The organism is Nocardia cyriacigeorgica (assembly GCF_029868385.1).
Taxonomy (GTDB): Bacteria; Actinomycetota; Actinomycetes; order Mycobacteriales; family Mycobacteriaceae; genus Nocardia; species Nocardia cyriacigeorgica_F.
This window is the reverse complement of the sequence record NZ_JARWNX010000029.1, coordinates 57672-112869: the sequence shown is the minus strand read 5'-3', so window position 1 is coordinate 112869 and position 55198 is coordinate 57672. Positions and strand designations below refer to the sequence as shown.

Annotated in this window: 58 protein-coding genes, 1 tRNA gene and 1 pseudogene (2 of these 60 only partly in view); 30 read left to right on the top strand and 30 right to left on the bottom strand. The window is 67.4% G+C overall.

What is annotated here, in order from left to right; genetic code table 11:
* Both QH168_RS06270 and QH168_RS06265 read right to left on the bottom strand, forming a co-directional pair.
* On the bottom strand, positions 1–1459 hold the 5' portion of the coding sequence (locus tag QH168_RS06270; protein ID WP_280233511.1) for an acyl-CoA dehydrogenase family protein. Its footprint begins 161 nt before the window's first position; the window shows 1459 of its 1620 coding nt (coding positions 1–1459); its start codon is at positions 1457–1459; its stop codon lies beyond the left edge, outside the window.
* The gene (locus tag QH168_RS06265) at positions 1446–2201 is read right to left on the bottom strand and encodes a TetR/AcrR family transcriptional regulator (RefSeq protein ID WP_348537572.1); all 756 of its coding nucleotides are present in this window, start codon (positions 2199–2201) and stop codon (positions 1446–1448) included. Before QH168_RS06265 ends, QH168_RS06270 begins: the two co-directional genes overlap by 14 nt.
* A gap of 64 nt (positions 2202–2265) precedes the next feature.
* Here QH168_RS06265 and QH168_RS06260 point away from each other — a divergent pair, with 64 nt between their 5' ends.
* Positions 2266–3027 (top strand): crotonase/enoyl-CoA hydratase family protein, encoded by a 762-nt coding sequence (locus QH168_RS06260; RefSeq protein ID WP_280233510.1) that lies wholly within the window; start codon positions 2266–2268, stop codon positions 3025–3027.
* Between the two features lie 4 nt (positions 3028–3031).
* Positions 3032–4525 carry a hypothetical protein gene (locus tag QH168_RS06255; RefSeq protein ID WP_280233508.1) on the top strand — a complete coding sequence of 498 codons (1494 nt, stop codon included), beginning with the start codon at positions 3032–3034 and terminating at the stop codon, positions 4523–4525.
* A gap of 57 nt (positions 4526–4582) precedes the next feature.
* On the opposite strand, the gene pgi is transcribed toward QH168_RS06255, so the two are convergent.
* Positions 4583–6235: a glucose-6-phosphate isomerase gene (gene pgi, locus QH168_RS06250; RefSeq protein WP_280233507.1), complete on the bottom strand. Its 1653-nt coding sequence runs from the start codon at positions 6233–6235 to the stop codon at positions 4583–4585.
* A 112-nt stretch (positions 6236–6347) separates the two neighbouring features.
* Here pgi and QH168_RS06245 point away from each other — a divergent pair, with 112 nt between their 5' ends.
* A complete protein-coding gene (locus QH168_RS06245; RefSeq protein WP_280233505.1) occupies positions 6348–7802 on the top strand; it encodes an NAD-dependent succinate-semialdehyde dehydrogenase in 1455 nt (484 codons plus the stop codon).
* A gap of 142 nt (positions 7803–7944) precedes the next feature.
* Here the strand turns inward: QH168_RS06245 and QH168_RS06240 are convergent, their stop codons facing one another.
* The gene (locus QH168_RS06240; RefSeq protein WP_163826383.1) at positions 7945–8238 is read right to left on the bottom strand and encodes a chorismate mutase; all 294 of its coding nucleotides are present in this window, start codon (positions 8236–8238) and stop codon (positions 7945–7947) included.
* Positions 8239–8635: 397 nt separating this feature from the next.
* On the opposite strand from QH168_RS06240, the gene pcrA reads away from it, so the two are divergent.
* On the top strand, positions 8636–11326 hold the full coding sequence (pcrA, locus tag QH168_RS06235) for a DNA helicase PcrA (RefSeq protein ID WP_280233504.1): 2691 nt from the start codon (positions 8636–8638) through the stop codon (positions 11324–11326).
* Positions 11327–11331: 5 nt separating this feature from the next.
* Here the strand turns inward: pcrA and QH168_RS06230 are convergent, their stop codons facing one another.
* Both QH168_RS06230 and QH168_RS06225 read right to left on the bottom strand, forming a co-directional pair.
* The gene (locus tag QH168_RS06230; RefSeq protein ID WP_280233502.1) at positions 11332–12720 is read right to left on the bottom strand and encodes a DUF1731 domain-containing protein; all 1389 of its coding nucleotides are present in this window, start codon (positions 12718–12720) and stop codon (positions 11332–11334) included.
* A 127-nt stretch (positions 12721–12847) separates the two neighbouring features.
* Positions 12848–13999, bottom strand: coding sequence for a M23 family metallopeptidase (locus QH168_RS06225; protein ID WP_280233501.1), 1152 nt, complete (start codon positions 13997–13999; stop codon positions 12848–12850).
* On the opposite strand from QH168_RS06225, the gene QH168_RS06220 reads away from it, so the two are divergent.
* From QH168_RS06220 to purH, 7 genes are all read left to right on the top strand, one after another.
* Entirely contained in the window at positions 13991–14170 is a 180-nt protein-coding gene (locus tag QH168_RS06220; protein WP_280233499.1) for a hypothetical protein, read from the top strand. The two genes, QH168_RS06225 and QH168_RS06220, sit on opposite strands and share 9 nt — an antisense overlap.
* A 394-nt stretch (positions 14171–14564) precedes the next feature.
* Positions 14565–15731 carry an ADP-forming succinate--CoA ligase subunit beta gene (gene sucC, locus QH168_RS06215; RefSeq protein WP_280233498.1) on the top strand — a complete coding sequence of 389 codons (1167 nt, stop codon included), beginning with the start codon at positions 14565–14567 and terminating at the stop codon, positions 15729–15731.
* A gap of 11 nt (positions 15732–15742) precedes the next feature.
* On the top strand, positions 15743–16657 hold the full coding sequence (gene sucD / locus QH168_RS06210; RefSeq protein ID WP_280233496.1) for a succinate--CoA ligase subunit alpha: 915 nt from the start codon (positions 15743–15745) through the stop codon (positions 16655–16657).
* Between the two features lie 260 nt (positions 16658–16917).
* A complete protein-coding gene (locus QH168_RS06205; protein ID WP_280233495.1) occupies positions 16918–17913 on the top strand; it encodes a DUF5336 domain-containing protein in 996 nt (331 codons plus the stop codon).
* A gap of 90 nt (positions 17914–18003) precedes the next feature.
* Positions 18004–19500, top strand: coding sequence for a cell division protein PerM (locus QH168_RS06200; protein ID WP_280233494.1), 1497 nt, complete (start codon positions 18004–18006; stop codon positions 19498–19500).
* 60 nt (positions 19501–19560) lie between these two features.
* Positions 19561–20208, top strand: a complete 648-nt coding sequence (purN, locus tag QH168_RS06195) for a phosphoribosylglycinamide formyltransferase (RefSeq protein ID WP_280233545.1) — start codon at positions 19561–19563, stop codon at positions 20206–20208.
* Positions 20205–21767 (top strand): bifunctional phosphoribosylaminoimidazolecarboxamide formyltransferase/IMP cyclohydrolase, encoded by a 1563-nt coding sequence (purH, locus tag QH168_RS06190; protein WP_280233493.1) that lies wholly within the window; start codon positions 20205–20207, stop codon positions 21765–21767. The genes purN and purH overlap by 4 nt, the downstream gene beginning before the upstream one ends.
* A gap of 258 nt (positions 21768–22025) precedes the next feature.
* Here the strand turns inward: purH and QH168_RS06185 are convergent, their stop codons facing one another.
* Positions 22026–22481: a hypothetical protein gene (locus tag QH168_RS06185; protein ID WP_280233492.1), complete on the bottom strand. Its 456-nt coding sequence runs from the start codon at positions 22479–22481 to the stop codon at positions 22026–22028.
* A 346-nt stretch (positions 22482–22827) separates the two neighbouring features.
* Between QH168_RS06185 and QH168_RS06180 the strand changes: the two genes are divergently transcribed.
* Complete coding sequence (locus QH168_RS06180; protein WP_280233491.1) at positions 22828–23376, top strand: LysM peptidoglycan-binding domain-containing protein; 549 nt, start codon at positions 22828–22830, stop codon at positions 23374–23376.
* Between the two features lie 125 nt (positions 23377–23501).
* Here the strand turns inward: QH168_RS06180 and rpsR are convergent, their stop codons facing one another.
* Genes rpsR through rpmB form a run of 4 tightly spaced genes read right to left on the bottom strand, consistent with a single transcriptional unit; the run spans position 23502 to position 24515 of the window.
* Complete coding sequence (gene rpsR, locus QH168_RS06175; RefSeq protein ID WP_280233490.1) at positions 23502–23756, bottom strand: 30S ribosomal protein S18; 255 nt, start codon at positions 23754–23756, stop codon at positions 23502–23504.
* A gap of 33 nt (positions 23757–23789) precedes the next feature.
* Positions 23790–24095, bottom strand: coding sequence for a 30S ribosomal protein S14 (gene rpsN, locus QH168_RS06170; protein ID WP_280233489.1), 306 nt, complete (start codon positions 24093–24095; stop codon positions 23790–23792).
* Positions 24095–24265, bottom strand: a complete 171-nt coding sequence (gene rpmG / locus QH168_RS06165; RefSeq protein WP_048833653.1) for a 50S ribosomal protein L33 — start codon at positions 24263–24265, stop codon at positions 24095–24097. Before rpmG ends, rpsN begins: the two co-directional genes overlap by 1 nt.
* A 13-nt stretch (positions 24266–24278) precedes the next feature.
* Positions 24279–24515, bottom strand: coding sequence for a 50S ribosomal protein L28 (gene rpmB / locus QH168_RS06160; RefSeq protein WP_163826358.1), 237 nt, complete (start codon positions 24513–24515; stop codon positions 24279–24281).
* Positions 24516–24621: 106 nt separating this feature from the next.
* Here rpmB and mrf point away from each other — a divergent pair, with 106 nt between their 5' ends.
* Genes mrf through rpmF form a run of 3 tightly spaced genes read left to right on the top strand, consistent with a single transcriptional unit; the run spans position 24622 to position 26393 of the window.
* Complete coding sequence (gene mrf, locus QH168_RS06155) at positions 24622–25914, top strand: ribosome hibernation factor-recruiting GTPase MRF (protein WP_280233488.1); 1293 nt, start codon at positions 24622–24624, stop codon at positions 25912–25914.
* Positions 25915–25933: 19 nt separating this feature from the next.
* A complete protein-coding gene (locus QH168_RS06150; protein ID WP_280233487.1) occupies positions 25934–26218 on the top strand; it encodes a type B 50S ribosomal protein L31 in 285 nt (94 codons plus the stop codon).
* A 1-nt stretch (position 26219) separates the two neighbouring features.
* Positions 26220–26393 carry a 50S ribosomal protein L32 gene (rpmF, locus tag QH168_RS06145; RefSeq protein ID WP_280233486.1) on the top strand — a complete coding sequence of 58 codons (174 nt, stop codon included), beginning with the start codon at positions 26220–26222 and terminating at the stop codon, positions 26391–26393.
* Positions 26394–26522: 129 nt separating this feature from the next.
* Here the strand turns inward: rpmF and QH168_RS06140 are convergent, their stop codons facing one another.
* The 7 genes from QH168_RS06140 to QH168_RS06110 all read right to left on the bottom strand — a co-directional run bounded on the left by QH168_RS06140 (position 26523) and on the right by QH168_RS06110 (position 32673).
* On the bottom strand, positions 26523–26747 hold the full coding sequence (locus QH168_RS06140) for a hypothetical protein (RefSeq protein ID WP_280233485.1): 225 nt from the start codon (positions 26745–26747) through the stop codon (positions 26523–26525).
* Positions 26748–27277: 530 nt separating this feature from the next.
* Entirely contained in the window at positions 27278–27574 is a 297-nt protein-coding gene (locus QH168_RS06135; protein ID WP_280233484.1) for a hypothetical protein, read from the bottom strand.
* Positions 27575–27592: 18 nt separating this feature from the next.
* Positions 27593–28411 carry an MHYT domain-containing protein gene (locus QH168_RS06130; protein WP_280233483.1) on the bottom strand — a complete coding sequence of 273 codons (819 nt, stop codon included), beginning with the start codon at positions 28409–28411 and terminating at the stop codon, positions 27593–27595.
* The gene (locus QH168_RS06125; protein ID WP_163826386.1) at positions 28404–29030 is read right to left on the bottom strand and encodes a GTP-binding protein; all 627 of its coding nucleotides are present in this window, start codon (positions 29028–29030) and stop codon (positions 28404–28406) included. Before QH168_RS06125 ends, QH168_RS06130 begins: the two co-directional genes overlap by 8 nt.
* Positions 29020–29394: a DUF742 domain-containing protein gene (locus QH168_RS06120; RefSeq protein WP_280233482.1), complete on the bottom strand. Its 375-nt coding sequence runs from the start codon at positions 29392–29394 to the stop codon at positions 29020–29022. Before QH168_RS06120 ends, QH168_RS06125 begins: the two co-directional genes overlap by 11 nt.
* Positions 29395–29401: 7 nt before the next feature.
* Positions 29402–29815, bottom strand: a complete 414-nt coding sequence (locus QH168_RS06115) for a roadblock/LC7 domain-containing protein (RefSeq protein WP_280233481.1) — start codon at positions 29813–29815, stop codon at positions 29402–29404.
* Positions 29812–32673: a sensor histidine kinase gene (locus tag QH168_RS06110; RefSeq protein ID WP_280233480.1), complete on the bottom strand. Its 2862-nt coding sequence runs from the start codon at positions 32671–32673 to the stop codon at positions 29812–29814. The genes QH168_RS06115 and QH168_RS06110 overlap by 4 nt, the downstream gene beginning before the upstream one ends.
* Positions 32674–33034: 361 nt before the next feature.
* Here QH168_RS06110 and QH168_RS06105 point away from each other — a divergent pair, with 361 nt between their 5' ends.
* From QH168_RS06105 to QH168_RS06065, 9 genes are all read left to right on the top strand, one after another.
* On the top strand, positions 33035–33721 hold the full coding sequence (locus QH168_RS06105) for a response regulator transcription factor (RefSeq protein ID WP_280233478.1): 687 nt from the start codon (positions 33035–33037) through the stop codon (positions 33719–33721).
* A 12-nt stretch (positions 33722–33733) separates the two neighbouring features.
* Complete coding sequence (locus QH168_RS06100) at positions 33734–35290, top strand: ATP-binding protein (protein ID WP_432421042.1); 1557 nt, start codon at positions 33734–33736, stop codon at positions 35288–35290.
* A 95-nt stretch (positions 35291–35385) separates the two neighbouring features.
* Positions 35386–36666 carry a S1C family serine protease gene (locus QH168_RS06095; protein WP_280233476.1) on the top strand — a complete coding sequence of 427 codons (1281 nt, stop codon included), beginning with the start codon at positions 35386–35388 and terminating at the stop codon, positions 36664–36666.
* A 59-nt stretch (positions 36667–36725) separates the two neighbouring features.
* On the top strand, positions 36726–37220 hold the full coding sequence (locus tag QH168_RS06090) for a MogA/MoaB family molybdenum cofactor biosynthesis protein (protein ID WP_178125269.1): 495 nt from the start codon (positions 36726–36728) through the stop codon (positions 37218–37220).
* Positions 37217–37405: a hypothetical protein gene (locus QH168_RS06085; protein WP_280233475.1), complete on the top strand. Its 189-nt coding sequence runs from the start codon at positions 37217–37219 to the stop codon at positions 37403–37405. Before QH168_RS06090 ends, QH168_RS06085 begins: the two co-directional genes overlap by 4 nt.
* Positions 37406–37947: 542 nt before the next feature.
* Entirely contained in the window at positions 37948–38622 is a 675-nt protein-coding gene (locus tag QH168_RS06080) for an MspA family porin (protein WP_280233474.1), read from the top strand.
* Between the two features lie 64 nt (positions 38623–38686).
* Complete coding sequence (locus QH168_RS06075) at positions 38687–39352, top strand: MspA family porin (RefSeq protein ID WP_280233473.1); 666 nt, start codon at positions 38687–38689, stop codon at positions 39350–39352.
* Between the two features lie 341 nt (positions 39353–39693).
* Positions 39694–40356 carry an MspA family porin gene (locus QH168_RS06070; protein ID WP_280233472.1) on the top strand — a complete coding sequence of 221 codons (663 nt, stop codon included), beginning with the start codon at positions 39694–39696 and terminating at the stop codon, positions 40354–40356.
* A gap of 109 nt (positions 40357–40465) precedes the next feature.
* Entirely contained in the window at positions 40466–41134 is a 669-nt protein-coding gene (locus QH168_RS06065; protein ID WP_280233471.1) for an MspA family porin, read from the top strand.
* Between the two features lie 157 nt (positions 41135–41291).
* Here QH168_RS06065 and mscL read toward each other — a convergent pair whose 3' ends face one another.
* From mscL to QH168_RS06045, 4 genes are all read right to left on the bottom strand, one after another.
* Positions 41292–41702 carry a large conductance mechanosensitive channel protein MscL gene (gene mscL / locus QH168_RS06060; RefSeq protein ID WP_280233469.1) on the bottom strand — a complete coding sequence of 137 codons (411 nt, stop codon included), beginning with the start codon at positions 41700–41702 and terminating at the stop codon, positions 41292–41294.
* Positions 41703–41827: 125 nt separating this feature from the next.
* Positions 41828–42541: an SAF domain-containing protein gene (locus tag QH168_RS06055; RefSeq protein ID WP_280233468.1), complete on the bottom strand. Its 714-nt coding sequence runs from the start codon at positions 42539–42541 to the stop codon at positions 41828–41830.
* Between the two features lie 90 nt (positions 42542–42631).
* Positions 42632–42934, bottom strand: coding sequence for an FmdB family zinc ribbon protein (locus tag QH168_RS06050; RefSeq protein WP_280233467.1), 303 nt, complete (start codon positions 42932–42934; stop codon positions 42632–42634).
* A 101-nt stretch (positions 42935–43035) separates the two neighbouring features.
* Entirely contained in the window at positions 43036–43614 is a 579-nt protein-coding gene (locus QH168_RS06045; protein WP_280233543.1) for a 5-formyltetrahydrofolate cyclo-ligase, read from the bottom strand.
* 87 nt (positions 43615–43701) lie between these two features.
* Between QH168_RS06045 and QH168_RS06040 the strand changes: the two genes are divergently transcribed.
* From QH168_RS06040 to QH168_RS06020, 5 genes are all read left to right on the top strand, one after another.
* Positions 43702–44661 (top strand): UTP--glucose-1-phosphate uridylyltransferase, encoded by a 960-nt coding sequence (locus tag QH168_RS06040; protein ID WP_280233466.1) that lies wholly within the window; start codon positions 43702–43704, stop codon positions 44659–44661.
* A 40-nt stretch (positions 44662–44701) separates the two neighbouring features.
* A complete protein-coding gene (gene glp / locus QH168_RS06035; protein ID WP_014352933.1) occupies positions 44702–45961 on the top strand; it encodes a molybdotransferase-like divisome protein Glp in 1260 nt (419 codons plus the stop codon).
* An 11-nt stretch (positions 45962–45972) separates the two neighbouring features.
* Positions 45973–46623: a GNAT family N-acetyltransferase gene (locus tag QH168_RS06030; RefSeq protein ID WP_280233465.1), complete on the top strand. Its 651-nt coding sequence runs from the start codon at positions 45973–45975 to the stop codon at positions 46621–46623.
* Between the two features lie 256 nt (positions 46624–46879).
* The gene (gene sepX / locus QH168_RS06025; protein WP_280233463.1) at positions 46880–48058 is read left to right on the top strand and encodes a divisome protein SepX/GlpR; all 1179 of its coding nucleotides are present in this window, start codon (positions 46880–46882) and stop codon (positions 48056–48058) included.
* A gap of 82 nt (positions 48059–48140) precedes the next feature.
* Positions 48141–48216 (top strand) — tRNA-Ala (locus QH168_RS06020).
* Between the two features lie 683 nt (positions 48217–48899).
* On the opposite strand, the gene QH168_RS06015 is transcribed toward QH168_RS06020, so the two are convergent.
* The 8 genes and pseudogenes from QH168_RS06015 to QH168_RS05980 form a co-directional block, all read right to left on the bottom strand.
* On the bottom strand, positions 48900–49193 hold the full coding sequence (locus QH168_RS06015; protein WP_280233462.1) for a DUF3375 family protein: 294 nt from the start codon (positions 49191–49193) through the stop codon (positions 48900–48902).
* Positions 49194–49470: 277 nt separating this feature from the next.
* Positions 49471–50364 carry an NAD(P)-dependent oxidoreductase gene (locus tag QH168_RS06010; protein WP_280233461.1) on the bottom strand — a complete coding sequence of 298 codons (894 nt, stop codon included), beginning with the start codon at positions 50362–50364 and terminating at the stop codon, positions 49471–49473.
* 709 nt (positions 50365–51073) lie between these two features.
* A complete protein-coding gene (locus QH168_RS06005; protein WP_432421044.1) occupies positions 51074–51418 on the bottom strand; it encodes a diiron oxygenase in 345 nt (114 codons plus the stop codon).
* A gap of 231 nt (positions 51419–51649) precedes the next feature.
* Positions 51650–51960, bottom strand: a pseudogene (locus QH168_RS06000) (IS30 family transposase); the annotation flags it as partial.
* 139 nt (positions 51961–52099) lie between these two features.
* Entirely contained in the window at positions 52100–52753 is a 654-nt protein-coding gene (locus QH168_RS05995) for a hypothetical protein (RefSeq protein ID WP_280233458.1), read from the bottom strand.
* Positions 52750–53253: a hypothetical protein gene (locus QH168_RS05990; protein ID WP_280233456.1), complete on the bottom strand. Its 504-nt coding sequence runs from the start codon at positions 53251–53253 to the stop codon at positions 52750–52752. The genes QH168_RS05995 and QH168_RS05990 overlap by 4 nt, the downstream gene beginning before the upstream one ends.
* Positions 53254–53782: 529 nt before the next feature.
* A complete protein-coding gene (locus QH168_RS05985) occupies positions 53783–54142 on the bottom strand; it encodes a hypothetical protein (protein WP_280233455.1) in 360 nt (119 codons plus the stop codon).
* Between the two features lie 455 nt (positions 54143–54597).
* Positions 54598–54891: a DUF1330 domain-containing protein gene (locus QH168_RS05980; protein ID WP_280233454.1), complete on the bottom strand. Its 294-nt coding sequence runs from the start codon at positions 54889–54891 to the stop codon at positions 54598–54600.
* A gap of 112 nt (positions 54892–55003) precedes the next feature.
* Between QH168_RS05980 and QH168_RS05975 the strand changes: the two genes are divergently transcribed.
* Positions 55004–55198, top strand: partial view of a MarR family winged helix-turn-helix transcriptional regulator gene (locus QH168_RS05975; RefSeq protein ID WP_280233453.1) — the start only. The gene runs 315 nt beyond the window's last position; the window shows 195 of its 510 coding nt (coding positions 1–195); it begins with the start codon at positions 55004–55006; its stop codon lies beyond the right edge, outside the window.

The following is a 55198-nucleotide window of genomic DNA, read 5'->3' as shown; positions in this document are numbered from 1 at the left end:
TCAGCTCGATCACCCGGCGGGCGCGGTATTCGATATCGCTGAGATCCGACAACTCCTTGCCGACCCGGTCGATGGCATCGTCGAGCCGTGGGTTCGCGCCGCGGGCGAGATTCACCTCGTGGAAGTAGGCCTCGACCGTTTCCGGCTGACGGCCCATGGCGCGTAGTGCGTCCAGCGCCGCGACATTGCCCGAGCCCTCCCAGATCGACATCAGGGGCGCCTCCCGGTACAGGCGCGGCATCCCGGACTCTTCGGCGTAACCATTGCCGCCGAAGCATTCCAGTGCCTCCGCCGCATGCGACGGCGCGCGCTTGCACACCCAGTACTTGGTGACGGCAAGGGCGATCCGGCGCAGCGCCGCCTCGGCGGGATCGCTGCTCGCGCGGTCGGTGGCACCGGCCAGGCGCATCATGACGGTGGTGGCGGCATCCGATTCGATGACCAGATCGGCCAGGACGTTCGCCATGGCGGGCTGATCGATCAGCTTGGCGCCGAACACTTCCCGATGCCGGGCGTGGTGCACCGCGAAGACCGCGCCGACCCGCATTCCGGTGGCCGAACCGATCACACAGTCCAGCCTGGTCATGTTCACCATCTCGATGATGGTCTTGACGCCCGCGCCCTCGGCGCCGACCAGCCAGCCGGTGGCATTCTCGTATTCGATCTCCGAGGAGGCATTGGACTTGTTGCCCAGTTTGTCCTTGAGGCGCTGGATGCGAATCGGATTGCGGGTGCCATCGGGCAGTACCCGCGGCAGCAGGAAACAGGACAGCCCACCGGGCGCCTGCGCCAGGGTGAGGAACATATCCGACATGGGCGCCGAGGTGAACCACTTGTGCCCGACGATCCGGTAGGAGCCGTCCGGCTGTGGGGTGGCCGTCGTGGTGTTCGCGCGTACGTCGGAGCCGCCCTGCTTCTCCGTCATCGACATGCCCGCGATGAGGCCCGCCTTCGTGGACGGTTCGCGCAGACCGAAATCGTAGGTGCGCGAACCGAGCAGCGGTTCGTATCTCGCGGCGAGTTCCTGGTTGTTGCGCAGAGCCGGGACCACGGCGTACGTCATCGAGATCGGGCACATGTGCCCGGCCTCGGCCGCTCCCCAGGTGTAGAACTTCGCCGCGCGTGCGGTGTGTGCGCCCGGCCGATCATCGAGCCACGGTGCGCCGTGCAGGCCGTGCGATACCGCGACGTCCATCAGGTCGTGCCAGTGCGGATGGAACTCGACCTCGTCGATGCGGTGACCGTAGCGGTCGTGGGTGCGCAGCACCGGCGGATATTCGTTGGCCAGCCTGCCCCACTCCTGGGCGCGCGCGCTGCCCGCCAGTGCGCCGAGTTCGCGCACCTCGGCCTCGGCCCAGCCCGCCCCTTCCCGGTGCAGCCCCTCGAGTAGGGCCGGATTGCGGGAGACGTCGAACGGGACGATCGGCGGGACCTGGTTGAAGACCTCATGCGTCTGCATCGTGCGCTCCTGGGTGTGTGGCCGCGGGGATCGGCATGGTGGACAGGCCGTCGGCCGGATCGGGGGTGAGTGGATAAGCGCCCGGACCCGGGCGTGGTGCGGTGGTGGTGATGGGTATCGATGGCCAGCTGGTGTCGCGGCGTGGTTCGTGGCGTACCCCGAGGGCGCGAAGGGCGAACGACACCAGTTCCGGGACGACGGATTCGGTGTGCGGGGCATGGGCGAGCGGCCCGACGAGCACCTCACCGATCGCGCCGACCATGGCGGCGGAGCTGATCCGCGCGTCCTGGGCGGGCAGCTCGCCGCGGGCGACGCCATCGGCCACCGCCGCCTCGAAGGTTTCGGCGAAGGCGCGCCGGAACCGCAGACGTTCGGTGTCGACCGCCGCGTCGACGGGTTCGGCCAGCAGGACGTAGGCGAGTTTCGGATTCTTCAGTGCGCGCACGGCGAACGTCTCGACAGCCGCACTGACCCGATGGGCGGCGTCGCCTTCGGAACCCGCCGCCGCGACGGCCTCGACCTCGCGGGTGACCACCTTGCGGAAGACGCCGGTCACCAGATCGGCCTTGCCCTCGAAGTGCTTGTACACCGTTCCGGTGGCCACCCCGGCCTCGGCTGCCACCGCCGCCATGGACAGACCGGCGAAGCCGTCCCTGGACAGCACCCTGGTCGCGGCCTGCACGATCAGTGCCGACTGCGCGTCGAGCCTGGCCTGTACGGCGGGAGTTCTGCGGTACACCACGCAAGAAGTGAAGCACGAATTCACTTCTTCACACAAGGGGGTATCAGGCCGTATGGTCGGTGAGATGAGCGTCAGAGTCGAACACGCCGGGCCGGTCACCACGGTGATCCTGCACCGGCCGCAGGCACGCAATGCCGTCGACGGACCGACCGCGCGGGCGCTGGCCGATGCGTTCCGCGCCTTCGACGCCGATCCCGACGCCGCGGTCGCCGTGCTGTGGGGCGAGGGCGGCACCTTCTGCGCCGGTGCCGATCTCAAATCGATGGGCGGGGAGAACTCCAATCAGGTCACCGAGGACGGCGACGGTCCCATGGGCCCCACCCGCATGCGGTTGTCCAAACCGGTGATCGCCGCCGTGTCCGGCTACGCCGTCGCGGGCGGGCTGGAGCTGGCGCTGTGGTGTGATCTGCGGATCGCCGAACAGGACAGCACCTTCGGTGTGTTCTGCCGCCGCTGGGGTGTACCGCTGATCGACGGCGGCACCGTGCGCCTGCCGAGGATCGTCGGCACGGGCCGCGCCATGGACATGGTGCTCACCGGCCGTCCGGTCAGCGCGCCGGAGGCGTTGCAGATGGGGCTGGTCAGCCGGGTGGTGCCCACTGGCGATGCCCGCAGGGTGGCCGAGGAGGTCGCCGGACAGCTGGCCGCACTGCCGCAGACCTGCCTGCGGTCGGACCGGTTGTCGCTGCTGGAGCAGGACGGCCTCGAGGAAGAGGCCGCGCTGCGCAACGAATTCCGGCACGGTATGGGCGCGCTCATGGACGGTGCGCTCGACGGCGCCGCCCGATTCGCCTCCGGCGCCGGACGCCACGGTGAGTTCCGATGAGGCGATGAATTCGCGCGCGGCAGACCCGGCGCGGCTCACCGTCGTCGACGAGATCTTCCTGCGCACCCACCGCGGACTCGGCACCCCCATCGCCCTGCAAGGTCTGTGGCGCACCGCCGACCGGGTCGAGGCCGCGTTGTTGGCCGATCTGCACGCACGGCTGCGCGGTGGAGCGCTCGGCCGACGCATCGCCCGCCCGCGGGTTCCGGGTGCGCGCCGGTACTGGCTGCCGACGATCCGCGCCCATCCGCTCGACCTCGGTGCCGAACTCGCCTCGACCGAACTGCTCGACTGGGCCGACACCCTCGGCGCCGATCTGGACCCCGAGTACGGCCCCGGCTGGCGGCTGGCGGCCGCACCGGTCGCCGACGGCGGCACGGTCATCGCCCTGACCTGCTCGCATGTCCTCGCCGACGCCAGGGGACTGCTCATCGCCGTCGATACCGCCCTGGGCGGACACACGCCTGCCACCGATACAGCCATCCGACCGGGCTCCGATTGGGCGGACGCGTACCGACAGATCGTGACCGTGCTACGCGGTACCGCCGCGGCTGTCGGCGCCGGGTCGGCGCGAATGGCTTCCAGGACGGCAACGGCGGCCACGCGTGGCCGAGCCGAATCGAGGCCGGGCGCGGCGGTACCGGATCTCGCGGCCACGCTCCGGCGTCACCGCGCACATCCCAGGATCGAGTCCGGCGACCACCCTGCTGACGTCCTGCGATCCGGCACGCGACCGGCTGCCGTGCCGAAAACCGCTGCTGTGCGCGCCGACAGGTCCGATGACGCCGACCGATGCGGGCCGAAACATCGCAGTCCCCATCATGCCGAACGGATCGGCGGTCTCGACGCTTCAGTGCCGCCCGTCGGTGTGGTCCTGCGGATTCGCGCCGACGACGTGGACCGCGCGGCCACCGAATCCGACGCCACGCCCAACGGTCTGTTCATCTGGTTCGTCGCGAACACCCTGTGGGCGAGCGGTTTCCGGCGTCCGGTGATCGAGGCGGCACTTCCGGTCGACACCAGAGACGAACCGCGCGTCGACAACGACCTGGCGATGACCTCGATCACCATCACACCTACCGATTCACCGGCCGATATCCGCGCAAAATCCCGTGCGGCATACGCACACCGGATGACCAGCCCCGCCGGGCTCCCCGAACAAACCCTGCACCTGGTCCCCGACCGTCTCGCCTACGCCATGCACCGCGGTGCGGGCGAACGCGACATCCTCTGCTCGAATATCGGCGCCCTACCACCGAGCCTGCACACCTTCGGGCCGCACGTATGCACCGGAATCGCCGCCCGCGCCATCCATCCCGGCCTGACCTTCGCCCGCCGCCCCCGCACCCGCCTATCCGGCTACCTGTCCCGCACACCCGACACGTACACGCTGGCATTGGTCGGCCTCGACCCCGACCTCATCCCGACCTCGGCCGCACTGCACCAATGCGCCGACGATACGGCTCGCAGGCTCGACCTGACGATCGGCAGCTGGTAAGCCCACCTCTGAGCCGTGAGCCGTGAGCCGTGAGCCGTGAGCCGGTGGCGGCTGTCGTCAGCGGTGCTCGCGATACCAGCGGATCAACGAATCGGTGGACGAATCGCCCTGCGGCGCCGGATCCTCGGACGAGGTGAGCAGCGGTGCGAGCGCCAGCGCCTGCTGTTTGCCGAGTTCCACACCCCACTGATCGAAGCTGTCGATGCCCCAGATGGTGCCCTCGACGAAGACCTGGTGTTCGTAGAGGGCGATCAACTGCCCGAGCACCGAAGGAGTCAGCCGCGGTGCGAGGATCGTGGTGCTCGGCCGATTGCCCGGCATCACCTTGTGCGGCACCAGCTTCGGATCGGCGCCATCCGCCGCCACCTCCTCGGCGGTCTTGCCGAAGGCCAGCACCTTGGTCTGCGCGAACAGGTTGCTCATCAGGATGTCGTGCATGCTGCCGGAGCCGTCGCGGGTCGGCAGATCGTCGGTGGGGCGGGCGAAACCGATGAAATCGGCCGGGATGAGCCGGGTGCCCTGGTGCAGCAGCTGGTAGAAGGCGTGCTGGCCGTTGGTGCCCGGCTCACCCCAGAAGATCTCGCCGGTCGAGGTGGTGACCGGGGTGCCGTCGGCGCGCACCGATTTGCCATTGGATTCCATGGTCAGCTGCTGCAAATACGCCGGGAAGCGGGCCAGATCGTTCGAATACGGCAGCACCGCACGCGATTCCGCGCCGAAGAAATTCGAGTACCAGACACCGAGCAGGCCGAGCAGCACCGGAGCGTTGTGCTCCAGCGGCGTGGCCGCGAAATGCCGGTCGATGCTGTGCATACCGTCCAGGAACTCGGCGAAATACTGTTTGCCGATGGTGATCATCACCGACAGTCCGATCGCCGAATCGACCGAATAGCGGCCGCCCACCCAATCCCAGAAGCCGAACATATTGGCGGTGTCGATACCGAACTCGGCGACCCGCTCGGCATTGGTGGACACCGCGACGAAATGCTTGGCCACCGCATCCTCGCCGAGTGCCGCGACCAGCCAGCGACGGGCCGCGGTCGCGTTGGTGAGGGTCTCCAGGGTCGAGAACGTCTTGGACGCCACGACGAACAGGGTGGTCGCCGGATCGAGCCCGGCCAGTTTCGAGACCAGATCGGCCGGGTCCACATTCGAGACGAAACGCGCACCGATCGCGGTGTCGGCGGTCTCGCCGATCGCATAGTGGCGCAGCGCCTGATGCACCATCACCGGCCCGAGGTCCGAGCCGCCGATGCCGATGTTCACCACGGTCGCGATGCGTGCGCCGGTGGCGCCGCGCCATCGGCCCGAGCGCACCTCATCGGCGAAGGCACCCATCCGTGCCAGCACCTGATGCACCTCGGTCCCCGCGTCGGCGCCGTCGAGGATCAGCGATTCGCCCGCGGGCAGCCGCAGCGCGATATGACCGACGGCCCGGTCCTCGGAGGTATTGATGTGCTCACCGCGATACATCCGGTCGCGGCGCTGCTCCACCCCCGCCTCGCGCGCCAATTCGACCAGCAGTTGCAGGGTTTCCCGGTTGACGCGGTGCTTGCTGTAGTCGATGTGCAGATCACCCGCCGACACCGTCAGCTCGCGGCCGCGGGCGGGATCCTCGGCGAAGAACTCCCGTAGGGTCCGGCCGGAAACAGCGTTGTAGTGGTCGTGCAGTTTCCGCCAGGCCGCCGATGCGGTGATGTCGCTGCTCACGTCCGCCGAGCGTAGTAGCCCCCTTGCGCGCATGCACGCGAACGGCGCCGAACACGGTGCGCTGTGGGCAGGATCAGGCGCGGGGCGTGCCCGACGGGCATAGCCTTGCCCCATGGTCTCCGAACGCGAAGTACTCGAATCCGTACCCACCCGGCTGTGGATCGGCACAGGAGCCGACGCCACCGACGGCGCGACGTTCCCGGTCTACAACCCGGCCGACGGCCAGATCCTCACCCATGTCGCCGACGCCAGCCCCGAGGACGCGATGCGCGCACTCGACGCCGCCGTCGCGGTGCAGGCCGAATGGGCCGCCACTCCGGCCCGCGAACGCGGCGAGATCCTGCGGGCGGTCTTCGACGCGCTCACCGCGCGCGCCGAGGAGTTCGCGCTGCTGATGACCCTGGAAATGGGCAAGGCACTACCCGAGAGCCGCAACGAGGTGCGTTACGGCGCCGAATTCTTCCGCTGGTTCAGCGAGGAGGCGGTGCGCGTGCACGGCCGCTATCTGCACGCACCGTCGGGCACCGGGCGGATCATGGTGCACAAACAGCCCGTCGGGCCGTGTCTGGCGATCACGCCGTGGAACTTTCCGCTGGCCATGGGCACCCGCAAGATCGGGCCCGCGTTGGCAGCTGGCTGCACCATGATCGTCAAACCCGCCTCCGAGACGCCGCTGACGATGTTGTTGCTGGCGAAGCTGTGCAGCGAGGCCGGGTTGCCCGACGGCGTGCTCTCGGTGATCACCACCAAGCATTCCGGCGCCGTTACCGGGCCGCTGCTGCGCGATCCCCGCCTGCGCAAACTGACCTTCACCGGGTCCACCGAGGTCGGTCGCGCGCTGGTCGAACAGTCGGCGCACGGTCTGCTGCGTACGTCGATGGAGTTGGGCGGCAACGCACCGTTCGTGGTGTTCGACGACGCCGATATCGACGCCGCCGTCCAGGGCGCCATGCTGGCCAAGCTGCGCAACGGTGGTGAGGCGTGCACGGCGGCCAACCGTTTCCACGTGCAGCGTGGCGTGGCGGAGGAATTCACCGGCAAGTTGATCGAGGCCATGACGGCATCGGTGACCCTCGGCCCCGGCACCGATCCGGACACCACCCTCGGCCCGCTGATCAACGAGGACCAGCTGAACACCGTGCGTGACCTGGTCGATGACGCCGTTGGCGCGGGCGCCACCGTCCGGCTCGGTGGTACGGCGCCGGAGGGGCCCGGCTGGTTCTATCCCGCCACCATCCTGACCGATGTGCCGTCGCGAGCCAGGATCCTGCGCGAAGAGGTATTCGGCCCGGTCGCGCCGATCGTCACCTTCGACACCGAGGACGAGGGTGTGGCCGCGGCGAACGACACCGAGTTCGGCCTGGTCAGCTACGTGTACACGCGTGATCTGGACCGGGCGCTGCGGGTGGCGGAGGGGCTGGAGAGCGGCATGGTGGGCGTCAACCGCGGCGTGATCTCCGATCCCGCCGCACCGTTCGGTGGGGTCAAGGCCTCCGGTTTCGGTCGCGAGGGCGGCACCGAAGGCATCGAGGAGTACCTGTCGACGAAGTACATCGCGCTGTCCTGAACCGACGGCGGGAACGAGACGACCGCCCCGGGGTGTGCACACCCGGGGCGGTCATGGGGGAAGCGACGACCTCGCGATCGCCGCGCAGTTCGAGACGTCCACGTGTCCTGGCGCCATGGCGCCGGGCGGGGCGAAGGTCTGGCTAGTGGCCGAGGCGGCCGCGGCCGAGGCGCAGCAACAGCATCGCGAGAGTGTGGCCTTCCTGGCCCAGTTCGCTGAATCGCTCCAGCACCTTCATCTCACGACTGTGCACAAGGCGCGGCCCGCCGGACGCCATCCGGGTTCGGCCGATGATCCGCGAGATCTCGGTCCTGCGCTTGATCGCGGCGAGGATCTCGGCATCGAGCCGGTCGATCTCCTTGCGGAGTTTTTCGATCTCCGCCTCGGTATGAGGCAGAGCCGAATCGGACCCGGTCGTCGTGGCAGGGGTGCTCATCATTCATCTCCTCGTGTCAGAACGTGGATCGGTCGACGCGGGCAGCTCGTTACCGATCAGTTCTTTCACCGTGAAACTGGCCTGGTGGGCCTTGCATTGTCCCCCCAGCATTGTCTCCCCAGTGGGGGCACTCAGGTGCAAAGTCCGCGATCCCGATATGCGGGGGACATCTGATGGAGACGTCTCGCGTGGGCCCTGACCATGTGGCCAGTCTGCCACGGGTCTATAGGTATGCAAAACGGTTACGTTTGTGAATCTGCTGAGAACGCGTTCACAGCATCGAGCACGCGCCTACCTGCGGCAGTCCACCCGTCGTCGGCACCGTGCGCATCGCGGTGCCGACGGGTTCGCCGAGGAGTTCAACTCTGTCGGTGTGCGCCGGTAGCGTGGACAGACGATGGACAGCACCTTGGCTCCCGAGACGCACGGCGGTCGTCGGCCCGAACCCGAACCGCACTCAGGCAACTCACCGCAGGCCCAGCAGGCGCAGCAATCCGCGGCGGGCGATCAGGCGGCGCCGCAGGGTGGCCTACGCGCCCAGCAGCAACGGCTCACCGCCGAACAGCAGCAGCGCCGCGCCGAAGCGGGCCTGCGTCGTGCCGAGGCCGAACAGCACCAATCGGAGGAGATCGAACGGCTGCTCGAGGGGCTCAATCCGCAGCAGCGGGCGGCCGTGGTGCACTCCGGTGCGCCCCTGTTGATCGTCGCGGGCGCCGGTTCCGGTAAAACGGCCGTGCTGACCAGGCGAATCGCCTACCTGCTCGCCGCGCGTGGCGTCACTCCCGGCCAGATCCTCGCCATCACCTTCACCAACAAGGCCGCCGCGGAAATGCGCGAGCGGGTCATCGGGCTCGTCGGTCCACGGGCGAACAACATGTGGGTGTCGACGTTCCACTCCAGCTGTGTGCGGATCCTGCGCATGCAGTCGGCGCTGCTGCCCGGCCTGAACTCGAACTTCTCCATCTACGACGCCGACGATTCGCGCCGCCTGCTCACGATGATCAGCCGCGATCAGGACATCGACACCAAGAAGTACTCCGCGCGCCTGCTGGCGACCGCCATCTCGAACCTGAAGAACGAACTCATCGCCCCGGAGCAGGCCACCGCCGACGCCGAATCCGAGGACGCCGAACTGCCGGGCCTGGTCGCACGGGTTTACACCGAGTACCAGCGCAGGCTGCGCGCGGCGAACGCATTGGACTTCGACGATCTGATCGGCGAGACGGTGGCGCTGCTCCAGAACCACCCGCAGGTCGCCGAGTACTACCGCAGGCGGTTCCGGCACGTCCTGGTCGACGAGTACCAGGACACCAACCACGCCCAGTACATCCTGGTCCGCGAGCTGGTCGGCCATCATGCGAGCCGCCCGTCCGCCGATGCGGCGGGCGCCGACGATGCCGCCGCCGGTGCCGCGGCGGCGGCCGGAGCCGAGGACGACTGGGCCGAGCCGGACGAGCATCGGGTCCCGCCGAGCGAATTATGCGTCGTCGGCGACGCGGATCAATCCATCTACGCCTTCCGCGGCGCCACCATCCGCAATATCGAAGAATTCGAGCGCGATTTCCCCGACGCCGAGACCATTCTGCTGGAACAGAACTACCGCTCCACCCAGCACATTCTGTCGGCGGCGAACGCGGTGATCGCCCGCAACGAGGGCCGTCGCGATAAACGGCTGTGGACCGATTCCGGTGAGGGCGATCTGATCACCGGCTACGTCGCCGACAACGAACACGACGAGGCCTCGTTCGTAGCGCGGGAGATCGACCGCCTGGTCGACGCCGGTGAGGCCACCTATGGCGATGTGGCGGTCTTTTACCGCACCAACAACAACTCCAGGGCGCTGGAGGAGATCTTCATCCGGATGGGCCTGCCCTACAAGGTTGTCGGCGGGGTTCGCTTCTATGAGCGCAAGGAAGTCCGCGATATCGTCGCCTACCTGCGGGTGCTGGAGAACCCCGACGATGCGGTGAGCCTGCGCCGCATCCTCAACACCCCGCGCCGCGGTATCGGCGATCGCGCCGAAGCCTGTGTCGCCGTACACGCCGAACAGCGCGATATCGGTTTCGCTGCCGCCCTGCGCGATGCCGCCGCGGGCAAGGTCGCCCTGCTGAACACTCGTGCCCAGCGCGCCATTTCCGGTTTCCTCGAGCTGCTGGAGGAGATCCGGGCGGCCGGGCAGCGGCCGGATGCCGATTTCCCCGATGTGGGCAATGTGGTCGATGCGGTGCTCGACCGCACCGGCTACCGCGCCGAACTGGAAGCTTCCGACGATCCGCAGGACGGCGCCCGGCTGGACAACCTGAACGAGCTGGTGAGCGTCGCACGGGAATTCAGTTCCGAGGCGCACAACAACGCCGAGGCCGCCCGCGCCGAGGGCATGCTGCTCGAGGCCGCCGACGGCGAACCCGAACCCGGTTCGCTGGCCGCGTTCCTGGAGCGGGTGTCACTGGTCGCCGATACCGATCAGATCCCGGACGAGGGTGCGGGTGTGGTCACCATGATGACCTTGCACACCGCGAAGGGCCTGGAATTTCCGGTCGTGTTCGTCACCGGCTGGGAGGACGGCCAGTTCCCGCATATGCGTGCGCTCGGCGATCCGGCCGAGCTGGCCGAGGAACGCCGCCTCGCCTATGTCGGCATCACCAGGGCCAGGCGCAGGCTGTATCTGAGCCGCGCGGTGGTGCGTTCGGGCTGGGGGCAGCCGGTGTCCAATCCGGAATCGCGGTTCCTTCAGGAAATTCCCGGCCATCTGATGGACTGGAAGCGCTTGGAGCCCAAGAGTTCGGGCGGATCGCGCACCGGTCGTCGCCGCGGTGACGGGGATGTCGAACGTGACTGGACCGAGGGTTGGTCGGAGCCGCGGCCCGGTATGCGTGAACGGCGCCCGGCGCCCGGCGGCGGCGTCAAACGCAACAATGTCGATCTCGTGCTCGCGGTGGGCGACCGGGTCAGCGACGACAAGTACGGCCTCGGCCGTGTCATCGCCGCCGATGGTGTCGGTCCGCTGGCGACCGTCACCATCGATTTCGGTACCGCGGGCAAGATCCGGCTCATCCCGCAGTTCAGCCGGACCCTGGTGAAGCTCTGAGGCGGTCAGTTCGGCAGTAGGTCGGTCAGGGCCTCGTCCAGAGTCGGGTACCGGAACCGGAAGCCCGCGTCGTGCAGGACCGTCGAGGTCGCGTGACGGCCGGTGAGGCCGAGGGCGGCGTCCGAGCGCAGCAGTACCGCGCCGAGCGACATCAGCGGTTTCGGGGTCGGCGGCGCGGGCGGCCGGTGCAGATGCCTGCGCAGCGTGGTCATCAGGTCGCGGTTGCGGACCGGGAAATCGGTGGCGGCGACCAGGATTCCGTCCGGCAGCCGGACCTCGGGGTCGAGGCCGAGTGCGGCGCGGACGATGGCGAGCCAGTCATCGATGTGAATCCAGCTGAACCATTGTCTGCCGTCACCGATCCGGCCACCCAGTCCGGCGCCGGTCAATTGGCGCAGCCGTTTCAGGGCGGGGGCCTGCGGGTCGAGCACGATGGACGTGCGCAGGATGGTGTGGTGGTGTGCTTTCGCCCCGTCGAACGCGGTTTCCCAGGGTGCGGCGACCCCGGTCATCTGGGGGAGCGCGGCGGCTCCGGTGGGCAGTGGCGTCGTTTCGGTGCAGCGGGTTTCACCCGCGTCGGACCAGATGGCGGTGGTGCTGGCCTGGATCCAGTAGTCGACGGGTGTGTCGAGGGCGTCCGCGGCGGCGACCAGCGCGCGGGTCGGTTCGATGCGGCTGCGACGTAGTTCGTCGATGTTCTCGGCGGTCGGTCGGCAGTCGACGAGCTTGCCCGCCAGGTTCACGATCGCGGTGGGGCCGCCGTTGGTCAATGCCTCCGCCCAGTCGCCGACGGTCCTGCCGTCCCATTCCTGTTGCGGGAAGGGCAGTTCCGGGTCGAGGCGGCGGGTGAGGATGACGACTCGCTGTCCGCGGCACACCAGATCGGCCGCGATATGGCGGCCGAGCGCACCGGAGCCACCCGCGATGACGACGGTCAGGGCGTTATCGGCCGGGACGATTCCGGCCAGCGCCGCCAGCCGGGCGAAACACACTCTGGCATCGGTCTCCACCAGTGTGCCGATGACGGCGCGGACCGCGGATGCCGAGGGTCCGGTGAAGGTGAGTCGTTGTGCGAGTTCGGTACCGGCGTCGACGGGGGTGAGCGTCCAGGTGAGCAGCATCCGCCCCATCGGGGTGTCCTGCTCGAGGGTCAGTTCGCGTTCGGGTACGACCGTGGTGAGGACGAACGGGTCGGCGGTGCGCTGGTGCACGGGACCGAGGACACGTCCGCGCGGGACGATGTCACCGGTGGCTCCGGCGACGACGGGTCCGTGCATGGCGACGGAGGTGACGGCGGGGTTCCATTCGGGCAGTCGCCGCGGGTCGCCGAGCACACGCCAGATATCGGCGGCGGGCAGTGCGAGGACTTGGGTGTACGTCGTTGTACGAGCCATGGTCTGACGCTATGTCGCGCCGTGAGGCTGGGGAAGCGTGCGCTTCGTCACCGGGTGACGTGTCTGCCGCGAATCAGCCTGCGCCGACGGCGACGTGGATTCGCGGTGAGTAGTGCGGTGGTGACGGTCAGTCGCGCATCTGGCCCAGGCTGATGCCGCGGGTGGCGAGCCAGGGGAGCGGATCGACCTTGTCGGTGCCGTTGAGCCAGACCTCGAAATGGACGTGCGGGCCGGTGGAGAAGCCGCGATTGCCCATGGTGGCGATCTGGTCGCCCGCCATCACCCGCTGTCCCTGCGACACGGTGGCCGTGTCGATGTGGCCGTAGATGGTGACGGTGCCGTCGTCGTGCAGCAGCCGCACCCACATGCCGAAACCGGCGGCGGGGCCCGCCTCGATGACGGTGCCGTCGGCGACGGCGTAGATGGGGGTGCCGATCGGGCCGGCCACATCGATGCCGAGATGCTGTACGCCCCAGCGGGCGCCGAATCCGGAGGTGAAGTTACCGGCGGCGAATCGGGCGAACAGCGGCCGCAGCTTGGCGGCTTCCTGCGCGGCCAGATCCTCGGCGAACTTCTGGCCCTTTTCCAGGATGTCGGTGAACTGGCTGAGGTCCACCGGCGCACCGACGGTGAGTACCTGCGGTGAATCGGGGGAGTCGGCCACGGCGGCGGGGTCGACCGAGTTCGTCGTCGAGTGCGAGGCGATCTCGTAGATCTGGTCGGCCTCGTAATCGGCGGCCATCGTCTGTTCTTCGGGTGACGCGAATGCGCACTGACCGGCCGCGACGAAGGCGCCTGCGGCGACGGCGGCGACCGCGGCGCGACCCTTGAGCGCCGAGGGCGGTGCCGGTAGTCGATGGGCGCCGCGGCTGCGGGTGCGGCCCTCGCGGGCGGGGATGACGGTCGGCGTGGCCGGTTCGGCGGAGGCGTCGTCGGGTTCGTCGGATTCGCGCCAGGTCTCGCCGCCGCTCCAGGCGCCACCGTCGGACCAGGTCTCGCCCTCGGTCCAGCTCTGCTCGGACCAGTCCGGTGACCAGTTGTCGTCGCCGTCGGACCAGGAATCGCCCTCCGACCAGGCGGCGTTGTCGTTCCATGCGCCGCCGTCGGACCAGGTGTTCTGGGCGCCGTGGTGTTCGGAGGCGTGGGTGCCCGCGGGGGTGTGGAAGCCGTATCCGTGGTGTCCACCGTTCGCGGCGGCGCCCGAGGGCTCGTCGTCGTGGCGGTAACGGTGACCCGACCGGCCGCGATTGGCGGGGTCGAGGGTCGTGCGGTGGTTCATCGGCGAGCCCGCGTCACGGTGCGGATAGATCTCGCGCTCGTGCCGTGCCCGGTCGGGGGCGGCATCGATGGGTCGACCATGGAACGGCTCTCCACCTGCGGAGTGCTGTGGTGCGTCAAGCTTGCCGTCCTCCTCATCACCTGGAACAACGGAGTCGTGACCGGGTTGTGACATCGACCGCATCGACGGTAACGAAACGATTGCAGGGTTCGCAAGCGATGTGCACGTTCCGGCGGGACATGTGAGATGGATCACGATATCAGCTCGATTCAACTCACGCGTTTCTGGGCATCGGCGTGAGGTCGCCTGGTCGTGACGGGTCTGTGATCGGTCGTGTTCCCGGCTGCGGTGCCGCTACCTGGTGACCTGTCAACAAGCTACTCGCCGGTAGCCTTGGCCAGCGGTTTTGTCTGTCCCGAGGGTGTGGCCGTGACCTGCGCCACTTAGGATGTACGTGGCCGATTGGCCCTCCATGTGACTGATTAGAGTCCGACCCGACCCGCTTCCGACGTCGGGCCGCCAACTAAAGACGTTGTGATCACAACGCAGACGAGACGGTGAATACATGGATCTCTTCGAATATCAGGCGAAGGAGCTCTTCGTTAAGCACGGAGTGCCTTCGTCCGAGGGCCGCGTCACGGACACGGCCGAGGACGCCCGCGCGATCGCGGCCGAAATCGGCAAGCCGGTAATGATCAAGGCCCAGGTCAAGGCCGGTGGCCGCGGTAAGGCCGGTGGCGTCAAGTACGCCGCCACCCCGGAGGACGCGCTCACCCACGCGCAGAACATCATCGGCCTCGACATCAAGGGCCACATCACCAAGAAGATCCTGGTCGCCGAGGCCAAGGACATCGCGGAGGAGTACTACATCTCCTTCCTGCTCGATCGCTCGAACCGGACCTACCTGGCCATGTGCTCGGTCGAGGGCGGTATGGAGATCGAAGAGGTCGCCGCGACCAAGCCCGAGCGCCTCGCCAAGGTCCCCGTCGACGCCGTCAAGGGTGTCGACCTCGCGTTCGCGCGTTCGATCGCCGAGCAGGGCCATCTGCCCGCCGATGTGCTCGACGCCGCCGCGGTGACCATCCAGAAGCTGTGGGAGGTGTTCGTCAACGAGGACGCCACCCTGGTCGAGGTCAACCCGCTGGTGCGTACCCCGCAGGACGAGATCCTCGCGCTGGACGGCAAGGTCACCCTCGACGAGAACGCCGAGTTCCGTCAGCCCGGCCACGAGGCGTTCGCGGACAAGGACGCGACCGATCCGCTGGAGCTGAAGGCCAAGGAGAACGACCTCAACTACGTCAAGCTCGACGGTGAGGTCGGCATCATCGGCAACGGCGCGGGTCTGGTCATGTCGACCCTCGACGTCGTCGCCTACGCGGGCGAGAACCACGGTGGGGTCAAGCCCGCCAACTTCCTCGACATCGGCGGCGGCGCCTCGGCCGAGGTGATGGCGGCCGGGCTCGACGTCATCCTGGGCGACGCACAGGTCAAGAGCGTGTTCGTGAACGTCTTCGGCGGCATCACCGCCTGTGACGCGGTCGCCAACGGCATCGTGAAGGCGCTGGAGATCCTCGGCTCCGAGGCGAACAAGCCGCTGGTCGTCCGTCTCGACGGCAACAAGGTCGACGAGGGTCGCCAGATCCTGGTCGACGCCGCGCACCCGCTGATCACGCTTGCGCAGACAATGGACGAAGGCGCCGACAAGGCTGCCGAACTGGCAGCGGCCAAGTAAGGAAACCGGAAATGTCTATCTTCCTGAACAAGGACTCGAAGGTCATCGTCCAGGGCATCACCGGCGGCGAGGGCACCAAGCACACCGCGCTGATGCTCAAGGCGGGCACCCAGGTCGTCGGCGGTGTGAACGCGCGTAAGGCGGGCACCACCGTCTCGCACACCGATAAGGACGGCAACGCGGTCGAGCTGCCGGTGTTCGGCACCGTCGCCGAGGCCATGAAGGAGACCGGCGCGGACGTCTCCATCGCGTTCGTCCCGCCGAAGTTCTCCAAGGACGCCATCATCGAGGCCATCGACGCGGAGATCCCGCTGCTCGTGGTCATCACCGAGGGCATCCCGGTGCAGGACACCGCTTACGCGTGGGCCTACAACGTGGACAAGGGCAACAAGACCCGCATCATCGGCCCGAACTGCCCCGGCATCATCACCCCCGGTGAGTCGCTGGTCGGCATCACCCCGGCCAACATCACCGGCAAGGGCCCAGTCGGCCTGGTCTCCAAGTCCGGCACGCTGACCTACCAGATGATGTACGAGCTGCGCGATTTCGGCTTCTCGACCGCCATCGGCATCGGCGGCGACCCGGTCATCGGCACCACCCACATCGACGCCATCGAGGCGTTCGAGAAGGACCCGGAGACCAAGCTCATCGTCATGATCGGCGAAATCGGCGGCGACGCCGAGGAGCGGGCCGCGGCCTACATCAAGGCCAATGTCACCAAGCCGGTGGTCGGTTACGTCGCGGGCTTCACCGCCCCCGAGGGCAAGACCATGGGCCACGCGGGCGCGATCGTCTCCGGTTCGGCCGGTACCGCCCAGGCGAAGAAGGACGCGCTGGAGGCCGCCGGTGTGAAGGTCGGCAAGACGCCGTCCGAGACCGCGGCGCTGGCGCGTGAAATCCTGGAGAAGGCAAGCGTCACCGCCTGATTCGGTCAAGGGCTACAGGCGGTAGCGACGCACCCCTGTGCAAGCCCTCGAATCGAGCGAATGCATTTCGGATCGATTCGGAAATATCGTGAAGGCCGCTCCCGGTGAATTCACCGGGAGCGGCCTTCGTCGTAATCCACAGGTACCGCTTCTCTCCACAGGTGACTCGCTCGGTGATGACCTCCGCGCCCGAGTGCAGTAGCGTCAGGAGGGAATCAGTCGTGAACACACATGTATGACTCGACCTAGGAGACGACGACATGTCATACCCGACCGGGGGCTCCGGGTACAACGCACCCGCGCCGACGCCCTCCGCATCCGCCAACCCCGGCCAGTCGCCGGTCGGCGCAGGCACCGAATCCGGTGCCGACGCCAAGGGGCTGCCGTTCTTTCTGACGATCGGCGTGGCTGCGCTGGGTGTGATCAGCTTCCTGCTCGGCTTCCTGCCCTTCATGGGCCCGGATATCGAAGGTCTCGGCAGTGATGCCGAATCGCAGAACGCCTTCGTCTCCGGTGTGACCGGTCTGCTCGCGCTGGCGCTGCTCGGCGGTGTGCTCGCCGGTCTGTCGCTGCTGCCCAAGCAGAATTGGACCGGAGCGGCCGCCGCGGTGTCGGTTACCGCGTTCATCGGTGTGCTGTTCCAGTCGTTCAGCTTCCCCGAGATGACCAAGGCCGAGTTCGGTGTCTGGGTCCTGCTGTTCTTCGTGTTCGTCCAGGCGGCCATCGCTGTCGCGGTGGTGCTGTTCGAGGCGGGCATCATCAAGCTTCCCGAGCCGCGTCCGGCGGCCCCGCAGGCCGGTTACGGTCAGCAGCAGGCGGGTTATGGCCAGCAGCAGGCCGGTTACGGTCAGCAGCAGGGCGGCTACGGCCAGCAGCAGTTCGGTCAGCAGCAGCCGGGCCAGGGTGGTTTCGGCGGCGGCCAGTACCCGTCGCAGCCGTCCTACAGCCAGCCGGGCCAGCAGCAGTCCTACGGCCAGGGCCAGGCGGGTCAGCAGCAGTACGGCCAGCAGCAGTCCTACGGTCAGCAGCCCGGTTACGGTGCGGGCCAGCAGCAGTCGCCGTACGCCGGTGGCCAGCAGCAGTCGCCTGCCGAGGGTGCCACCCAGCAGTTCGGCGGTCAGCAGCCCTACGGCCAGCAGCCCTACGGCCAGGGCCAGCAGCCGGGGCAGCAGAACCAGCCCTTCGGCGGTGAGCAGAACGCCGATCCGGCCGCCGACCCGACTCGGGCGTTCCGTCCCTCGGACGACAACAAGTAATCCGGCGACCATACGGTTGTCATCGGTGCTCTCCCGGCGCCCGGCGCGCCTGACCCGCTCGCGCCGGGAGAGCTGCCAACCTGAATCTTCATGAGCTCCCCCCGCAATTCGCTTGTCAGACGGACCGCACCGGTCCGCTCCGAGCCGGAACCACCGGCCGACGAGCCGGGGTTTCTCTCGCTCACTCCCGAACGCGCCAGGGTGCTGCTGCTCGTCGCCGCCCGGCCCGCCGCCTTCGGTCTCGCGGCGATCGTCATCGCCATGCTGCTGGCCTCCAGTAGCGGTCTGTCCGGTATCTCCGGCGCCATCGCGGGCGGCTGGCTCGCTGTGCACCAGGTCCCGCTCGTCATCGGCGCCACCACACTCGGTGTGCTGCCACTGCTGCCGAGCCTGCTGATGATGTGGGCATCCGGGCGCGAATGCGCGCACGCCGTCGATCCCGATCCCTCCCGGGCCGATCTGGCCTGGATCGTGGCCGCCGCCGTGGGCGGACCGCTGATCGTCACCGCCGTCTGCTCGGCGGTCGCCGAGGACGCCTCCGGTGTGCTCGCCCTGCAACCGCCGAATCCGCTGACCGCCTTCGCCTGGGTGGGCGGACTCCATCTGGTGGCGGCGGGCTGCGGTATCGCCGTCGGGCTCTGGCCCGCCCCGGCCGCCGACCGGCTGCCGTACTGGGTGATCGCCGCCGGGTACGCCGCCGCGCATACCGTGCTGCGGCTGCTCGGCTGCGCGGCCGTGGTCACGGTGATCTCCTTCCTCGTGCACTGGTCCCGGATCGGTGACACCTACTCCGGCGCGGGCGATATCGGCGGCGTCATCGGCCTGACCGTGCTGTCGCTGCTGTACCTGCCGAATGTGGTGATCGGCGCGGTCGCTGTGCTGGTCGGTGCCGGTGTCGAATTCGGTGACGCCTCGGTCGGTGTGTTCTCCGTGGTCGGCGGCCCGGTGCCCGCGGTGCCGGTGCTGGCCGCGTTGCCGACCGGCCCCGCCGCTGCCTGGTGGCCGGTACTGCTGTTGATCCCCGCGGTCATCGGCGTGATCGGTGGGCTCGATACCGCGCGCACCTCCGACGACCGCATCCTCGCCCCGTGGTCGACGCTCGCGGGTGCGGCGCTGGCGACCGTGGTGCTGGTGCTGCTCGGCGTGGTTTCCAGCGGCGTACTCGGCACCTTCGGACGTATCGGCCCGGATCTGCTGATCTTCGCCGCCATCACCTTCGGTTGGCTGGCGATCGCGGGATATGTGGGTCTGGTGTTCGCGCGTCTGTTCATCACGCCGTTCGGCAGCCCCATCCCCGGATTCGGCCACGACGGCGAGCACGACCACCACGAGAACTACGACGAATACGACGACTACGCCGATGACGAATACCGCGACGACTGCTACGACGACGATGACGACGACTACGAGTTCGGCGACTATGACGACGGCCCGGAACTGACCGTGGCGGTGGATGCCGAAGTCATCGAGGAGCAACCCGCCCTCGACAGCCGCAGCGAGCGGCGGACCGATCCACCCGAGGAGATCGTCGATGCCGAGGTGGTCGAGGCGGACCTGCCGGAAAGTCACCGAACCGACGATCGTTAGGCTCTACGGCGGGTGGCAACGATCCGGCCACCGTCCGACCCGACTTCCAGGAGTAGAGCGCTGACCTCCCCGGCCCCATCCGAAACGGCCCCGGCCACTGTCGTCGTGCTCGCCTCGGGCACCGGATCGCTGTTGCGCGCGCTCATCGAGGCCACCGAGGCTCCCGGCTATCCGGCGCGGATCCGCGCCGTCGGCGTCGACCGGACGTGCGCCGCCACCGACCACGCCGCCGCCGCGGGTATTCCGCACTTCCGGATCGCGCTCGCCGACCATCCCGATCGCGCCGCCTGGGATACCGCGCTCACCGACGCGGTCGCGGCGTACGAACCCGATCTGGTGGTTTCGGCGGGTTTCATGAAGCTGCTCGGCCCGCAGTTCCTGAAACGCTTCGGCGGCCGCATCATCAATACCCATCCCGCGCTGCTGCCCGCATTCCCCGGCGCGCACGGTGTCCGCGATGCGCTCGCCTATGGCGTGCGAGTCACCGGGTCCACGGTGCATCTGGTGGACGAGGGCATTGATACCGGCCCGATTCTCGCGCAGGAAGCGGTGCAGGTGCTGCCCGATGACGACGAGGCCACCCTGCACGAGCGCATCAAGGTTGTCGAGCGACGGTTGCTGGCGGAGGTTGTCGCCGCCGTCGCCACCCGAGGCATTGTCTCCGACGGACGAAAGGCAGTAATTCCAGATGAGCGAGTTTCCCGGTGAGTGAATCCAGCGACCGCAAGCCGATCAGCCGGGCGCTGGTGAGCGTCTACGACAAGACCGGGCTCATCGAGCTCGCGACCGGCCTGCACGAGGCCGGAGTCGAGCTGGTGTCGACCGGGTCGACCGCGGCCCGCATCGCTGATGCCGGTGTTCCGGTGACCAAGGTCGAGGATCTGACCGGCTTCCCGGAGACGTTGGACGGCCGGGTCAAGACCCTGCATCCGCGGGTGCACGCGGGCATCCTCGCCGACACCCGCAAGAGCGAGCACGTCGATCAGCTGGTCGAACTCGGTGTCGAGGCCTTCCAGCTGGTGGTGGTGAACCTGTACCCGTTCACCGAGACCGTGGCCAGTGGCGCGGCACCCGACGAATGTGTCGAGCAGATCGATATCGGCGGACCGTCCATGGTGCGCGCCGCGGCCAAGAACCATCCGTCGGTCGGTGTGGTAGTCGACAGCGGCGATTACGAGCAGGTCCTGACCGCGGTGCGAGCCGGTGGCTTCACTCTCGCGGAGCGGACCGCGCTGGCGGCGAAGGCCTTCCAGCACACCGCGAACTATGACGTTGCGGTGGCGAGCTGGATGAGCAGTGTGCTGGCACCCGACGCCGACCGGTTCCCGTCCTGGGTCGGCGGCAGCTGGGAGCGTGCGGCGGTACTGCGTTACGGGGAGAACCCGCATCAGGAGGCCGCGCTCTACACCGCCAACGCCGGCGCTCCGGGTCTGGCGCAGGCGCGGCAGTTGCACGGCAAGGAGATGTCGTACAACAACTACGTCGACGCCGATGCCGCGTGGCGGGCGGCTTACGACCATACCGAGCCCGCGGTGGCGATCATCAAGCACGCCAACCCGTGCGGCATCGCGCTCGGCGCCGATATCGCCGAGGCGCATCGCAAGGCGCATGCGTGCGATCCGGTGAGCGCCTATGGCGGCGTGATCGCGGCCAACCGTGAGGTCACCGTGGAGATGGCCCAGCAGGTCGCGGAGATCTTCACCGAGGTGATCGTCGCACCGGCGTATGCCGACGGTGCGGTAGAGGTGTTGCAGCGCAAGAAGAATGTGCGCATCCTGGTTGCCGAGGAGCCGCGTCGGGCCGGTGTCGAGCTGCGTCCGATCAGCGGTGGAGCGCTGTTGCAGCAGCGCGACATCCTCGACGCCGACGGCGATGATCCGGCCAATTGGACCTTGGCCGCCGGTGACCCGGCGGATGCGCAGACTCTGGCCGATCTCGCCTTCGCGTGGCGCGCGTGCCGTGCGGTGAAGTCGAACGCCATCCTGCTCGCGCACGACGGTGCATCGGTCGGCGTCGGCATGGGGCAGGTCAACCGGGTCGACGCGGTCGCGCTCGCGGTGCAGCGCGCTGGGGACCGTGCCAAGGGTTCGGTCGCCGCCTCGGATGCCTTCTTCCCGTTCCCGGACGGCCCGGAGGCGCTCATCCAGGCAGGTGTTCGGGCGATCGTCCACCCGGGGGGATCGGTCCGCGACCAGGAAACCATCGATGTCGCTCGCTCGGCGGGGGTCACCGTCTACCTGACGGGTTCGCGGCACTTCGCACACTGAGCGTCGGCGGATCGACTCACGCACGCCGCGCCGGGCAGCTGCCCGGCGCGGCGTCGGTCTCTTCTGGGGCGGAACGCTTCCGTTCTCGCCTTTCCACAAGTGTTGCGCACCGGTCCGGTGCGGCACCGCCAGAGTAAACGTCGCTTTCGGGAGTTGAACGACTGCCGCGATATCGGATGGACGCCCCTGATGCGCCGGGCGGATGGCCGTACCTGAACGCGCACCCGTATCCCTATGTGGCGCTGCGTAGTTCGATCCCTATGCCGCGCTACGCACTTCTCGCTCGCCGACCGGGGCCTCCAATGGCAGTTCCACCGTGCCGAAGACCGCGATCATGATGCACATCTTGCCCACCGAGTCCGCCCGTGTGCCCGAACGCAATTCGATGGTGATGGCCGAATCGGTCTCGGTGACCGTGGCATCCACTCCGTAACATTCCGGCGAACCGGTTTCGAAGCTCACCGCGATCCGATTGTCGGGCAGGGCGGTCCACGAGCTGAACGGTATCGGGTGGGCGCCGACGATGGTGGGGTCGGCGGTGAACGGCTCGCCGGTGGCGGCGGCCGGGTTCTCGGCCGGTGTGCTCGGTGCGGTGTCGCTCACCGTACTCGTAACGTCTTGCGCGGCATCGTCATCGGAGCCGCCGCAGGCCACGATCGAGAGCCCGGTGACGATCAGGGCGAGCAGAGTGGCACAGCCACGGCGCAGGGACATGGGCACACCTTAACCCAGTTCGCCGCGCCACCGGAACGGTCTACGCGTGCGCGTGCGTGATAGTCGCCGCAACCATGACACGCCAAAACGACGCGCCGGTCAGCCGCCGATTCGATGCCGAGGGAAACCCCACAGTGAACTTTCCGCGAACCCGGCGCGTAAACCTCTCCGGGATCGGCCGCCCGGCGGTAGATTCTGCTGCGATGCGCGCCATGGGTTTTCGGCCGCATCGTCGTTGGATCTGCCCGAGCCGGGCGCCGCTGTGGTGACGCCGCGTCGCCGCTTTCGGTGCGCACCGGCTCGGGCGTTGTCGGATGCTCTGCCAGTTGATCTCGAAAGGAAAATCGTGGGCGACACGTTGCGCGTTGGCGAAGGACTCGATCTCGGCCAGGCGCTGGAGAACGGTGCGTATTCCCTCACCCTCCAGGAAGACGGCAATCTCGTGCTGTCCGAGCCGGGAAATGTGGTGTGGTCCAGTGGCACTCACGGCCAGGGCGTCGATCGCGCCGTCTTGCAGGAGGACGGCAACTTCGTACTGTACAAGGGCGATACGGGCGTGTGGTCCACCAAGACGCACGGCAAGTCGGTCGACCGGGTGACCTTGCAGGCCGACCGCAATTTCGTGGTCTACGGCACCGATGGTGTCGGCCTGTGGTCGACCCGCACCAATACCGATACTCCGATCGTCGTCGAGGAAGCGGCGGCCGCGCCCGCCGCCGAGGAGGTGCCGCCGCCTCCGGCGCCGCGTACCCACACCGTCGAGCCCGGTGACACCCTGTGGGCCGTGGCCGAGCGCTTCTACGGTGACGGCAACCGTTTCCATGAGATCGCCGCCGCCAGCGGTATCGACAACCCGGACGCGATCGGCGTCGGCCAGGTGCTCACCATCCCGTAGATCGAGCACGGCGTTCGCCCGAGATATGACAAGGCCCCCGATGCGTATCGGGGGCCTTGGTCGTTGCGGAGCGTCGGTGCCGGTGGTGTCGCGGTGCCGCGAGCTGGTGGACGCGGCGGCGCGGATCAGCGGCTGGTGAACGGGAGCAGTGCCATCTCCCTGGCGTTCTTGACCGCCACCGCCACCTGACGCTGCTGCTGCGGGGTGAGGCCGGTGACGCGGCGGCTGCGGATCTTGCCGCGATCGGAGATGAACGTCCGCAGCAGGTTGACGTCCTTGTAGTCGACGGTTTCGATACCGGCGGCGATCAGCGGGTTCTTCTTGGGTTTGCGGGCCTGCTCGGCGCGGGCCTTCTTCGACGGTGCTCGCTTGACTGCCATGTGTCGGGTTCCTAACTCACGCGATGAGTGGTTCTACCAGCTCGATTTGTGCACACCGGGCAACTCTCCCCGATGGGCCAGCTCGCGTACGCGTACCCGAGAGAGCCCGAACTTCCGGAGATGGCCGCGCGGTCGTCCGTCTGCGGCGTCCCGATTGCGCAATCGTACCGGACTGGCGTCGCGGGGCAGGCGCTGTAGCGCCGACTGTGCCGCGACCCGGTCGGCCTCGGGCGTGGTCGGCTTGCGGATCAGCTCCTTGAGCTCGGCACGGCGCTCGGCGTAGCGGTCGACGATCACCTTGCGCTGTTCGTTGCGCGCGATCTTGGACTTCTTTGCCATCAGCGTTCCTCTCGGAAGTCCACGTGCCTGCGCACGACGGGATCGTATTTGCGCAGCACCATGCGGTCGGGGTCATTGCGCCGGTTCTTGCGGGTGACGTAGGTATAGCCGGTGCCCGCGGTGGACTTCAGCTTGATCACCGGCCGGATATCGGTCGATTTCGATGCCATCGTGATGCTCCGCTCAGATCTTGTCGCCGCGGGCGCGGATCCGGGCCACCACGGCCTCGATCCCGTCGCGGTCGATGGTCTTGATGCCCTTGGTCGACACGGTGAGCGTGATGCGGCGGTCTTCACTGGGCAGGTAGTAGGTCTTGCGCTGGATGTTCGGGTTCCAGCGCCGGTTGGTCCGCTTATGCGAATGCGAGACGGATTTGCCGAAACCGGGCCGGCGGCCGGTGACCTGGCAATGGGCCGACATGGCGGGCTCCCTCCAATAGGTGATGACAATCATTTTCGACAACGGCTGTTCGGCACTGTACCGTGTGGCCAGCTGTTAATGAAAACCGTTACCGAAAGGGGTTGCTGTGGCTCCCGATCGCAGAACACCGGTCGTGGTGGTGGCCGGGTCCTCGGGACGCGCCACCGACGGGGTCGACCAGGTGGCGCGCGCTCTCGGCACCGCCGCCGGCACCGTTGTCGTCCGCCACGATCTCGCCGAACTGCGCGAGGGCATCGTCCGCCGGACGGTGCGCGACGGCGCGCGGGAGACCACCTCGGTGCTGGAACTCGCGCACGGGTGCGTGTCCTGCACGCTGCGTGCCGATCTGCTTCCGCTGCTGTGCACCCTCGCCGCCCGCGATTCGGTCGGCCGGATCGTGCTCGCGCTGGATCCCGCCTTCGAGGCGGAGGCGGTCTGTCAGGCCGTCGAGGGCGTCGTGGTCGCCGGTGTGGTCGGGCGGGTCGACGGCCCCGCCGGCCGAGACGTCCGTATCGAGGCCGTGCTGACCTGCGTGGACGCTCGCCACTGGTTGGGGGATGCCACCGGTGACGACACCCTGGCCGAATGCGGGCTCGCCACCGCCGACGACGATCGCACCGTCGCGCAGGTCGCGGTCGGCCAGGTCGATTTCGCCGATGCGCTGATCGTGACCGCCACCGATCGGATCGACGCCCTCGATCGAGAACGTCTCGGCGCCGTCCTGACCCGCCTGGTGCCCGCGGCGCCGGTGTGGTGGGGCACCGACGCCGAACCGATCGCCGGTGCCGAGATCGAAGCCCTCCTCGCGCGGATCTCGGGCGACTCCCGTCGCGGACGAGTGTTCGACGCGCACGCACCGCTGCTGCGCGGGCAGCCGCCGCTCGGTACCGATCAGGGCGTGACGCTGGTAGAGTTCGCCGCGAGTCGTCCCTTCCATCCCGCCCGCCTGCACGAGGCCCTCGATGTGCTCTTCGAGGGCGTGGTCACCGCGCGCGGCCGGATGTGGCTGGCCACCCAGCCCGACGATGTGGTGTGGCTGGAATCGGCGGGCGGCGGACTGCGGGTGGGCGGCGCGGGGCGCTGGCTCGCCGCGATGACGCCGACCGAACTCGAACAGGCCGATCCGGTGCGCCGGGCGATGGCCGCGCTGCGCTGGGATGACACCTTCGGCGATCGCGATATCTCGCTGGTGATCCTGGTGCACGACGCCGATCCCGACGATATCCGCCGAGCCCTGCACTGGGCGCTGGTCGACGACGACGAACTGCGGCTGGTCGAGCGTGCGCCGGAGCGCGTCGCGCACTGGGAGGACCCCTTCGGCGAATGGCATGCCGACCCGTGCGAATCCACCGACTCGACCGGACTGCCGATCGCGGGCGAACACCGCTCGGGCGAATGAATCGAGGAAAGGACAACCGATGAAAGCAGGAATTCACCCGGACTACCACCCGGTGGTGTTCGAGGATTCGAGCACCGGGAAGCGGTTTCTGACCAAGTCGACCGCGACCGGCGAGCGGACCGTCGAATGGTCCGACGGACAGACCTACCCGCTGCTGGTGGTCGATGTCACCTCGGATTCGCATCCGTTCTGGACCGGCGCCAACCGGCTGCTCGACACCCAGGGTCGGGTGGAGAAATTCGAACGCAAATACGGTAAGCGGGCGCGCGGCACGCAGGGCCGACCGGAACAGAAGGAGAGCTGAGATGGCGGTCCCGAAGCGGAGGATGTCACGCTCCAACACCCGCAGCCGACGCGCGAACTGGAAGGCGACACCGCCGGACCTGGTGCCGGTCAGTGTCGGTGGCGTGGTGCACAAGGTTCCGCGTCGCCTCGTGCAAGCGGTGCGTCGCGGATTGATCGATCTCGATCGCCTCTGACGCGCCGCGGAGGACGGGGGCGGGCGACTCGCCACCGGGATGGCTGAAGCCGGGCGTATGGGCGGCGTACGAATCCGCTGCCGGGTCGCATGCGGTGACCCGGCAGCGGAGTGACGTGCGTGCCGGGGCTCAGCCCTGCTGCTCGGCCAGCCGGACGAGAGTGGCGGCGAGCTGGAAGTACTTGTTGTTGCCGAGATCGGCGATGGACTTGATCTTCAGAGCGTCGAGCAGCTGTTTGTCGTGGGTGTCGGTGAGACCCGCGAGCGCCGAGGGGGGAGCGGCGAGGATCTCGGCGAGGGATTTGTTCTCGTACTCCTTGTCGAGCACCTTGTCGAGCACAACGTTGACGGCCATACGAATCTCCTTCGAACGAACCTGCATGTGCGATGCCGACGATAGCGCGGCCGATAGCGTCACGGGGGCTGAACATCGGAGGATGTCGGCCATCGGCGCGGGCCCGTTTCCGTGGGATTCACCCGATGTGCACTGTCGGCCGAACGTGCGCTGTGGCAATCGGGTGGTTACCCTTGCTGTCGAGTCGACTTGGCGATACTCTCGAAGTACTGATTGCGAGCGAATTGCCAACTCTCGAAATTCGTACTGAGAGTTGGTTTTTGGCCTGATTAAAAGTCCCGCCGCACTGATGATTTCGCGATAACCCGTCGGTACCCTCGATCGGGAGGGCGGGTTCTCCCGGTTCAGGGAGAACCCGCTCATCGCCAAGAATCTCCGGCCTTCGCCGAAAGAAACTCATTCGCAGCGCATCTCAGCGCCTCGCCCCGTGTGTGTTCAGGCCACTCGACGATGATGCCGGGGCGCTCTCGTACCGCCCCCGCATGGCCATGACGGTCCGGCCTATCGGACCCGAAAGCAACCGGGCGGGCTCATCCGTCGCCCTCGGCCTCCACCGGGCGCTTGCCCCCGCCCGCCGTCACACCCGAATCCGGTCCCGCGCAACCAGCCACACCAGGCAGCGCCGAAAGCGCCGCCACCACCCTGCTCAGCACCTCACCGAGCAATGCGACAGGCAACGACACCAACCACGACAGCGACGGACCGGCCAACTGCTCCACCCGCACCACCAGATCGGCGACTGTGGCCTCCAAGTCGCTGACCTCCGTGCGCAATTCCCCGATCTGCGCGCGCAACTCACGCAACAGCGCTTCCTGCTCGGCCGTCATCGAATCCCCCCGCCCGGATCAGCGCGCAGGCTCGAGCACCGGACGCGGCGCCGGATCCACCGCCGCCAACTCACGCCGATCCGGCGCAACCAGCACAGCGGTGATCGGCAGCGCGAGCGCCAGCGAACCGAGCACGAACATCGGGAACACGAAATCGAACAACTGCATCCCGCCGGGCGCCTCGGCGGCATCATCGACACTGAAACGCAGCGCGGCGACACCGGTGTGGTACATACCGGCCACACCCAGCGCGAACAGTACGATCGTGCCCACCCGCGCCGCCAGGACCTGCCTCGACTGGAACAACCACAGACACGCGCCCGCGACGACCACCGCAATCACCGCGGCCACCGCCAGCAGCCAGATGGTCAGCTCGACCGAGCCCTGCACATCCGCCGCGGCCAACTCCAGGTACAGCATCAACCCGGCGCCAAGGCCCATCACCAGACCACCGGTCAGCAGCCGCGGCAGCCGCAGCTCACGCCCGGCGATCACCAGCCCGGCGAACACCGCGATAACGGCAACCGCGACCGAAACACCCAGCGTGGCCGCGTCATAGCGCAGTACGGTGCCCGGCACCGCCACCCCGAGCAGCAGCACCGCCGTCGCCAGCCAGATACCGACACCGCCGATCGACACCGCGGCCGCGGCCAGCCACACCGGACGGAACCGAGCCGAACGCCGACCGTGCACCACACACGCGAGGCCGACCAGCGCGCCGAGCGCCGAAACCCCGAGCGAGAGCCCGATGAGCCAAAAGCCCATCGCGAACCGATCCACTTCGGCGGTCGCATCGGCCGCGAACAGCCCTGTCGCCGAAGCCAGCGTGTCAGCCATGCCGGGCGGCCCCTTCCAATTCCATGGCCTGAAGCTCGGAGATCGCGTACTCGGTGACGGCCGCCAGCGCCTGCCGCACCTCGACGGCATTGCGCGCGTCGATATCCACGATCGGCACACCCGGACGCACCGACAGTGCCTCACGCAACTCCGCGATCGGGAAACGCGGTGCGTCGGGGAACCGGTTGACCGCGATGAGGAACGGCAGATTGCGCGCCTCGAAGAAGTCGACCGCCGCGAAACTGTCCTCCAGCCTGCGGGTATCGATGAGCACCACCGCGCCGATGGCGCCGCGGATCAAGTCGTCCCACATGAACCAGAAACGTCGCTGGCCCGGTGTGCCGAACAGATAGAGCACCAGGTTGCCCGGCAGGATGATCCGGCCGAAATCCATGGCGACGGTGGTCGTCTCCTTCTCCGGGGTATCGGCGAGATCATCGATACCGTCGGAGAATCGGGTCACCATCGCCTCGGTGCGCAACGGAACGATCTCCGATACCGCGCCGACGAAAGTGGTCTTGCCCGCACCGAAACCACCGGCGACGACGATCTTGGTCGACGCCGTCCGGTTGTCGGTGTCCTCGGGCGCGGAGCCCCGATCCGGTCTCCTATAGGGCACGGAGTCCACGCAATGTCCTCTCCATCAGGGAACGGCGTTCGTCATAGCTCGCCTGTTCGGTCAGAGTCGAATGCACTCGCAGGTTCCCGTCCACGACGAGATCGCCGATAACGACCCGGACCATACCCAGCGGACGGTCCAGGTGTGCGGCGATTTCGGCAACTGAGAGCAGGTGCGCACCGAGTCGCAGGATCTCGATGCGGATATCACCGGACGGCCAATCACCGCGCGGGGTATACGAGATCGTCTCGATGACCGCTTCCAGCGGCAGGTCGACCGCGGGCTCGGTGCGGCCCGACGTCAACGCATACGGTCTGACGCGAGTGGTTGGCCGGTGGTACGGCCCGGAGCCGAATGTGGACATCGAACACTCAGACGGCAGTGCGGGCGGTGGCCGAAACCACCGAGCCCACTCGATCGACGAGCAACGCCATCTCGTATCCGATGCGGCCGATATCGTGCGACTTGTTCGCCAACACCGCTAGGTGCGAGCCGTTGCCGACGCTCATCACCAGCAGATAGCCGCGCTGCATCTCCACGATCGACTGCATCACCTTGCCGCCGTCGAAAAGCTGTGCGGCGCCGGTGGACAGGCTGGCCAGACCGGCCGTCACCGCGGCCAGCTGTTCGGCCCGGTCGGCGGGGAGGGCGGGGCTGGTGGCCTGCAACAGGCCGTCCGCCGACACCAGGACCGCGTGCGAGACACCGGGAACGTCGCGGGTGAACCGGGCAACCAGCCAGTTCAGGTTCTCGTCTGTGGTGCTGTTCGGGTTCGGGTTGGTCATGCAAGCCCTCCGTCGTTGTGCTGCGCGTCGGCCCGCCCGCTGCGGACTCCACTGAGATGCCTGGTCAGGTTGTTCCGGATCTCCTCCGGGTCGCGAGCGCCCGCTTCTTCGGCCGGGGCCAGGCCGCCCGGCACCAATTGCGCGCCCGGCCTGCGGATCGGCAGCCCGCCGACCGTCCGGGCGCTGGTGGTCGGCTTACTGGCGTCCTCGGCCGCCATCCAGCCCGCGTCCGCGGGGGAGGACCAGGTGCTGTTCGACGGCTGGGTGGTCGCGGGCTCCACCAGCCACTCCGACACCATGCGCTGATAGATCGGGGTCGGCGAATCACCGCCGACGGGTTGCAGCCGAGTCGATGTCGAGGTCGCGGCCGCGGATTCGGCAGTGACGGTGACGGTCTCGGGTGCCTGCGGCGCCGGAACGGGCTGCGGTGCGGGAGCAGGCTGCGGTGCGGGAGCGGACTGCTGGGGTGCGGAGGGAACCTGCGGCTCCTCCCGGACGGTGGCGGGGCGACGGATCGGCAGACCGGAACCGGCGGTCGTGGCGCGTGGCTCCGGTTCGGGTCGCGCCGGTTCGGTCTGCGGGGTGACGATCGGATGCTCGGAGGTCTCCGCCCACAACCCGGTCGGTTCCTCGTCGGATTCGGCACTGACGATCCGGTTCGGTCCGGTCTCGGCGTCGCCGGGATGGGGTTCGGGGGTCGGCGGGCCGAACGGCGTGGCGTCGGAAGTTTCCTCGCTATCGCGAGTGTTCGCGGGCACCGAGATCGACGGCTGCCCCGACGGTTCGGCGACCCGCATGGACGGGCGACGCTGCGGCAGGCCGGAACTGGTCGTGCCCCAGGTCGAGATCGGTGGCGCGGTCTCGGCGTCCGACGGCGCCTGTGACGGCGTTTCCGGCAGATTCGGTACCGACACCAGCGTGCGCTGCGGCGGCGCACCCGGCGGCAGAGCGGCGAACGGATCGGTCGGTGGTTTACCGCCGGGCAGCCCGTCGGCGTCGTCGTCCATCGCCGGAGCGACGAGCGCACCCGGCAGATGCACGCTCGCGGTGATACCGGGCTGCTGCGCCATCGTCGAGGTGCGACGCAGGCTGACGGTGATGGTGTGGCGTTTGGCCAACCGACCGACCACGAACAGACCCATCCGGCGCGCGGTTTCGATGGTGACCTCACCACCGGAGGCGAGGCGCTCGTTGGTGGCCTGGAGGTCGTCGGCCGACATGCCGAGGCCGCGATCGGTGATCTCGATCAGATATCCGCCGTCGACCGCGCGCGAGACGGTGACCGCGACCGGCGTGGTCGGCGGGGAGTAGCGCAGCGCGTTGTCGATGAGTTCGGCCAGCAGATGCTCGATATCGACCGCGGGCTCACCGGCGACGACACCATCGGGCACCGTGCCGATCTCGACCCGCTGATAGTCCTCGACCTGGGAGACCGCGCTCCACAGCATGTCCGACAGCGGCACCGGCTGGAGCTGGCCGCGGCGCAGTGCCGTACCGGCGAGCACCAGCAGGTTGTCGCCGTTACGGCGCATGCGGGTGGCGAGATGGTCCAGGCGGAACAGGCTCTGGAGTCGTTCGCTGTCGTCCTCGTCGTGTTCGAGATCTTCGATCAGCGCCAGCTGCTGCTCCACCAGCGATTGGCTGCGCCGCGACAGCGTCTCGAACATATTGCCGATCTGCACCCGCAGACGGGCCTGCTCGGCGGCGAGATTCAGCGCCTGTTCGTGCATTTCGTCGACGGCTCGGGCCAGCTGGCCGATCTCGTCGGTGGTGTGCACCGCCACCGGGGTGATCTTCGGGGTGGTGCCACCGGCACGCACCACCGACAGCTCGTCGGGCAGCTTGACGTGGGCGACCTCGAGCGCGTCGCGGCGCAGCCTACGCACCGGGACGACCAGGGTGCGTGCGACCGCGAGCGCCAGCGCCAGACCGGCGAGCAGCACCGCCATCACGATGGTGGTCTCACGCAGCGCGCTGTTCTGCGCGGTGGTGGTGCGATCGAGCAGCGCGGCATCGATGATGTCGGTCAGCTGGGCGGTGGTCGCGTCGTAGGTGTCGGCACTGAGCCGCAACGAGTCGAGCACCGCCGGATTGCTCGCCGGGTCGGCGGTGTTCTGGCTGAAGGTCGCCAGCCTGGTCTGCACCGCGTCCAGCAGCGGGCGCATATTGCCCGCGAGTTCCGGCAGGATCTGCCCGTACTGGTAGATCATGGTCAGCTCGGCGCCCGCCGAGGTCAGCACCCTGGCCCGCATGCTCGGGTTGCGCGCGGCGTCGGGTGAGCTGATCAGCATGCGCTGCTCGGTGAGCACGCGGCGCGCGGTCTGAATCGTGGTCAGCTGGAGAAAGTATCGCTGGATGACGAGGTCTTCCACCGAGGGTGAGAGCGCGAGCGCGTTACCGATGCGCATACCGATCTCATCGGCCTGATCGCCGACCATGGCCGGTGATCCGCTGCGCAGGCTGTTACGCATGGTGGTGCCGATGGCGACGGCCGAGGACAATTCGGCGGTCACCTTGCTGCTGACCCCGGTGTCCTGGAGCGCGGTCTCCATATCCGCCAGCGCCTGATCGAAGCGGGTCAGCGCGGCGTCGGTGCCGGGGTCGGCCGGATTACCCCAGCTCGAGGTGGCGGTCACGGCCAGATGTTCGGTGGCGGTACCGAACCTGACGATGGGCCGGATGATGATGGCCTGTTCGGTGGCGGCGTCCAACTGATCCATGGTCTGGAGTTCGTTGTTGATCCGCAGTACGGCGAACACGGTGGCCAGCACCACCGGCAGCACGAGCACGATGCCGACCTTGCGGGTAACCGACCAGTTGGGCAGGCTGAATTGCCAGGGTCGCGGTGCAGCTTCCATCCGCTTGTGTCGCCTCCGCATCACGAGTGACCCCGGCCGCGCGTGGGGAGTTCTGGATTCGATTCGAACCGCGCCAGAACCAACCTGAGGTCTTCTTTTTACCGCAGGAAACATACCCCGCAGAGAGAGCATCGGCAATCTGGACGTTCCCTGCGTTAAACCTCGAATATGGCCGTGGAGAACAAGTTTCGCGTATGAATCATTGCACACCGGTCCGTTTGTCCGGCAATCCATCAAATATGCAGGTCAAGATCATTTATCCGGTGCCCGGCAAACGAATCGGCCCGCGGCTCCCACCTCGTGCGGCGTGTCACGGGAGCCCTCTCAGTCGGCTCTCAGTCGATGCGGTCAAACTGGGAACATGCGCATTCTGGTGGTCGACGACGATCGCGCCGTCCGGGAATCGCTGCGACGGTCGCTGACCTTCAACGGCTACACCGTGGACCTCGCGGTCGATGGTGTCGACGCACTGGACAAAGTGACCGCGCAGCGCCCGGACGCGCTCGTGCTCGATGTGATGATGCCGCGCCTGGACGGGCTGGAAGTGTGCCGCCGGTTGCGCAGCACCGGTGACGATCTGCCGATTCTGGTTTTGACCGCGCGGGATTCGGTTTCCGAACGAGTAGCGGGTCTGGACGCGGGCGCCGACGACTATTTGCCGAAGCCTTTCGCACTCGAGGAATTGCTCGCGCGGCTGCGCGCACTGTTGCGCCGTCGCACCAGCGATCCGGGTGAGGCATCGGAAACGATGCGCTTCGCCGATCTGTCGCTCGATCCGGTGACCCGCGAGGTGCTGCGTGGGTCGCGATCGATCAGCCTGACCCGCACCGAGTTCTCCCTGCTGGAAATGTTGATGGCCAATCCGCGCCGGGTGCTGACCCGCGGCCGGATTCTGGAGGAGGTGTGGGGTTACGACTTCCCCACCTCGGGCAACGCCCTCGAGGTCTACATCGGCTACCTGCGGCGCAAGACCGAGGCCGATGGTGAACCACGTCTGATCCACACCGTGCGCGGCGTCGGATACGTACTGCGGGAGACACCGCCGTAGGCGGGCGAGGACATGGCACGGACAACTTCCAAACGGCAGGCGAAATCCGGCGCGAACGAGACCGTCGCCCCGCTCGGCCAGTCGCGGCGCGGGGTGGACGAACCCGCGCCGATGCGCCCGCCCACCCCGTTGACCAGGACGGTGTCGCTGCGCTGGCGGGTGACCCTGCTCGCCGCCTCGGTGGTGGCCATCGCGGTGGCCGTCACCTCGATCGCGGCCTACGCGATGGTGGCGCGCGCCCTCTACGGTGACGTCGACGCGCAGCTGCGCGCCAGGGCCGCGACCATGATCAATGGCGATATCGACAGCATGGCGTTCCAGTCGCTCGGTGTGGCGACGTTGTTCTCCAACAACATCGGCGTCGGTCTGATCTACCCGTTCTCGGTGTCCTCACCGCCCACCACACCCGACGCCGAGCGCACCCTCGACAGCCTCCCGGTCTACATTCCGCCGCAGCCGACCAAACCACCCATCGGCACCGAGGAGATCGCGGTCGCCAAGGGCGAGCACACCTCGTCGCTGCGCACCTACAACAACCAGCGCGTGCTGGCCCGTCGCATGGATTCGGGTGTGACGCTGGTGATCTCCCAGCGGCTCGAACCGACCCGTGAGGTGCTCGACCGGCTGGCCTGGCTGCTGTTCGTGGTCGGTGGCTGCGGTGTGCTGCTGGCCGCCGCGGCGGGCACCGCGGTCGGTCGCACCGGATTGCGGCCCATCGCCAGGCTCACCGCGGCCACCGAGCGGGTGGCGCGCACCGACGATCTGACCCCGATTCCGGTTACCGGCGACGACGAGCTGGCCCGGCTCACCGAGAGTTTCAACACCATGCTGCGCGCACTGGCCGAATCGCGCGATCGGCAGCGGCGGCTGGTCGCCGACGCGGGCCATGAACTGCGCACACCGCTGACCTCGCTGCGCACCAATATGGAACTGCTGATCGCGGCGGGCCGACCGGGTGCGCCCCGGATCCCGGACGAGGATATGGCCGAGCTGCGCATGGACGTGGTCGCCCAGATCGAGGAGCTGTCCACACTCGTCGGCGATCTGGTCGATCTGGCACGGGAGGACGCACCGGAAACCGTCTACGAGCGGGTCGATCTCGGTGAGGTGGCCGAACGGGCGCTCGAACGGGCCCGGCGCCGCCGGGGTTCGATCGAGTTCGTCGCGGCCCTGCGGCCGTGGTTCGTCTATGGACACGAGGCCGGGCTGGAGCGGGCGATCCTCAACGTCTTGGACAATGCCGCGAAATGGAGCCCGGCGGGCGCGCAGGTGCGGGTGAGCATGGCCGAGGTGGGTCGCGGGCTGCTGGAACTGTCGGTCGACGATGCGGGCCCCGGCATCCCACCGGCCGAACGTGAGCTGGTGTTCGAGCGCTTCTACCGCACCACGGCGTCGCGTTCCATGCCCGGATCGGGCCTCGGGCTCGCGATCGTGAAACAGGTCGTGACAAAACATGGCGGCACCATCACGATCGATACGTCCGAGCGTGGCGGTGCGCTGATCCGCATCGTGCTGCCGGGTGAGGCGGGTGCGCTCGGTGCGCCCGCCGATAACGGGACGGGGCTATAGACATCGATCCGCAGAGAACTGAAAGCACGGTCTCAGTCGGCTCTCAGCAGTCCGCGTCACCCTGGACGCACGACGTGAGACAGAAACGAGAAACCATGACCGAGGATTTCACCGATCGACCGCAGGGGCCTGCGCCCGGGTCCGTGCCGCCGCCGGGCTTCCACTCGGCACCACCCCCGCAGGGCCAGCCGTACGGCGCCGCGCCGCAGCCGTTCGCCGCGCCGGAACCGCTCATGCCGCCGCAGCCGCCCACGCGTCCGATCCGCACCGGTCTCATTGCGGGCGCGGTCGCGCTCGCGCTGGTCAGTGGTGGCGTCGGCGGTGCGGTCGGTGCGGTGGTGGCGGGCGGCGACAGCGGCGGCACGACGGCCAGCAACGCTCTCGACGCACCGAAACCGAATATCGGTAATGCCGCCAACGCGCCCGCGGGCTCCACCCAGGCGGTGGCACAGCAGGTACTGCCGAGCGTGGTGATGATCAAGGTCGCCAGCAATCGCGCGCAGGGGGAGGGCTCGGGAGTGGTCCTGTCCTCCGACGGGCTGATCCTGACCAACAACCACGTCGCCGCGGGCGGCGGCCCCGACGCCAAGATGGAAGTCACCTTCGCTGACGGCAGTACCGCGCCTGCCACCATGGTCGGCGCCGATCCGGTCTCCGATCTCGCCGTCGTCAAGGTCGAGGGCAAAAACGGGCTCACCCCGATCGAACTCGGCAGCTCGGCCGGTTTGCAGGTCGGTCAGCCGGTCATCGCGATCGGCTCGCCGCTCGGGCTCGCGGGCACCGTCACCACCGGCATCGTCTCGGCGATGAACCGTCCGGTCTCCACCTCCGGCGACGCCGGTGCCGATCCGTCGACTCCCAACCCGGTCATCGACGCCGTTCAGACCGACGCCGCGATCAATCCGGGCAATTCCGGCGGTGCGCTGGTCGACGCCAACGGCAAACTGATCGGCATCAACACCGCCATCGCCACGCTCGGCGGTTCCGAACTCGGCGGCCAGCAGACCGGCTCGATCGGGCTCGGCTTCGCCATTCCGGTCGATCAGGCCCGCCGGGTGGCCGAGGAACTGATCAAGACCGGCCACGCCACCTACGCCCAGATCGGCATCAAGGTGCCGCGCAACGACACGGTGCGCGGGGCGCGGGTACTGGAGGCGACCGCCGACGGCCCCGCCGCCGAGGCCGGTATCCCCTCGGGTGCGGTCATCACCCGGATGGGTGATCGCACCATCGATTCCGGCGACGCGCTGGTTGCCGCCGTCCGGTCCAGTAAGCCAGGAGACAAGTTGAGCGTGACGTATACCGATGAACAGGGCGGAAACGCCAAGACGGTCGAGGTGACCCTCGACGCGGTGTCCACCGGGGGAGCGCGGTGATGCAGGTGCTGCACGGGGGTTGGGAACCACTGCTCGGCGATGGCGCTACGGTGAGCACCATGGACATCGATGGTTCCGTGGCAGGACGCGCACTGGTCGTGGTCGTCGACGATCGCACGGCTCACGGGGGTGTGGATTCGCTCGGCCCACTGGTCACCGAATTGCTCACCGAAGCGGGCTTTCTCGTCGACGCGTCGGTGACAGTGCAGGCCGATGAGGTGGAGATCCGTAATGCGCTCAACACCGCGGTGATCGGCGGCGTCGATCTGGTCATCTCGGTCGGCGGCACCGGTATGTCGCCGCGCGATGTCACGCCGGAGGCCACCTCGCAGGTGCTCGATCGTGAGCTGCCCGGAATCAGTGAGGCGTTGCGCTCCTCCGGGCGGGTGGCCGGTTCGCTGGACGCGGGCCTGTCGCGCGGTCTGGCCGGTATCTCCGGCAGCACCCTCGTGGTGAATCTGCCCGGTACCCGTGCGGCCATCCGTGACGGTATGGCGACGCTCGGTCCGCTCGCCAGCCGGGCGATCGGCGAACTCTCCGGATTGGACGAATGAGTTCCACCGACGATCGATCCGACGTCCCCCGCCCGGTCCGCCGGTCGGGGGACGCGGCGCGTCTGGCGCGCATCTTCGGTGACGTACTTCCCGACACCACGGCCGACGAACGTGGCGATGAGCGCGACACGCCGTCGAGTGGCGATGACTGGCTGCGGTCTCAGGTACCGCCGCACCACGGTTGAGTTCTTCGCGCCCTCAGCAACCTCGCCGAGGCTTACCCTCGCGCGCTATCTACTGCCCGGCTACGTAATTACTGGCGCGTAGCATTCTGGGTCATTCGAGCTTCAAGCATTTAAGTTCGCGGGACCTCTTCCGGAATACGTGCTCATCCCGTATTCGGCCCTGGTATCGGCGCGCTGCCCGGTCCTTTTCGGCTACTTCGCCGGAACCGGCAACCTGCATTTATGCACGTCAAGCGATATGAGCATTTTGCTGATGTGATGCAGATCACTGGCATCTTGACGAATACTTTCGTTGTCCGTTCCGTTACCGACGGTTAATCTCCCCTCGGACCTTCACGACCTTCTGCGTAGTCCAGTGGCCTGCACGAATGGGCAGACCTCGCGCGGTGGAGTGTGGTTCGGCAGTGTTGGAACCTTGCGTTGAAATAACAGCCGGTTACACAACGGCAACAAATGGGCGACACACTGAGCTTGGCCTGTGAGGACCATGTCCAGCCTCGACGGTCGAGGCTGGTCTGTTAGAAAAATTGATGAGGGGAAGTATGAGCGAGAACCGCACCAACGGTTTGCGCCGCGGAGCCCGTGCTGCGGGCGTAGGCGCCGCAGCCGCTGTGGCCCTGGGTCTGCTTTCGACCGGTGCCGCGAACGCGGATACCTTCGTGCCGTTGCCGGACGGCGAGAAGGTTGGTCCGGGTGTGACCATCAAGCGCACCCATGAGCATGCGTTGATTTCGCCGTCCATGGCGGCCAATGGCGCAGGTCGCGTTGTCTGGGTTTCGGGCAATGCGAGCGCGGACGTCACCGTCACGCCGGAAGGCGAGGTGGGTCCGAACAACGGTCCGACGGGTGCTCCCGGCACCAACAACTCCTCCACCCACGGAGCGTCGCAGCTGAACACGGGCTACCTCGTCGGCTGCCAGGTCAGCATCGGCGACGAGGCGATCTCCGCCGGTGTGTCGGGCAGCGTCGATGTCTCGGGTGCCTCCGTCGGCGGCGCGGTGGGTCTGGAGCTGGGTCCGGGCGAGGTGAAGTTCGTCCAGATCGAGTACAAGGACATTCTGAAGCCGGGCCACTACTCGGTGGAGTACCAGGACGTCGAGATGGAGATCCAGGGCTGCGCGGGTTACGCGCAGGCGCGGGCGTACACGGTCGTCGAGATCATCGGCGATCACTACTCGAAGACGACCCTCTACGGGCAGCCGTTCAGCATCGGCTGACGTCGTCGAATCGACCGTACAAACCTCTCGCCTCGAGCGAACTCGACCCTCGAAGGGTACAAACATGATCAACCGTAAGATCGTGGCGCGGGCGGCCGGTATCGGCGCCGCCGCGACCATGGCCATTGGCCTGTTCTCCACCGGTGCGGCCAACGCCGACACCTTCGTGCCGCTGCCCGGCGGCGAAATCGTCAAGACGCTGTCCGACGGCACCGTGGTGACGGTCCGCCTGGTCGGCGAATCGGCCAACATCAACCCCTCTCTCGGCTCGACTCCGGTGCACCGCAACACCTGGGTCTCGGCCAGCGCGCAGGTCGAGCTGTCCGGCTCGGGCGCCGTCGGCGGCAAGATCTACCCCGGTTACGTGGTCGGCTGCCAGGTCAACATCGGTGGCGGCGGCGTCGAGGGTGGTGGCGCGGCAGGCGGAACCTGGGAAGGCGAGCCCACCGGCGGCGTCGAGAGCGGTGGCGAACTGTCGCTCGGCCCCGGCCAGGCGAAGTCCTTCTACGTGCTCGACCTCGAAGAGGCCGATGATTTCGGCAGCGAGACGCACCAGACCCGCAACGTGTTCCGTGGCACCAGCGGTTCGGTCACCTGGGCCGATGAGACCATCGGTCTGAGCGGCTGCGCCGGTTACGCGCAGGCGCGGGCGTTCGTCAAGGTCAAGGTCGAAACCGACAATGTCATGTCGGTCGTGACCCTGTGGGGCCAGCCGTTCAGCCTGGGCTGATCGGGGCGCGCTCGGGCAGCGCTCGGGCCTGAGCAAACAGAACCAGCGCATGAGGACGCGGGTCTGTCACAATCGTGACAGGCCCGCGTCCTGCTGTTTCAGGCCTGTGACCGGCGAAGTCGCCCATCTCGCGGCCGATTGGGCCGATCTGCGTAACCTCTCGGCTACCTTCGACTCACCTTGCTGCCATATCGGAGACGCCATGCCGTCCCCGACTGTTCACTCCCTGTGCTGATTCGGGTTCATCTCGCGGTCAGGGCCCTCGAAGAGGCTCTTCTGAGCCTGTTGTAGGGCATCTCCGTGCGAACGGGGCTGTCGCTGGAAACCTGATGAGGGGAAGTATGAGCAAGAACCGCACCAACGTCACGCGCGCGATGGGCATCGGCGCCGTCGCCGCCGTGGCCATGGGACTGTTCTCGGCCGGTGCCGCCAACGCCGACGCCTTCGTGCCACTGCCGGATGGTGAGAAGATCGGTCCCGGCGTCACCATCAAGCGCACCCACGAAAGCGCGCTGGTCTCGCCGTCGCTTGCGGCCAACGGTGCCGGTCGCACCGTATGGGTCTCCGGCGTCGCGAGCGCGGACGTCACCGTCACCCCCGAGGGCGAGGTGGGTCCGAACAACGGTCCGACCGGCGCTCCCGGCACCAACAACTCCTCCACCCACGGCACCTCGCAGCTGAACACCGGCTACATCGTCGGCTGCCAGGTCAGCATCGGCGACGAGGCCATCTCCGCGGGCGTCTCCGGCAGCGTCGACCTGGACGGCGCCTCCGTCGGCGGTTCGGTGGGCCTCGAGCTCGGTCCGGGCGAGGTCAAGTTCGTCCAGATCGAATACAAGGACATCCTGAAGCCCGGCGTCTACTCCGTCGAGTACCAGGACGTCGAGATGGAGATCCAGGGCTGCGCCGGTTACGCACAGGCCCGCGCCTACACCGTGGTCGAGATCATCGGCGACCACTACTCGAAGACCACCCTCTACGGGCAGCCGTTCAGCATCGGCTGATTCCGGATCTCTCCGGCCGGATCGTCTCGGCCGGATATGAGCCGATGTACCTCGAATCCGCCAATCAATCTCTCGCTGAAGCGAATCAACCCCAGAGGGGCATTACACAATGATCAACCGTAAGAGCATCGTGCGTGTGGCCGGTGCGGGTGCCGCCGCGGCCGTCGCGATGGGCCTGTTCTCCACCGGTGCGGCCAACGCCGACACCTTCGTGCCGCTGCCCGGCGGCGAAATCGTCCGCACCCTGTCCGACGGCACCGTGGTGACGGTCCGCCTCGCGGGCGAGTCGGCCAACATCAACCCGTCCATGGGTTCCACCCCGGTGCACCGCAACGCCTGGGTGTCGGCCAGTGCGCAGGTCGAGCTGTCCGGCTCGGGCGCCAAGGGCGGCAAGATCTACCCAGGCTATGTGGTCGGCTGCCAGGTCAACATCGGTGGCGGCGGCGTCGAGGGCGGCGTGTCCGGTGAGGGCACCTGGGACGGCGAGTCCTTCGGTGTCGGCGCCGAGAGCGGTGGCGAACTGTCGCTCGGCCCCGGCCAGGCGAAGTCGTTCTATGTGCTCGATATCGAAGAGGCCGACGACTTCGGCAACGAGGATCACCAGAAGCGCAACAAGTTCAAGGGCAAGAGCGGCAGCGTCACCTGGGCCGATCAGACCATCGGTCTGAGCGGCTGCGCCGGTTACGCGCAGGCGCGGGCGTTCGTGAAGGTCAAGGTCGAGACCGAGAACGTGAATTCCGTGGTGACCCTGTGGGGTCAGCCGTTCAGCATCGGCTGATTTCTCCGGCACCGAAACGAGTGGGGCGGTGGGCCACGGCGCCACGCCCCCCCCGCGGTTGGGGCGGGGGGGGGGGAAATTGGTGGTGGCCCCCGCGCGCGTCTGGCGGGCGGGCCGCACGCGCCCCCCGCCCCACTCGTCGTTTCGGCCGGGGTGGTCAGAATTCGTGCCTGCCACCGGCGCTCTTCTGGCTGTCGGCCAGCAGATCGCGGATCTGGATGAGCAGATCGTTATCGCTGAGGACTTCCTCTTCTTCCTCCTTGGCAAAGCGCTTCTTCACATGTGCGGAGGGCATGACCAGGACGAAGTACAGCACCGCGGCGATCATCAGGAAGTTGATGCACGCGGTGATGATCGGGCCGATCTCGATGAAGGTGGACGGGTTGTCGGCTACCAACCGGAAACCGAGCCCCAATTCATTGGGGCTGCCGAAAACCGCGAGCAGCGGATTGATGATCCCGTTGGTGAACGAGGTGACGATCGCGACGAACGCCGTACCCATGACGACAGCTACCGCCAGGTCAACGACGTTTCCGCGAAGTATGAAATCCTTGAACCCCTTGAGCACAGCCCTGTCTCCTTCGATGCGCGAACCGACGTCCGCGGCTCCCTTTCGGTCGTCACGGATGCTAGTTGAGGTCGGTGGCTAACGCCTGGCGAACCGGGTTCGGACCGGGCGGTAAGTGATCGATATCAATGAAAGACGACGGTGAGGGCCGTACTCAGCGAGGCCGCCGCGACGGCGACCGCATTGTCGGCGGCCATGGCGACCAGTACGACCCGGTCCGCGGATCCGGCCGGTGTCGCGCCCGGTGTACCGGAGATCAGCACCACGGCGGCGTCGGTGGCCAGGGTGCGCGCCGGCCGCGCGGTGGCGCGGTCGGATTCGTCGGCGGCGATGACGTCGACGCGGTCGCCCGCGCGCAGGATGTCGGCGACGGCGGTATCGGCCAGCCGGATGGGGACGATCCTGGCATCCGCCGCCCCGGCCGCCACCGCGGCCAATCGTGGGCCGATGACGCGGAGGTCGGTGAGGATTTCGCCGCCGCTCATGGCGCCGGTCAGCGTCGCTCCGAGCAGTTGGGCCGGGTCGTGCACCGCGCCGCCGGGTAGTGCGCCGGATTCGCGCTCCACGACGCGCAGATCGCTGGATTCCAGAAGGTGGCCGGGCGCGAGATCGCGGGCCGCGACCACGACGCTCATCCGATCGGTGTCGGGGTCACCGCGGAACAACAGGATGATGGCTGCCGCGGTGAGCGCTCCGGCGAGCAATCGCCGGGCGAGCAGGCCGTCGGCCCAGGGTGGCCGATTCCAGAGTGCTTCCCGCAGGGTTTCACCGCGACCGAGCGGGGCGTTGCGCGTACGGGCGGGGCGCAGTCGGTGACGGGCGGTCAGCGATCGGATCATGCGCCGAGAATATGGCGCATCGTCCCGGCTCGGAGCGGGTGAACGACGGGTTGTGGACAACTCGCGGGCTGTGCACAACCCGCGAGGGGATCAGCTGGCTGCCGCGGTGCTCGCCGAGGCCGCAGGGGTGGCCGAGGAGCTCGAGCCGGAATCGGATCCGGTGGAGGTGGCGGAGCCGCTGTCGGACTTGGCCGGTTCGCTGGCGGTGGACGCGCCACCGCGGCTGTCGGTGCGGTAGAACCCGCTGCCCTTGAACACGATGCCCACGGAGTTGAACAGCTTGCGCAGCTTGCCCGAGCACTCCGAGCAGACGCTCAGCGCCTCATCGGTGAAGGACTGAACGATATCGAAGCGGTTATCACACTGGGTGCACGCGTATGAATAAGTTGGCACAGGATCCTCCGCAGGGTTCGTCGATCTAGCACTCTACAGCCGACAGTGCCAACGCCGCCAATCGGGTTTTCATTCCGCCACGCGGGTCCCGCCGCCCGCGATCAACGCCCGGCCAGTCGGCGCAGTCCGCCGCGCGGCGTCAGCGCCCAGCCCATGCGCAGATCGTGTGGTTCCTCCGGTAGCCGTTCGACCAGCTCATCGTCACGGACGACGGCCACCAGCCGGGCTGCGGGGTCGGCCGCCGCGAGCGTCCGGTCGTAGTAGCCCGCGCCGCGCCCGAGCCGCACACCGCGCCGATCCACCGCCAGCGCCGGGACGAGAATCACACTCGCGCGGCCGACGGCGCCGACGCCCGAGGTGGGACCGCTCGGTTCGAGCAGGCCGTAGCGCGCCCGGCGCAGGCTGTCGCCGCCGGTGTATTCGGCCCAGTCCAGCGGCCCCGGCGGTCCCGTCACCGGCAGCAATACCCGCGCGCCCGTGGCAAGGAGGGCGTCGAGCATGGCCAGCGATCCCGGCTCACCGCGCACCGGAACGTAGGCGCACACCCATTTGCCGGTATCGATTTGCCGGGCCGTCGCTGCCAGCGCGGACGCCTCCGCGGCATGGTCGGTGTCCGGTACGGCGGCCCGCTGCGCGAGAATCTCCGACCGCCAGGCATGTTTGTCGCGCTCACCGGGCATGTTCACGGTGATCACCCTAGGCTCGTGCGGATATCGCGCCGCGGCGAAGCAGACTTGGACGACGTATCAGATGGATAAGGTGTGCATATGACAGCGAAGGCAGGCGAGCCCGGCACGACGGCGGGTGCGGCGATGGAGTCGTGCTTCCGTACCGCGGTCGTACCGGCGGCGGGGCTCGGGACCCGGTTCCTGCCGGCGACCAAGACGGTGCCCAAGGAATTGCTGCCGGTGGTCGACACCCCCGGTATCGAGTTGGTCGCCGCCGAGGCGGCCGAATCCGGCGCCGACCGGCTGGTCATCGTCACCTCACCGGGCAAGGACGGTGTCGTCGCCCATTTCGTCGAGGATCTGGTGCTGGAGAGCACCCTCGCCGAACGCGGCAAGTTCCATCTGCTGGAAAAGGTGCGCAAGGCGCCCGGCCTGCTCGATGTCACCTCGGTGGTGCAGGAGGAGCCGCTCGGGCTCGGTCATGCGATCGCACAGGCCGAAAGTGCCCTGGACGCCGACGAGGACGCCATCGCGGTACTGCTGCCCGACGATCTGGTGTTGCCCTGCGGCGCGCTCGATGTGATGAGCCGGGTGCGGCGCGAACGCGGCGGTTCGGTGCTGTGCGCCATCGACGTCCCCAAGGACCAGGTGAGCGCCTACGGCGTATTCGACGTGGAGCCGGTACCCGGTGTCGCCGACCCGGATGTGTTGCGCGTCAACGGGATGGTGGAGAAGCCCGCTCTGGCCGACGCGCCCTCGACCTACGCCGCGGCCGGTCGATACCTGCTCGACCGTGCGATCTTCGACGCGCTGCGCCGGATCGAGCCGGGCGCGGGCGGCGAATTGCAGGTGACCGACGCGATCGCATTGCTGATCGCCGAGGGTCATCCGGTGCATGTGGTGGTTCACCGTGGGTCGCGCCACGATCTGGGCAACCCGGGCGGCTATCTTCGTGCTGCGGTGGATTTCGCGCTGGAGCGGGAGGAATACGGTCCGGCACTGCGTGAATGGTTGCAGCATCGGCTCGGTCCGGACTGGGATCCGCAGGTGACGGCATAGGGAGATCGCCCGATGGGCGAGGGAGATCGGGAAGGGCTGGATGCGCTCGGTTGAGGATCAGCAGATCAAGGTGACCGCTGCGGCGGTCGCGCCCCGACCGGTCCGGGTCGCGATTTCCGAGGCGCAGGGCCTGCTGTGTGCCGAGGACGTGGTCACCGAACGACCACTGCCCGGCTTCGACCAGGCCGCCATCGACGGCTATGCGGTGCGCAGCGTCGACGTCGCCTCGGCGGGAGCCGAAATCCGTGATGAAGAAGGCGAACTCGTCGATCTGACGCTGCCGGTGGTCGGTGAGGTCGTCGCCGGATCGCGTCAGCCGATTCGGTTGCAGCCACGCCAGACGGTGCGCGTCGACACCGGCGCCCCACTGCCGACGCTGGCCGACGCGGTGCTGCCGATCGACTTCACCGACGGCGGTCGCGCGCGGATCAAGGTCTACGAGCCGGTGCGTTCCGGCGATTACGTGCGCCGCATCGGTGACGATGTGCAGCCGGGCGATGTCGCCGTGCGCGCGGGAACCATCATCGGCGCGGCGCAGGTCGGCCTGCTCGCCGCTGTCGGCCAGGACAAGGTGCTCGTCCATCCGCGGCCGCGGCTGTCGGTCATCTCGGTGGGCGCGGAACTGATCGATATCGACCGCACGCCCGGCCCCGGCCAGGTCTACGACGTGAACTCCTACGCGCTGGCCGCGGCCGCGCGCGATGCGGGCGCCGACGTCAACCGGGTGGGCATCGTCGACGCCGATCCGCGTCGGCTGCGTGATGTGGTCGAAGGTCAGCTGGTGCGTTCGGAGGTCGTGGTGATCGCGGGCGCTGTCGGCGGCTGGGCGTCCGAACAGGTGCGTGAAGCCTTGGAGGGGCTCGGTGAACTCGAGATCGCCAGGGTCGCCATGCATCCTGGATCGGTGCAGGGTTTCGGGCGGCTCGGTCGCGACGAGGTGCCGACCTTCCTGCTGCCGTCCAATCCGGTCGGTGCGCTGGTGGTGTTCGAGGTGATGGTGCGGCCGCTGATCAGGATTGCGCTCGGACGTCGCCAGCCGATGCGGCGAATCGTGCACGCCCGCACGATCACTCCGATCCAATCCATGGCGGGCCGCAAGGGCTATCTGCGCGCACAGCTGATGCGTGATGAAGCCACCGGCGAATATCTGGTGCAGCCGCTCGGCTCCGGTGCGGGCGCGTCCTCGCATCTGCTGGCGACGCTGGCCGAGGCGAACAGCCTCATCGTCGTCGATCCCGACGACACCGAGATCCGGACCGGCGACGAGGTCCAGGTCGCCTTCCTCGCACAGCGCGGCTGAACGTGGAGACCATGAACGTCTTCCGGGCCACCCAACATCCCGGATGGCCCGCACATCTCGGCCCGGTGCGGGTCGCGGCCGGACAGGTGGCCCTGCGGCCGGTGCGGCTGCGCGACGCGGCCGCGTGGAGCCGGATCCGATTGCGGGACCAGGATCATCTCGAGCCGTGGGAGCCGACCGGCCGTGGTGCGTGGGAAGCGCGCAACCATGCCTCCAACTGGCCGTCGCTGTGGTCGAGCCTGAAGGCCGAAGCCCGGCGTGGCGCGATGATCCCGCTGGTCATCGAGGTGGATGGGGCGTTCAGCGGGCAGTTGACCGTCGGCAATATCGTGCGCGGGGCATTGCGCTCGGCCTGGATCGGCTACTGGGTGGCCAAGGATCTCGGCGGCCAGGGCGTGGCGACCGCGGCCTTGGCGCTCGGCCTCGACCACTGCTTCGGGGCGGTCGGGCTGCATCGGGTCGAGGCGACGGTGCGGCCGGAGAACATGGCAAGCCAGGCGGTGCTGCGCAATGTCGGATTCCGGGAAGAAGGCCTGCTCCGCCGCTATCTGGACGTCGACGGGGCGTGGCGTGATCATCTACTGGTCGGCCTGACCGTGGAAGAGGTGGCCGGGACCGTCGTGGACCGGCTGGCACGGGAAGGCCGGTTGACGCTGCTGTGAGAGCGGGCCCGACGACGGGCCGCAATGGTGGAAATGTGACGGGTGTGGCGGATGTGCACGGCGCGCCTGCCGGATCATGCTCCTACCCGGAATTAACCTACGGACGTCGGTGGTGCGCCCTGCGCCATCGGCAGGGAGCCTGCAACCCGCCCGGCGACCATGCCGCAGCGCCTGTGCGGCAGCCGGACAGTCACCGCGACGGGGCGCGGGGCGTGGGTCGGAACTGGATCAGGCGGGGACGGAGGTGCTGACGGCGATGCCGAATTCGATCTTGTGGATCGGCCTGGTCGTACTGTGGGTCTTCGTCCTGTTCCCGATACTCGCCGACCGGCATCCCCGGATCCGGCAGACCACCGACACGGCACTCGCCACCCGGGTGCTGCATCGCGGAGGTTCCAAGCGGCGCACCAGGTCCGGGCCCGCCGCCGGGCACGAGAGCGACCCCGATTGGCGGCCGAGACGAGTGCAGAGAAAGCGTCCCCACAGCGATGATGCGGAGGATCGGATGACGACTTCGGCCGACGAGCCCGTCACCGAGGCTGACGAGGAACAGAACACGCCGGGAGACGTCACAGAGACCGGCACGTCCGGTCGCTCGACCGCCACGCGCCGCGCGGTGGTCGAGACGGACCTCGACGATACGGATGCGGCCGAGGCCGATATCGACGATGCGGATGTGTCCGATGACGCCGAGGCCGATAGTCGTGCCGACGGTGCCGAATACGACGACCGTGACGACCACCATCGTGCCGATCGCGGCAACCGTGCCGATTACGCCGACGGTGACGACGAGGCCGACCACGACGACTACAACAGTCGTGCCGATCATGACGCCGCGGATTCCGAGCCCGATCCCGTATCGGCCCGGATACCACCCGCGCGTGCGGCGCTGCCCGCCGTGGCCGACGCCGATCACGACACCGACGACGCCGAGGACACCGATTTCATCCCCACCCGGCGCGGCCGCGGCGGCTTCGACCCGGAAGCCGACGCCATCGCCCGCGCCGCGCGCTACACCTTCCGCCAGCGAGCCGTGCTCGGCCTGCTGCTCGGCACGATCCTGTGTGGCGCACTGGCCGTGGCGATCGCCCCGACCTTCTGGTGGGGTTGCGGCCTTGCCGCGGGCGTCCTCGTCACCTACCTGGCCTATCTGCGCAAGCAGGTCAGGATGGAAGAAGACATCCGCCGCCGTCGCAGTGCCAGGCTCGCGCGCACCCAGCGCCCGGAACAGGAAGGCACCGAGCAGGCGGCCCCCGCCCCCCGCCGCGGCATGGACCGCGACACCGCCCGCGCCCTGCGCCGCCGCTCCGACCTCCTCGAGACCGACGACGAAGACCCGGCCTTCGAACACCTCGAAGCCTTCGACGCCACCGCCGCCCGCGCCGTCCGCAACCGCGCCGCCGGCGGCGACATGCGCCGAGCCGCCGGCCAATAACCGCAGGTGGCGGGCCCGATTCGGATTCGCGGCCCGCCTCCTGCTACAGTGTCACAGCGCGGTTCCCGCCAGGAACCGCACCGGGGCTATAGCGCAGTTGGTAGCGCGTCTCGTTCGCATCGAGAAGGTCAGGGGTTCGATTCCCCTTAGCTCCACCATAGGGTCACTACTAGAACCCAGGGCTGAATGAACACCCTGGAATAGAAGCCCTAATACTCCCTTCATTCGGGCGTTGCCCAACACCCTGTCCCGAGGCCCCGACCCAACAGCTGAAATACTGAGCTGACTTCGGCCTGCTGTTCGACCCACGTACCGGCACCTTCCATCGCCTCCGCAACGCTGCCAGCACTACCGTCACTCCACCGAACGCGAATCGCCACCGAGCCCGATCCGGCCGGATCGCCTCGACCGTGACAATGATTTCGGCCTCGGTCATTCCTGCGCGATGCGCAAGCTCGAGTAGATCGACAGGACGGCGGATGTCCTGGGCCGCTGTACCGAAAGCGTCCGCGATGTCGACGCTGTCCACTCTGGTTGCGAACTGGGTCAGATGTACCTCCAGCGCAACATAATTCGTCCCACTCTATGCCCGGGTGTCCGTGTCCGGGATTATCTCCTCACTCCACTCGGCCAACGGTGCGGGCGGTTGCGGTGGACGGGGATCACTCAACGACTGGCGCAGATACCTGATGCAAGCGGCGCAGCGGCTCGATCTGCTGGCCGAGCGCGAGCCGGGCATCCATCGGTGTAGCCCGGTCATCACCTCCCGCAACACCTCACCCGTCGGCCGCACATCCTGCCGGAGATCGGCGACGGCATCCCGTTGCACAGCATTGATCGACTAGGCCACCCGAGCGAAGTCCGCCGGCAGCTCCTGCGCCAGGTGCAGCAGGTTCTCCGTCTCCTCCATCAGCCGATCGTCCTCCACGGCCGGGAGTGCGCCCCCGCGTTCGGGCCGCTCCAACTCCCGCTGCCGTCCCCGGATCTCCGACTCCACGCGTGCGATCCGCGCTATCACGTCCGGATCGGCGTCCTGAGCCAACCGCTCCACCGCGTCCAGCAAGGTCCGTACCCGCGTTTCCGACACCCGCGTACGAGAACCAGTTACCCGGCCCGCGATCTCCAAAGCGCCCACCCGTGCGCAGACAGCCGATACTCTTCAACCTCGTTGTCCAGCACCTACCGCACGAGCCACCCCGCGTTCACCCACTGCCGGCATAAGATCCCGTGCGTTCCCCGCCGGCAGCGGCAGCTGGCCCTTCTTCGCGTAGTTGGGTACCGGTGTCCAGGCGGATGATCCGAAACGTGTTCGTGGTGACGGACGGGACGGATGTCGAGGACTGGGCCGTGTGCGCGGCTGCTGCTGGGCGAATCGGCACCAGGGACGTCCCACGGTGCCGATCATTGGGGTGTCAGGCCACTTGTTCAGGCTTCCTGAGTACTTCGACCAACGCTGAGATGCTGTCGTCGCGGTGACCGTCGGCGATGGCACGGTTGAGGATGTGGTGGATGGGGGCCCGCCACGAGACGTCGACATGTTCCCGCTGACCGTAGTGGCTCTCCTCGGCGAGGGCCTCCGCGAAGATGCCCACGGTGGCGCCGATAGGGACGGTGTAGTCGCCGGTGTCGATCTGCTCAGCCAGGTGCGGAAGAGCGGAAATGATCATCTCCAGCCACTTGGCGGTGTAGCGCACCAGGGTGCCGGCTTGCAGGCCACGGGCAGTGACGTAGGCGCTTCCCTGGAAGAAGGCGAGCAGGGACGGCAGTAGGACCCCGCCCACGGCCATCTCGTACAGAGCGGCCAGGTCGGGTTCCTCACCCAGGTGGACCGTGTCGCCGCCCAGCACCCGCAAGGTCGCCTCGTGCTCGGTGAAGACCGCCTTGTTGCCGCTGTAGTACAGCAGCGTGTCCGGCTTGCCCACCGCCATGGGCACGTTCTTGATCGCGCCATCGAGGAATCTGGCTCCGCGCCCGCTTGCCCAGTCGGCCATTCGGCGGGCACCGTCCGGGGTGCCGGTATTCAGGGTGACCAGAGTGCGCCCGGCCAGTTCGGTTCCGGCGTGCTCCAACGTGTCGATCGTGGCGTCGTAGGTAGACAGGCAGACGATCACCAGCGGGCTCGCGGTGACCGCTTCCTGCACCGCTGGCGCGGCAACTGCTCCCTTGTCGACCAGTGGTCCGGCTTTGCCCGCGGTGCGGTTCCACACCGTCGTCGGGTGCCCGGCGCCGATGAAGGCCTCGGCCAGCGCCGAACCCATCGAGCCCAGTCCGATGACGGTCACCGGCGTGTGGTCGTTCTCAGCCATATGTCGTGCTCCAGTTCACAAGTAGGTCGCGGATTTGTGGTGTTGATGGCGCTCGGCACGGCGAACGCGTGCCGATCCGCAGCGGTCCGTACAGGTCTGCGAGGTCTCAACGTCGATCATGGAAGGTCGCGGAAAGTTCAACAAGTACCTACTAATTTGTCTGTTAGTAACCTTCTCGTTAGTGGGAGTGTGGATGAAGCGGAAGACCGTCACGTGCGGGCTGGACGCCGCCATCGCCGTCATGGGCGGCAAGCGGAACGAGCTGATCCTGTGGGAGCCGATCGGAGGACGCGGAGGTTCAGTGAGCTGCGGCACCAGAGGTGGATCGGTTCGGCGCGGACCTCTGCAAGCGCGTCACCGCGGGCGTTCAGGAGCCGATCAGTGCCTCGGCGTGACTTCGACGACGAACCCCCAGGTGAGTCTGGGCAGCAGTCGACGTCACACTGTTGTAGTTCCTTTCTCGGTTCGGTGGAGGGTGTGGCTGGGTCCTTCAGTGCACCCAGCAGCAGACAGCTCAGCACCGGCATGAGCACCAGGTTGAAACCATGCCCCCACCTTCATCGGTGGAAACAACATCGCCATGAAACCTCCCGCGTGCAGTTCGACCGCACCTTCTACCCGATGTCCTGGGGGATGGACGTAACTGACAACAGCGGCCAGCCCATCGCCGAAGGAGTGATCCAGAGCGCCGCCGTCCGATTCGGACCCGTCACGCTGGCTCAACCGTGTCGACAACTACACCCACGCCGACCTTGGCTGGAACTACTGACCGACGACGTCGACGGCGCGACTGAGCACCTGGCCGCCCACTGCGTCCTCGTGCAAGACGAACTCGAACCGTTCCCCTCAGATCAGAGGGTGTTCTCGACCACACGGCGCGGGTGGGCGGATTCGCCGGCCCCTGACGTGACAGCTCCACCCGCTTGCGATGAGGCATCTTCTGCCACAGCGCCATCCCATACAAGGAGATCATCTCCTGCGGCATATAGAACCGGTCCGGATCCTGCGGCCCGTCCCAGTCCACGTCGCTCAGCGAATTATGGGAACGCCCCATCGATCCACCGATCAGACGTTCGGCGACCGCCTCACGCGCGGACGACGCATGAGAGAACCAGTCCATTTCAAAGCGCCTCCGGCACTTGCAATTACGGATAGGTATTCTTGAAACAAACGTACGAGGCCGAACATCAGTTTGACTAAGGACGCCGATCGTGGTGTCGGCTCCATGGAAACGGCCCCGGAAGCTTGTTGGATTCCAGGGGTCGTCGCAACGCGGGTTGTTGAATCAGGCCGCGAGTAGTTTATGCAGGCGCTCGGCTGGGGTTTCCCAGCCGAGCGTTTTGCGTGGGCGCTCGTTGAGTTCGGCGGCGACAGCGTCGAGGTGTGCGCGGGTGTGGACCGATAGGTCGGTTCCTTTCGGGAAGTATTGCCGCAGAAGGCCGTTGGTGTTCTCGTTGGAGCCCCGTTGCCAAGGGCTGGCAGGGTCGCAGAAGTAGACGGGGATGTCGGTGGCGAGGGTGAACGCCCCATGGTGGCCATCTCGCTACCCTGGTCCCAGGTCAGCGACCGGATGAGATGGGAGGGCACGGTAGCGACGGTCTCGACTAACTCCGAGAGCGGGAGATCTTCCCATCGAGCGGATTGGAATCTCACAACTCAGCGCACAGAACCCCGAGAAGCCCAAAGCCGGTCCCTTGCCCGTCACGGTTCAGTGGCTCAGAGGTTGAAACTCGAGCTAGTTGCCACTGAGTCGCTCCGATACACGGTCGGCGTCTGCCTGTGCGCGCGAGCCGCGAGCAACGCCTCCTTTCACGTGTGCATGAGCGAGGAGCGCGAACACGATGATCATCACCACACTCAATCCGGTGGCACCTGCTTGCACTCGCAGGATCGTTGTGGCCGGAAAGATCACACCGGTGGCGGAGAGGGCCGCGCCCAGGGCTGGATGCACGAGCCGCGCACGTAGAACAGCGATGCCGATGATGATCAAGCTCAGCGGGAACAGTGGACCGGGTAGGAAGAACATGGTTGCCGAGGCGACCGGATGTGCTTCGAGCACGGTGATGGATTCCTCGCGCGACAACTCGAGCGCGCCGTCGTAGAAACCTCGGACGGCAAAACTGACTCCCCCGATCACGCCCGCGAGCAGCACCAGTTTCGCTACCGCGGCGAACCGTGGGTAGTGGTGGCCGACGTCGTCGTAGACGGCAGTGAGTCCGAATAGCCAGCAGGTCATGGCTGCTACGAGCACGGTACCGCCGGTAACCCCGTAGATTCCGTCGTCCTGCCAGGTGAGCGTCGAGATCAGGTACAGGAGCGGTCCAGCAACCAGGCATGCTGCGGACAACCTCCGCGCGAGATCCGTCCCACCAACTGCTATGTCCGTCATCGCGCTCGCCCCCATACCGTGCCAGTAGCGATCAACGATCCCAGGAGCACAAGGGCGACGACTGCCGCGCCGCCGTCGGTCACCAGCGAAGGCAGCACTCCTGCCACACCGAATCGCTCCCGCGCCGCGGTGAACATTTCCGGCGGTACCATGACCAAACCCACCGCCTGAGTGGCATTGACCACGACGATCACCCAGAACAGCCAGACGCGAGGTCGGCGCCGTAATGCCAATACTCCAACTGCGTTTCCAACGACATAGACGATGCCGACTGCGCGAAAGAGCGTCAGAAATCCGTCGGCGCCACTGGGATCGGCATCGGCCAAGACCATCATCCGCTCCAGTGTCCCTGGCGTCACGACCACGAATCCGTGTATCGCGGTCCCGACTGTGAAGACCACCGATGCCACCCCGGCGAATACCATCAGCGGAACGGTCCACCGTCCCCGCACCATGCTTGTTGACGTGTCGCCGGCGATGGCAGCTGTCCTCTCGGGCATGAATCTCCCTCCAGCACTGTTATTCTCACGATCCTGAGCGGTCCGACCCACTGCCACATCCGGGTCTTCCCCCAAATCTCCCCTGAAAGACATCGGGGCCGCGTCTGATTCGTATATGTCGAACCGGCCAATGTCCGGTCCGAGATCGAACGTCCGAAGCATCCATCCGACCTACCGTCAGGTATGTGAAGGTCCGTGCGCCGAGGTGGTGTGAAGACCTTGCCTGGTTACCACCTCGACGCGCGGTCGGGTTCGTGGGTTATGCGCGTGCCCGCCCTGAGGATCTCGCGTGGGTATTCCGCGTCGGCGCGGTGCGGTCAGGACGGTGGTGTGGTCGACGCCGACATGGTCGTCGACGTGGGCGAGTGACCAGCCGAGTTTGTAGAGGTGGATGGTGGTGTCGACTTCTCGGGGGACAGGCCGCGGCGGCGCATCGGTGCGTCATGTCAGTGGAGAATATTGCTGACCTACGCCGTTCGATATCGAACCGGGCGCATCTTGGGGCGACGGGGCGAAGAACCTTCAGTACTCACATCTCGTTGCTCTGCGCCCAGGCGGCCATGGGCATCGTGAAATAGACACCGATGAGAATCTCGTCGTCGGCGACGTCGCGGATCCCGTGCAGAATGACGTCGACGCGCTCCTGCCGATTTCTGGCACGGTCTTCGAACCACTTCGACTTCACCTCGATGAGCACGTCGACACCCTGACTATCCCAAGGGCCGGTCTCATGGAAGCGGAGTATCACATCACCCGGCTTCAGATCCCCGTCATATTGCTCTGCCTCGCACGCAAGGGCCAGGGACACGAGGTGTGGGAGCCGTTCGGCAAGCGCGCGCCTCGACTCGGGAACAACACGGTCGGAGCATGTCACCTCGATGATGGGCATGCCGTCAGTGTATAGCGGCGATCTCGCCTCTGGCCAAACGCTTTTCAAAACTCAAATCAACTGACGCAACGTCTCCGGCGGCTTGCGGTGCAGCTCACGTTCTCGGTACGGCGGGCTGTGTGTTCCAGTGGTGAAATGGGTAACAGCTTCGGCGCCCAGTGCCCGCAGCCGATCTGCCTCAGCGTGGCTGCTCTCGTGCATCACCGCCTCCGCCGGATCCGTCACACCCGGCGGAGATTCAGCCTTCGACGGCACAGATCGCACGGCAGCCGGAATTCACCTGGTGGGTGCCCCATCTGACGACATATAAGTGCGCATCGCGGACTTGCTCCATGAGTCGTCTGGGGAATCTTTGACGTTGCAGCCGAACCGAATGGGCAGGCGGCACGTCGGTGGTGGATCGGGCGGTCACTATCGAACCTGATTCTCAGGCGCCAGCCCGTACCTCTGACGCATCACTCCAGTCCCGGCACGAGGCTGAAATCGACCGGATGGCCCATTATTCCGATCCTCCACGTCGCCAGTTCCTGATACGCCGCGGATTCGTACCACTCGCGAGCTGATTGCTCGGAAGGGAACTCCAGCACGGCGGTCTTGGTGTAGGCGGCCGTGCCTTCGAGCTTCTCGGGCGCCGCGAAGGCCAGTAGCCGGCCGTCGAACGGCGTCAGGGTCGCGCCGACATTGGCGAGATAATGGCCTAGCTCGCTGTCCTGGGTTGCATCGGTCCTGGTGATAACCACGTAGTTCATGTGCAGCTCCTGCCTTTGACATCAAAGAGTTTGATATCGAACTATTGGAAGATAGGGCCAACTCGGCATCTGTGTCAAACGTTTCGATATCAAAATTGCTAGTTTGGGTACCATGGGTGACGCCACCGACAAGATCGCCGAGCAGTGGGCCGCGGTGCGGCCCGATCTCGACGCCACGCCGGTCCACGTGGTGTTGCGGATCTTCCGCAGCTCGCGACTATTGGATCAGCGGGTCAAGGAGTACTTCGCCGCTCAGGGTCTGGAGTCGTGGGAGTTCGATGTGCTGGCGACGCTGCGGCGCGCTGGC

What these genes read in the sequence shown, in the direction of transcription:
- QH168_RS06045 (WP_280233543.1), bottom strand. Translation starts at nt 43,614, where the DNA reads ATGCCCGGTGAGCGCGACAAACATGCCTGGCGGTCGGAGATTCTCGCG.
- QH168_RS06055 (WP_280233468.1), bottom strand. Translation starts at nt 42,541, where the DNA reads ATGATCCGATCGCTGACCGCCCGTCACCGACTGCGCCCCGCCCGTACG.
- QH168_RS06200 (WP_280233494.1), top strand. Translation starts at nt 18,004, where the DNA reads ATGAGCTCCCCCCGCAATTCGCTTGTCAGACGGACCGCACCGGTCCGC.
- rpsN (WP_280233489.1), bottom strand. Translation starts at nt 24,095, where the DNA reads ATGGCAAAGAAGTCCAAGATCGCGCGCAACGAACAGCGCAAGGTGATC.
- sucC (WP_280233498.1), top strand. Translation starts at nt 14,565, where the DNA reads ATGGATCTCTTCGAATATCAGGCGAAGGAGCTCTTCGTTAAGCACGGA.
- QH168_RS06225 (WP_280233501.1), bottom strand. Translation starts at nt 13,999, where the DNA reads ATGAACCACCGCACGACCCTCGACCCCGCCAATCGCGGCCGGTCGGGT.
- rpmB (WP_163826358.1), bottom strand. Translation starts at nt 24,515, where the DNA reads ATGTCGGCCCATTGCCAGGTCACCGGCCGCCGGCCCGGTTTCGGCAAA.
- QH168_RS06230 (WP_280233502.1), bottom strand. Translation starts at nt 12,720, where the DNA reads ATGGCTCGTACAACGACGTACACCCAAGTCCTCGCACTGCCCGCCGCC.
- sucD (WP_280233496.1), top strand. Translation starts at nt 15,743, where the DNA reads ATGTCTATCTTCCTGAACAAGGACTCGAAGGTCATCGTCCAGGGCATC.
- sepX (WP_280233463.1), top strand. Translation starts at nt 46,880, where the DNA reads ATGCCGAATTCGATCTTGTGGATCGGCCTGGTCGTACTGTGGGTCTTC.
- rpsR (WP_280233490.1), bottom strand. Translation starts at nt 23,756, where the DNA reads ATGGCAGTCAAGCGAGCACCGTCGAAGAAGGCCCGCGCCGAGCAGGCC.
- QH168_RS05985 (WP_280233455.1), bottom strand. Translation starts at nt 54,142, where the DNA reads ATGCCCATCATCGAGGTGACATGCTCCGACCGTGTTGTTCCCGAGTCG.
- QH168_RS06105 (WP_280233478.1), top strand. Translation starts at nt 33,035, where the DNA reads ATGCGCATTCTGGTGGTCGACGACGATCGCGCCGTCCGGGAATCGCTG.
- QH168_RS06130 (WP_280233483.1), bottom strand. Translation starts at nt 28,411, where the DNA reads ATGGCTGACACGCTGGCTTCGGCGACAGGGCTGTTCGCGGCCGATGCG.
- QH168_RS06115 (WP_280233481.1), bottom strand. Translation starts at nt 29,815, where the DNA reads ATGACCAACCCGAACCCGAACAGCACCACAGACGAGAACCTGAACTGG.
- QH168_RS06090 (WP_178125269.1), top strand. Translation starts at nt 36,726, where the DNA reads ATGGACATCGATGGTTCCGTGGCAGGACGCGCACTGGTCGTGGTCGTC.
- rpmF (WP_280233486.1), top strand. Translation starts at nt 26,220, where the DNA reads ATGGCGGTCCCGAAGCGGAGGATGTCACGCTCCAACACCCGCAGCCGA.
- QH168_RS06135 (WP_280233484.1), bottom strand. Translation starts at nt 27,574, where the DNA reads ATGACGGCCGAGCAGGAAGCGCTGTTGCGTGAGTTGCGCGCGCAGATC.
- pcrA (WP_280233504.1), top strand. Translation starts at nt 8,636, where the DNA reads ATGGACAGCACCTTGGCTCCCGAGACGCACGGCGGTCGTCGGCCCGAA.
- QH168_RS06100 (WP_432421042.1), top strand. Translation starts at nt 33,734, where the DNA reads ATGGCACGGACAACTTCCAAACGGCAGGCGAAATCCGGCGCGAACGAG.
- QH168_RS06240 (WP_163826383.1), bottom strand. Translation starts at nt 8,238, where the DNA reads ATGAGCACCCCTGCCACGACGACCGGGTCCGATTCGGCTCTGCCTCAT.
- QH168_RS06080 (WP_280233474.1), top strand. Translation starts at nt 37,948, where the DNA reads ATGAGCGAGAACCGCACCAACGGTTTGCGCCGCGGAGCCCGTGCTGCG.
- QH168_RS06140 (WP_280233485.1), bottom strand. Translation starts at nt 26,747, where the DNA reads ATGGCCGTCAACGTTGTGCTCGACAAGGTGCTCGACAAGGAGTACGAG.
- QH168_RS06065 (WP_280233471.1), top strand. Translation starts at nt 40,466, where the DNA reads ATGATCAACCGTAAGAGCATCGTGCGTGTGGCCGGTGCGGGTGCCGCC.
- QH168_RS06205 (WP_280233495.1), top strand. Translation starts at nt 16,918, where the DNA reads ATGTCATACCCGACCGGGGGCTCCGGGTACAACGCACCCGCGCCGACG.
- QH168_RS06005 (WP_432421044.1), bottom strand. Translation starts at nt 51,418, where the DNA reads ATGGGGCGTTCCCATAATTCGCTGAGCGACGTGGACTGGGACGGGCCG.
- QH168_RS06095 (WP_280233476.1), top strand. Translation starts at nt 35,386, where the DNA reads ATGACCGAGGATTTCACCGATCGACCGCAGGGGCCTGCGCCCGGGTCC.
- QH168_RS06260 (WP_280233510.1), top strand. Translation starts at nt 2,266, where the DNA reads ATGAGCGTCAGAGTCGAACACGCCGGGCCGGTCACCACGGTGATCCTG.
- QH168_RS06120 (WP_280233482.1), bottom strand. Translation starts at nt 29,394, where the DNA reads ATGTCCACATTCGGCTCCGGGCCGTACCACCGGCCAACCACTCGCGTC.
- QH168_RS06185 (WP_280233492.1), bottom strand. Translation starts at nt 22,481, where the DNA reads ATGTCCCTGCGCCGTGGCTGTGCCACTCTGCTCGCCCTGATCGTCACC.
- rpmG (WP_048833653.1), bottom strand. Translation starts at nt 24,265, where the DNA reads ATGGCATCGAAATCGACCGATATCCGGCCGGTGATCAAGCTGAAGTCC.
- QH168_RS05995 (WP_280233458.1), bottom strand. Translation starts at nt 52,753, where the DNA reads ATGACGGACATAGCAGTTGGTGGGACGGATCTCGCGCGGAGGTTGTCC.
- QH168_RS06085 (WP_280233475.1), top strand. Translation starts at nt 37,217, where the DNA reads ATGAGTTCCACCGACGATCGATCCGACGTCCCCCGCCCGGTCCGCCGG.
- QH168_RS06075 (WP_280233473.1), top strand. Translation starts at nt 38,687, where the DNA reads ATGATCAACCGTAAGATCGTGGCGCGGGCGGCCGGTATCGGCGCCGCC.
- QH168_RS06070 (WP_280233472.1), top strand. Translation starts at nt 39,694, where the DNA reads ATGAGCAAGAACCGCACCAACGTCACGCGCGCGATGGGCATCGGCGCC.
- QH168_RS05990 (WP_280233456.1), bottom strand. Translation starts at nt 53,253, where the DNA reads ATGCCCGAGAGGACAGCTGCCATCGCCGGCGACACGTCAACAAGCATG.
- QH168_RS06255 (WP_280233508.1), top strand. Translation starts at nt 3,032, where the DNA reads ATGAATTCGCGCGCGGCAGACCCGGCGCGGCTCACCGTCGTCGACGAG.
- QH168_RS06040 (WP_280233466.1), top strand. Translation starts at nt 43,702, where the DNA reads ATGACAGCGAAGGCAGGCGAGCCCGGCACGACGGCGGGTGCGGCGATG.
- QH168_RS06150 (WP_280233487.1), top strand. Translation starts at nt 25,934, where the DNA reads ATGAAAGCAGGAATTCACCCGGACTACCACCCGGTGGTGTTCGAGGAT.
- QH168_RS05980 (WP_280233454.1), bottom strand. Translation starts at nt 54,891, where the DNA reads ATGAACTACGTGGTTATCACCAGGACCGATGCAACCCAGGACAGCGAG.
- QH168_RS06110 (WP_280233480.1), bottom strand. Translation starts at nt 32,673, where the DNA reads ATGGAAGCTGCACCGCGACCCTGGCAATTCAGCCTGCCCAACTGGTCG.
- QH168_RS06245 (WP_280233505.1), top strand. Translation starts at nt 6,348, where the DNA reads ATGGTCTCCGAACGCGAAGTACTCGAATCCGTACCCACCCGGCTGTGG.
- QH168_RS06010 (WP_280233461.1), bottom strand. Translation starts at nt 50,364, where the DNA reads ATGGCTGAGAACGACCACACGCCGGTGACCGTCATCGGACTGGGCTCG.
- glp (WP_014352933.1), top strand. Translation starts at nt 44,702, where the DNA reads ATGCGCTCGGTTGAGGATCAGCAGATCAAGGTGACCGCTGCGGCGGTC.
- QH168_RS06030 (WP_280233465.1), top strand. Translation starts at nt 45,973, where the DNA reads ATGAACGTCTTCCGGGCCACCCAACATCCCGGATGGCCCGCACATCTC.